This window comes from Borrelia sp. P9F1 (assembly GCF_030436115.1).
GTDB lineage: Bacteria > Spirochaetota > Spirochaetia > Borreliales > Borreliaceae > Borrelia.
In genome coordinates this window covers 399,017-456,687 of sequence record NZ_CP129407.1, presented here as the reverse complement: position 1 = coordinate 456,687, position 57,671 = coordinate 399,017, and the positions used below count along the sequence as shown (strand labels likewise).

The following is a 57,671-nucleotide window of genomic DNA, read 5'->3' as shown; positions in this document are numbered from 1 at the left end:
CATATGAGATCGATAACGGCAAGTTTTTTATTACGAGTTGCTTATCGGAATATGCGACAAGCAACTCGTATCTTGATATTAACGAGTAAACCTTATATTAACGAGTAAACTTTGTCCTTTTTAAATCCCATACTGGTAAATCATTTATAAAAAAGTCCGTCGTGTTGGTTGCATCTGCGTAGCTTTTCTTGAGCATCTTTTAATATTCTTCCAATTTCTGTATATGCATTATTAAAGATGTTAAAAATTTCATGCTGCTTCATCCGCAAAAATTTGGATATTTCTTTGTCCAATTTTTCGTACTCAAAATTTTTATTCTTAATGATAATTAACTCTTGCTTTGCCAAGGCGTCTTCATTTTTTCATTGTTTTCTAATTTTTTACCCATTAGAGCCATTATCGTGTCTAGATTATCTGAAATTTTGATCCTTTAATCCTGCAAATTATTTCTTTTGTAAGATCTAAAAAGTCTCTAGTTGCATTGCTTGTTTTATTGTGCATATGTACTGGTATTTTTTCTTCTTGTGATTTGGAGATACTTATATTTTTCTTATTTTGGTGTTTAAAAAACTTTCTCTTGCAATTTCATTTATTAGTTTTTTCTCAAGTAACGCTAATTTAAGACTTGACGGAATCATGTCTAAATTGAAAACTTTAATATGTTCAATTTTTTACTCTTTATAAATAAGTTCATAGTTTGAATTTGAGGTATTAACTCCCTCTTTTAAAACATTTGTTCTGCGACTAGCATTTCCCTGGGGATCAATATCTACTAGAAGAGTTTTTTTACCAAGAATTGCCATCGAGTGAGTGATGTTTATAGCACTAGTCATTTTGCCAACCCATCCTTTTTGGTTAATAACAGATACCACTTTCATAAATTTTCTATTGTCGTAAGTACCACGACGATACTCCTTTGTAGAACATAAATGTCGAAAAGTAGAACAACAATAGTAAAAATACGACCAGTATACAAGATTGTGTTAATGTGATAAAACAAATACACTTGAAATCTACTAAATTAAGAAATTTTCTTGTAAAAATAGTAATATGTTTGCTTTGTCCCTTGTGTTGAATGTGATTGTTGTGTTTATTTTTTCTAAAAAACTTGCATCTGTAATTTTGATTCCTAACTTGTTTTTTGTTCTCATAAGTAGATTATATTGATTGTAGTTTAAATTTAAAGTTAATGTTTCTATCTCTTCTTTTTCTTTCAGCTTCGATTTGCTGATTATCTCTTCTGCTGCCTTGGAATATGCTTTAATTAGTCCTCCTTTTCCAAGCAAAGTTCCTCCAAAATAGCGTACCGTAATTATTAAGGTGTCTGTTAGATTGTTCTTCAATATTGCATCTAGCGTAGGTTTTCCTGCTGTTAAATGAGGTTCTTTATCGTCATTCATTCCATTTGTAAATGAGACCGAGGTGCCAATTTTAAATCCATATACGACGTGTGATGCATTTTTAAATTTCAATTTATATTCCTTCAGTATTTTATTTATTTTCTCTTTTTTCTCTACGTGAAAAATATATGATAAGAAAATGGATTTTTTGATTTCAATTTTTGAATGGACACTTTCTTCAGGAATTAGTAACATGCAATTCAATAATATATCATCTTTTTTTATGTTGAAGTATTTTTAATTTATGTATATCATTAGTAGTGGCTGTTTTTAGTAAGTGAGCAATTTTTGAGGGGTCTGTAATGATATCAGGATTGAATCCTACGTTAAGGTTGTTTAAGGATCATAGGATACTTTATTCTAATATGGAAAGAGGTTTGAAGCCCCTTTTGGAAGTTGATAATTTTATTAACAAGTATATTCAAAATAAAGAAGGGTTAGAAATTTATGATAAGGTTGTGGGTAAAGCCGCGGCCATTATAATATACAACATTGGGCTTCAGAATGTTCAGGCTGGGGTCATCTCCCAACCAGCGAAGGACTTCTTGGAAAGTAGAGGAATAAGGGTGACTTTTAAGAAGCTGGTAGAAAGAATAAACGACAAGGCTGAGAATCTGATAGAGAGCTTGGAAAACCCAGAAGAAGTTTACAAATACATGATAAAGAGTGGCATTATTATGAACAACTTTTAATTCACTACCTGTTGGTCGATTTAGAATACACAGAAAGGACCAGTCCTATGTTGTATATCAGTACGATCAAATTTCCCCAGTTTAAATAAAAGTCCCTCTCCCCGTAATCAAAGATCCATATTCCAGCATACACTCCCAAAAAGCCTCCAATTGAAGAGGTGAATACGAGTAGGGTAGGTTCGACCCTATGTTTAATAATACGCCCCTCCTTTCCATTTCCAACATTTTCCCTTTCCGAAAATTTGCTGTCAAAAAAAACCATAACAAGACCAGCCAACGTAACACATAGAAAATAAACTATAAACACTTTCCTGATGAGCTTAAACATAAAACTTACCACCTTTCAACTGTAGTAAATAACACCCAGTAACATAAATATATCATAAAATAAATATTTTCTCATGCTATATGACGTTTGAACGTTTTACAAATTATTAAGTGTTTTGAGTTTGTTAGTTGATGTACAATGCTTCTTTGATTGTAAGGTGTATTTGAAAAATTGATGTGACTTAGAATGTTAAGTATCATTTTTATGTGATTTGGTGTTTATGTTTTCAATTTTAATGTGAAGGAGATTATGTGTTTTATGTTGTTGGTACACCTATAGGTAATTTAGGAGATATTACGTATCGTGCGATTGATATTTTAAAATTAGTAGATGCTATATTTGCTGAGGATACAAGAATTACTAGAAGGCTTTTATCTCGTTATGGTATTGTTAAAAAGTTAATTTCTTGTAATGCGGCAACAGAAAATAAGAGAATAAAATTGTTGTTGCAATATTTATCTAGTGAAAAGAGTGTAGCATTTGTTAGCGACGCAGGTACGCCTTGTTTGAGCGATCCTGGTGGATTGCTTGTAGATGTGGCACTTAAAAATGGGCACGAAGTTTGCCCTATACCAGGCGTTAGTTCCTTTAGTACAATCACTAGTGTAAATCCCTTCAGGGATAAGGTGATAGTGTTTGAAGGGTTTTTGCCAAATAAGGGAGTTAAGAGGATTAAAAGGATAGAAGAACTTTACAGTAGAGGAGATGCATTCGTGATTCTTGAATCCAGTCATAGAATTTTGAAATTGTTATTTGAGCTTTCTTTAGTAGATTTGGATGCTAATATTCTTGTTGGACGAGAGATGACAAAGGTATATGAGGAATACAGGGTAGGAAAACCTTTGGAATTGAAGAAATATTTTGAAGAAAATAAGAAAGACAAGGGAGAATTCACAGTTTTGGTAAGCAGGAAGGGTAAGGGTTAAATTATCTTAAATCTTTTTGTTTAATTATCTGTATTGTGGGAAGTTGTATTATGGGAAAAAATAAAGAAAGGGAAGCTTATAAGTGTTTGCATTGTGGGTATAAATCTCTAAAATGGTTGGGTAAATGCCCTGAGTGTTTTAGTTGGGATAGCTTAGAATCTTATACTGAGCATAAGGTTGGCCATGGAAAGACCCCAAATAGCAGTAAAAAGAATGAAATTTATTCTTTAAAGGATTTCAAACAGGTTGATAATGTTAGGCAGATAACAGGTATTGAAGAGTTTGACAGAGTTCTTGGTTCTGGAGTTGTGCTAGGTAGCGTAATTTTAATATCAGGGGAGCCTGGGATTGGGAAATCAACTTTTTTGCTTCAGATTGCTAATGTTGTATCTCTGTCTGGTAAGAGTGTGCTTTATCTTGCGGGAGAAGAGTCAATTCCGCAAATCAAATTAAGGTCAAACAGGCTTAACCTTGCTATTGATATATTGATAACTAATGAAGTAGATATTGATTCTTTAATTGAAATGGTTGAATCTATTAAAGTTGACTTTATTGTTGTTGATTCCATTCAAACTTTACATTCAAAAGAAGCTCAAGGTGGACTTGGAGGAGTATCTCAGTTAAAGCATTGCGTTTACAAGCTTGTAGAATGGGTAAAAGGAAAGAATATAACTTTATTTTTAGTGGGTCATATTACAAAAGACGGCATGTTGGCGGGCCCAAAAATAATAGAACATGTGGTAGATGCCGTTTTTTATTTTGAAGAGGCAGAAAAATCTTTGCGTATGCTTAGGGCATCTAAAAATAGGTTTGGTTCTGTGAGTGAGATAGGTGTTTTCGAGATGACAAATTTAGGTCTTATGGAAATCAAGGACCTTTCTTCTATTTTTTTGGAAAAAAAGGAAAAAGTATCTTCGGGAATTGCCATTGGAATTGTGAATAGGGGTAGTAGGGTTTTATTCGTTGAGATACAAGCTTTAATAATAAAGACAGGTATGAACATTTCTAGGATCTTTTCAGAAAAGATAGATTCTAAGAAAATATCGAGAATCCTAGCAGTGCTTAGTAAATATTTGAATCTTAATTTTAATAACGATGATGTGTATGTCAATGTTTCTGGTGGATTTAGAATTGATGATATAGAGATTGAACTTGCTATTTTGGTTGCATTATTTTCAGCCAAGATGGACCTTGTTGTGAGTCAAGATTTGATTTTTACGGGTGAAATTTCGCTTTCAGGAGAAATTAAAACATCCTCTAATGTTGAAAGCAAGGTGATAGCGGCACGTAAGGCGGGATTTAAGATTGTCTTGGGTGCAAATATAAGAGGAAGTTATTATGATGGATATGAAGGTATAGGTAGAGTTCTAGATGTTGTTAAGAGATTAGTAAGAAATAGTAAAGAAGAGAAGGGCGAGGACGGTGTGTTTAGAAATATTGAAATGAAAAAATAAATTTAAAGTATTGACAAATATTAATGATATACTATAGAAAAGTATTGACAAATATTAATGATATATTATAGAGTAGTAAGAGTTGAAATTGAGAATTGGAAGAAAAGAGAAGGGAAGAGTTAAGTAAGGTTTAAAAGCCAAATATGATAACCTGTTGATTTTGAAGTAAGAAAATAAAAATAACGAAGAGTTTGATCCTGGCTTAGAACTAACGCTGGCAGTGCGTCTTAAGCATGCAAGTCAGACGGGATGTAGCAATACATTCAGTGGCGAACGGGTGAGTAACGCGTAGATAATCTACCTATGAGATGGGGATAACTATTAGAAATAGTAGCTAATACCGAATAAGGTCAGTCGAGCTGTCGATTGATGAAAGGAAGCCTTTAAAGCTTCGCTTGTAGATGAGTCTGCGTCTTATTAGCTAGTTGGTGGGGTAAAGGCCTACCAAGGCTATGATAAGTAACCGGCCTGAGAGGGTGAACGGTCACACTGGAACTGAGATACGGTCCAGACTCCTACGGGAGGCAGCAGCTAAGAATCTTCCGCAATGGGCGAAAGCCTGACGGAGCGACACTGCGTGAATGATGAAGGTCGAAAGATTGTAAAATTCTTTTATAAATGAGGAATAATCTTTGTAGGAAATGACAAAGAGATGACGTTAATTTAGGAATAAGCCCCGGCTAATTACGTGCCAGCAGCCGCGGTAATACGTAAGGGGCGAGCGTTGTTCGGGATTATTGGGCGTAAAGGGTGAGTAGGCGGATATGCAAGTCTATGCGTAAAATACCACGGCTCAACTGTGGAGCTATGCTAGAAACTGTGTATCTTGAGTCTGATAGGGGAAGTTAGAATTCCTGGTGTAAGGGTGGAATCTGTTGATATCAGGAAGAATACCAGAGGCGAAGGCGAACTTCTGGGTCAAGACTGACGCTGAGTCACGAAAGCGTAGGGAGCAAACAGGATTAGATACCCTGGTAGTCTACGCTGTAAACGATGCACACTTGGTGTTAACCGAAAGGTTGGTACCGAAGCTAACGTGTTAAGTGTGCCGCCTGGGGAGTATGCTCGCAAGAGTGAAACTCAAAGGAATTGACGGGGGCCCGCACAAGCGGTGGAGCATGTGGTTTAATTCGATGATACGCGAGGAACCTTACCAGGGCTTGACATATATAGGATATGGTTAGAGATAACTAGTCCCCGTTTGGGGTCTATATACAGGTGCTGCATGGTTGTCGTCAGCTCGTGCTGTGAGGTGTTGGGTTAAGTCCCGCAACGAGCGCAACCCTTATTGTCTGTTACCAGCATGTAAAGATGGGGACTCAGACGAGACTGCCGGTGATAAGCCGGAGGAAGGTGAGGATGACGTCAAATCATCATGGCCCTTATGTCCTGGGCTACACACGTGCTACAATGGCCTGTACAAAGCGATGCGAAGCAGTGATGTGAAGCAAAACGCATAAAGCAGGTCTCAGTCCAGATTGAAGTCTGCAACTCGACTTCATGAAGTTGGAATCGCTAGTAATCGTATATCAGAATGATACGGTGAATACGTTCTCGGGCCTTGTACACACCGCCCGTCACACCACCCGAGTTGAGGATACCCGAAGCTATTGTTCTAACCCGTGAGGGAGGAAGGTATCTAAGGTATGTTTAGTGAGGGGGGTGAAGTCGTAACAAGGTAGCCGTACTGGAAAGTGCGGCTGGATCACCTCCTTTCTAAGAGAAAGAATTTAATTAAGTAAAGTAGGTATTGATTTAACTCTTCCTTTGTCTTTTTGGGGACTTTTTTCGGGGGTTTAGCTCAGTTGGCTAGAGCATCGGCTTTGCAAGCCGAGGGTCAAGGGTTCGAGTCCCTTAACCTCCATTTTTGTTAAAGGTGGGGGTTGATTTCACGGTATTGAACTCATAGATTTGGTTGGTAGGTCTGTTTGTAAATCAAAAGTGGACCCTTTCAGAGGGGGGTCCCTTTTAGTTTGGGCCGTTTTTATTTGTTGTTGACAAAAACAAAGAATACCTTTATTCTAGTATAAGTTATTTAATCTTATTAAATAACTTATACTAGAATAAAGGTATTAAATTTATTGTGACTTTTTATGGTAATTGTTGTTATTCAATAAATAGGAGTTTCGTTTATGGTACAAACAATGCAAAAGTTTGGAAGTGCAATGGTTATTCCTGCTTTGTTTTTTGCTTTATTTGGGTTGGTAGTAGGAGTATCATCTGTATTCTTGGTTGGAGCAAGTCCTGGAGTTTGGAGAGATTTTTGGTGGATGGTCGGAGAAGGTGGTTGGACAATTTTTAGACAAATGCCTTTGCTTTTTGCCGCTGCTTTGCCGATAAGCTTAGCAAAGAAAGCATCCGCTAGAGCTTGTATTGAATCTTTTCTTGCATTTTTGCTTTTTAATTATTTCATTGCGGCTATTTTAAGACTTTATGGTCAAACTTTTGGCGTTGACTATTCTATGGCTCCAGGAGGGACTAGTGGACTTACTATGCTAGCTAATATCAAAACACTTGATACTAGTATATTTGGGGCAATTACGGTTTCATGTATTATTATCTATTTACATAATAGGTATTTTGATGTCAAATTTTCTCCTTATTTCCAAATTTTCTCAGGTAGTAATTACATAGTAGCTTTAAGCTTTTTAATAATGTTACCCCTAGCGTTAGTTTTTTGTATTATATGGCCTAGAATACAAATGGGAATTGCAGGTTTGCAGGGAATAATGGCCTATTCAGGAGCTTTTGGGGTATGGCTTTATACATTCCTAGAGAGAGTTTTGATTCCCTTTGGATTTCATCACTTCATTTATCAACCGTTTATATTTGGACCAGCTGTTGTTGATGACGGAATTTTAAAGTATTGGGCCGAACATATTCAAGAATTTTCTCAAAGTACTATCCCTCTTAAAGAATTATTTCCAGGTGGTGGGTTTGCCCTCCATGGAAATTCTAAGGTGTTTGGTGTGCTTGGACTTTCTTTAGCTATGTATTACACCGCTAAAGAAGATAAGAGAAAGGCTTTAAAGGGTTTGCTAGTTCCCGCAGCTCTCACTTCAATGATTAATGGAATAACGGAACCAATTGAGTTTACATTCCTTTTTGTTGCTCCCGCACTGTTTGTTCTGCATTCTGTTCTTGCAGGATGCATGTCTGCCCTTATGTATTCGTTTGGTCTTGTAGGGAACATGGGGACTGGGGTAATTGATTTTGCATTGTTGAATTGGATTCCCATGTGGAAGAATCACCCCCAACCCTACGTAGCACAGATTATTATTGGTAGCATTTTTACAGCCATTTATTTCTTTTCATTTAAGTACTTAATATTTAAGTTTAATTTCAAGACCCCTGGTAGATGGGAAGATGATACTCCTGTTAAGTTACATACTAAAAGGGATTATATCGGAGATCAACGCAGGCACCAATCTTTAAGCATAATTCATATGTTGGGAGGGAAATCCAATATTGAAGATGTTAGCAACTGTGCCACAAGACTTAGAATTACTGTTAAAGATGTCAATAAAGTACATCCTGATGAGAGCTTTAAAAAACATGGTGTTAAGGGGATATTTAAGACAGGCAATTATTTTCAAATTGTCATTGGGCTCGATGTTCCAATATTAAGAGAGGAGATAGAATCTATTCTTAACAGTAAAGAGGAGGAAGTATGAAGAAAAAATTTAATATTGTGATTGCTGGAGGGGGAAGTACCTTTACTCCGGGTATAGTGTTGATGTTGCTTGATCATCTTGATGAGTTTCCCATTGGGCATATTAAGCTTTATGATATTGATAGTGAGCGCCAAGATATTGTTGGAAAAGCTTGCAAGATACTAATTAGGGAGAGATATCCCGATGTAAAGTTTTCTTACGCCACGGATCCAAGAGAAGCTTTTAGTGATGTCGATTTTGTAATGGCGCATATTCGAGTTGGTAAATATGAGATGAGAGAGCTTGATGAGACAATCCCTCTTAAGTATGGGGTTGTTGGACAAGAAACATGCGGACCTGGTGGTATTGCTTATGGTATGCGTTCAATTGGAGGAGTTATTGAACTTGTTGATTACATGGAAAAATATTCACCTCATGCTTGGATGCTGAATTACTCCAATCCTGCTGCAATTGTTGCGGAGGCCACAAGATGCCTTCGTCCTAAATCTAGGATATTAAATATTTGTGATATGCCAGTTGGAATAGAGAATAGATTTGTTGATATTTTAAGATTAAAATCCAGAAAAGAATTGATTGTAAGATACTATGGCCTTAATCATTTTGGTTGGTGGACTGAAGTTAGGCATGTAAACGGCGATGATTTGATGCCAAAGTTAATAGAACATGTAAAAGAACACGGGTATCTTTCAGGAAGAGAAGCTGAGACAGGCCAGCACATTGATGCAAGTTGGACTTCGACATTTAGCAAAGTAAAAGATGTGGCTGCCCTTGATCCAAGTACTTTGCCGAATACTTATTTGAAATATTATTTGTATAGCGACTATGAGCTTACGCACACTGATCCTACTAAAACAAGAGTTAAAGAGGTCAAGGAGGGTAGAGAAGCTAAAGTTTTTGGAGAATGTAAGAGGATAGCTGAAAATAATACTGCTGTAGGTACTACTATTGAGATAGATGAGCATGCATCTTACATCGTTGATCTCGCCCGAGCAATAGCTTTTAATACAGGTGAAAGAATGCTTTTGATTGTTGAAAATAATGGAGCTGTTGAAAATTTTGATCCTACTGCTATGGTGGAAGTTCCTTGTATCGTTGGTTCTAATGGACCTGAGCGTATATGTATGGGAAGAATTCCTCAGTTTCAAAAGGGGCTTATGGAACAACAAGTATCTGTCGAAAAACTTACGGTTGAAGCTTGGGTGGAGAAATCATATTTAAAGTTGTGGCAAGCTTTGACTATGTCTAAGATGGTGCCAAGTGCAAGTGTTGCCAAGAAAATTCTTGATGATCTCATTAAAGTCAATGGGGATTACTGGCCAGAATTGAAGTAAAAAAAGCAAGCTCTATGCTTGCTTTTTTTACTAAATCAAAAAAATGGGACCAGGATGAGTTGAACATCCGACCTCAGGTTTATCAGACCTGCGCTCTAACCACCTGAGCTATGGTCCCCGGGATATACTTACCTCTTAGGATTTTATTGAACTTTATTTTGTTTGTCAATATGAGTTTTATTTTTCTATTTAGGTAGTATTTAGTTATTTTTGATTTTGATAAGGAAATAGAAGAAGGAGAATTATTGAAGGCAGGTGATAGAAAAACTTGGCATTCACATGATGAGAAGGATACAGATTTTAAAAGTTTGTGAGTCCAAAGGGAACAAATTCGGCTTAGAAGCACACACTAAGCTTCAGGAATTTTGTATAAAGGAGAGTAAATCTGTTCATAAATATTACTTATTTTTCTTCAAGAATGGGAGTTACTACTTCTTGAAGAAAATCTTCAACTTGAGAGGACGCAAATCCTGCATTTTGATTTGAATTTAAGATTTCATCCATATCCTCAGGCGTTAGCCTAAAACTTTCATCTTTAAGAATTAACTTAATTAGGTCATTTTCATTTTTTCCTAAATATATATTCTCCCGTACTTGCATGGAATAAGTTCTGAGTTTTTCATGCAATACCTGTCTGTCACCGCCATTTTTAGTTGCTTTCATTAATATGTCTTCTGTTAAGATAAATGGCATTTCCACTTTTACATGTTGTTCAATTATTTTGTCGTTTACTCTAATATTGTTAAATATTTTATCAAGTAATATCAAAATGGCATCTGCAGCTAGGAATGCTTGAGGAATATTTAGTCTCTTGCAAGCCGAATCGTCTAGCGTCCGCTCAAGCCATTGCGTTGCGACTATAAACCCGCCACTTGTTTGTAGGCTCATTATAAACTTGGCAAGAGAGGCTACCCTTTCGCTATGGATAGGGTTTCTTTTATAAGGCATTGCTGATGAACCTATTTGTTTTTTTTCAAAATGCTCTTCAATTTCCTTAAGGTGTTGCATGAACCTAATATCGTTAGTGATTTTATGTGCACTTTGAGCCAGGTTGCCTAGAAGGTTTAAAGTTGATGAATCAATTTTTCGATCGTAAGTTTGACTAGTTATTTTGTAAACTTTATCGAATCCCATTCTTTTAGCCACACTTATGTCCAGATTTTTTACCCTTTCAAAGTTAGAAGACAGCAATTCCTTAAAGCTACTCTGATTCCCCACAGCGCCCTTTACTCCTCTGAAACACAGATTGGATAAAATAAAATCAAGTTCTTTAAGATCAAAAATTAAACTTTTAAGCCACAAGCTGCTTCTTTTCCCAAGGGTTGTTAATTGAGCCTCTTGTAAATGTGTATAGGCAAGTGTTGTTAAATTTTTATGCTTTATTGAAAAATGATTTAAAGTTTTAATGACATTTTTTAAATGATTCTTAAGAAGCAATAATGCTTCTTTTGTTTGAACTAAATCCGTATTGTCCATTAAGAATGCACTTGTAACACCAAGATGTAAAATTTTTTTAGCATCCTCTCCAGCTGAATCAGCATATGCATAGAGATGAGCCATAACTTCATGTTTAAATTTTTCTTCATATTTTTCTACAACAGTAAAGTCAATGTTCTCAATATTTTTGTATAGCTTATCTAGTTGTTCTTGGCTAATGTCTACCCCTAATTCTTTTTGTGTCAAGGCTAAGTTATACCAAAGCTTTCTCCACGTTGTGTACTTGAATTTTGGTGAAAAAATGTAAAGCATTTCTTTGCTTGAATATCTTGACTCTAACGGGTTTACATATCTATCCATTCTTTATTCCTAAAAATGGTTTTTTCTCTTTCTGCTCCAAGGGAAATAATTGAGATTTGAACTCCAACTTCTCTTTCAATGAATTCGATATATTCTTTAGCCTCAGGTGGCAAATTTTCATAACAATTTATATTACTAATATCCTGCTCAAATCCCTTAAAACTCTTGTATACAGGCTTGGCTTTCTTTAATATTTCACAGGAAGTAGGTACATATTCGTATATTTTTCCTTGATATTCATAGGCCACACAAATTTTAAGTTCTTCTATACCATTTAGAACATCCAGTTTGGTTAAAGCTAAATGGTTTAATTCGTTAAGGTAAGCGGCTTTTTTGATAGTTAAAAGGTCAAGCCATCCAATCCGACGGGGTCTTCCTGTGGTTGCCCCATATTCTTTTCCCTTTTCCCTAATCTTGTCTCCAATAACAGAAATTTCGCTCACAAATGGACCTTCCCCAACTCTTGAAGAGAAAGCTTTTACTATTCCAATTTTTTGTTTTATTCCTGAAACAGGGATGCCACATCCCACAGCTGCTATGATTAACGTACTACTTGATGTTACAAATGGAAATGTTCCATTTTCAATATCAAGCATTGTGCCCTGCGCTCCTTCTATTAATATATTCTTTTTAGAGATGAAAGCTTCTTTTAATATTTCCTCTGTGTTTGTGATTATAGGTTGAAGAATTGCTATATATTTCCTGTAGTCACTTAAGATATCAACGTAATCGAAAGGTTCTTTGCCGTATATCTTTTCTATAATTTTGTTTTTTTCATCTAGATTTACTTTTAGTTTTTTCTTAAAAATTTCCATATTAAGTAGATCGACAGCTCTTATGCCTGTTCTATTTATTTTATCGGCATAACAGGGTCCAATCCCCTTCCTAGTAGTTCCGATTTTGTCACGACCCTTTATCTGTTCACTAAGTTCGTCAAGTTTAATGTGATAGGGCATTATTATGTGGGCTTTATCGCTGATTAGTATTTTTGTTTTAATGTTGTTTTGTTTGAGGATTTCAATCTCTTCGATTAAAATTCTCAGATCAATTACGACTCCAGATCCAATTATGCAATTTGATCCCTGTAAAGCTCCTGAGGGTAACAGATGAAAAATGAATTTTTTATTATTAGCAACGATTGTATGACCAGCATTACTACCTCCGTTAAATCTTACAACGTAGTCTGCCTTTGCCGAGAGAAAATCTATAATCTTTCCCTTTCCTTCATCTCCCCATTGGGTACCAATGACCGCATAAACTGACATCTTTGTCTCCTATTTGTTTATTTTTGATACATCCTTTGAGGTTCTGTGTTTTTCATTAAAATCAATGCCATACCCAACTATGAAATGATTATCAATTTCAAAGCCCACATAGTCTATGTGTAATTCTGTTAATCTTTTAGACGGTTTATTGAAAAGAGCACAAGTTTTAATCTCTTTAGGATTTTTCGTTTTTAAATGTTCAATAATTTTTTTATAGGTTAATCCGGTATCCACAATGTCGTCAAAAAGTATTACGTAGCAATTTTCTATGTCAATGTCGATATCTTTCTTTATTGTCACTTTTAGTGAAGAGTGAGCATTAGTTCCATAACTTGAAGCTTGTAGAAAATCTATTTTTACATTAAGTCCAATTTCTCTTGTAATATCTGCAAAAAATATGAATGAGCCTTTAAGGAGAGATATAAAAACTACATTATTCTTGTCCTTGTAGTAATCCCTAATCTCTTGAGCCAACTCTTTAATTCTGATTTCTATTCCTTCCGCTGAAAATAAAGTCGAAATTTGATCATTCATTAAGCTTATACTTGACTCTCTTTTTGTAATCTTTGATACTACAATTGTATTTTTTTTATCAATTTAATTCAAGCTAAATTATGGTTATGGTCCGTAGTTGATAATAAGTGTGATATTATGTACCTCAAAGAGAGATTTATACATGAATTCTAATTATCGAAAATATAAGATGCTAGTCTTTGATCTTGATGGAACTTTACTTAATAACGATCACAGGGTTACTCCACTGACTCTTAAAGTTCTTTCAAAATTGAGGAATGATTTTCGTATAATTATTGCTACCGGTAGGAGATTAGATGAGCTTAAGGATGTTATGGTGCAACTTAAAGAAATTGATATTGAAAAGGAGTATATGGTAACAGCCAACGGAGCTGAAGTATTTTTGCAAAACAATTTAATCTTGAGATACAAGATGGAATATAGTCTAGTAAGAGAAATTCTTAAACTTGAGAGGGGAGAAATTGATATTAATCTTTATACTTCAAGCGATTGGTATTCTGATAGAGCAATTAGGAGTCCAATTATGAATTATTTCATTAGTAATTTAGGGGTAAGGCCTGTTATTACTGATTTATTTTCTCTCCAAGTGGACTCTTTTTCTAAAATAGTTTATTTTTCTCAAGACTTTGTTGCTCTTGAAAATTTTGGGAATACAATAAGAGAGAAAAAGTTTAAGGATGTGCATGTATTTTATTCTGCTCGGGATCTTTTAGAAATTACAAATGTTAACGCTAATAAGTATAATGCTGTTAAAAATATTGCTTCATTTGAACGTGTTGATATTGAGGATATTTTAGCGTTTGGAGATAACGGGAATGACTACGAAATGTTAAAAAATGTTGGAAGGGGGATTGTAATGAAGAATGCTAACGAATTTGTGAGGACTAATTTACCAAATAACGAGATTACAAAATTCAGCAATGATGAAGACGGAGTCGCTAAATTTTTAATTGATTTTTTTGATCTTGACATTAGTTTTATTTAGTTCTTACCACTTAATTGTATTTTAGCAGTTAAAATTGGATAGTATTTATCTCATTCTTTATTTTGTCGAATATAATTGTCGTAGGTGTTTTTTATACTCTCTGCTCTACCATATAAGATAGAGGCTTCAGTCATTAACGGGATGAAATGTGACTTTTTTTCATCTAGTGTGTATCCATGATAGACATCATCCCTGATGAATAAATTTTTGCTGTAATCTTTCATTTTGTTTTCTAATTCATATTCCATGAATTGTTTGTCTTCAGTAGGCATTGTGTTTGCAAACGCAATGTGATTTTTTTCAATTATTTCTTTTGTAATAATAAACCAGTTTATCAGTTCTTTAATATATCCTTCGGCGTATCTTTTTAAATTCTCAATTTCTTGTTCATTTGTATTTGTTTCTAAAAAAATTATTTTAGTAAGACTCTCTTCTGTGCCTTTTGGTATTTCGGGTATATCCTCCGGTGTTGAGGTACAATTCAGGATGAGTGAGTATGATATTAAACAGAGCATTTTTTTGTGCATGCCTACTCCTTTTTAGTTAATTGTAGCACTTGGTGTGTCATTGTTGATTGTTTCGTTTTATAAATTTGGGCTGGGTGTGCGTTCTTAAAAATTGTTGATAAAAATGTTTTGAGGGTATTGACATAGAAAAAGTAAACGTATATATTAATCTATGTTGTATAAACGATTGGAATTGGCAATTTAGAGACGGAAGATAAAAATATGGTCAAAGTAATAAAGAGTCTATGGTGGATGCCTAGGAGCTTTAAGGCGAAGAAGGTCGTGGTAAGCTGCGAAAAGCTTGGGGGAGAAGCAAACATTTTATGATCCCGAGGTTACCGAATGGAGTAATCCGATTAGCTAGATGCTAATCATCTACTGCGTAGGTGGTAGAGGCTATACCAGGGGAAGTGAACCATCTAAGTACCCTGAGGAAAAGAAATCAAAGAGATTCCCTGAGTAGTGGCGAGCGAAAGGGGAGTAGCCCAAACTTCGGATGTGTCAAGCTGCAGAGCGTTGCATTCGGAGGGTTGTAGGACACTTGAAGTTTAGTCTGTGATAAACTGAGAAGTTACAAAGTATTTATATAGAAGAATAATCTGGAAAGGTTAGCCAGAGAAGGTGATAGCCCTGTAATTTAAATGTAAATATCTTCTTAAAGATGTTCCTGAGTAGGACGAGACACGAGAAACCTTGTTTGAAGCTGGGGAGACCACTCTCCAAGGCTAAATACTAGAAAGCTACCGATAGTGAAGAGTACCGTGAGGGAAAGGTGAAAAGAACCCCGGGAGGGGAGTGAAATAGAACTGAAACCGTGGACTTACAAGCAGTCAGAGCCATGATTTATTCATGGTGATGGCGTGCCTTTTGCATAATGAACCTGCGAGTTATCATGTCTAGCGAGGTTAAGGCATAGAAGTGCTGGAGCCTGAGCGAAAGCGAGTCTTAAAAGGGCGATTTAGTTAGATGTGGTAGACCCGAAGCCGAGTGATCTATTTATGGCCAGGCTGAAGCTTGGGTAAAACCAAGTGGAGGGCCGAACCCTAGTCTGTTTAAAAAGGCAGGGATGAGCTGTGAATAGGAGTGAAAGGCTAAACAAACTCGGAGATAGCTGGTTCTCCCCGAAATGGATTTAAGTTCAGCCTTATTTTAGTGCAGTAGAGGTAGAGCACTAATTGAGCTAGGGCCTGTCAAAGGGTACCAAACTCAGTTAAACTCCGAATGCTATTGTATGATGAATAGGAGTGAGACTATGGGCGATAAGGTCCGTGGTCGAGAGGGAAACAACCCAGATCAACAGCTAAGGTCTCAAAAATGTGTTAAGTGGAAAAGGAGGTTTAGGTGCGTAGACAGCCAGGAGGTTGGCTTAGAAGCAGCCATACCTTTAAAGAGTGCGTAATAGCTCACTGGTCGAGTACTTAAGCGCCGATAATGTAACGGGGCTAAACACATTACCGAAGCTTTGGATTCTAATTTAGGTTAGAGTGGTAGGGGAGCGTTCTGTAAGCCTGAGAAGCTAAGCTGGGAAGTTTAGTGGAGGTATCAGAAGTGAGAATGCAGGTATGAGTAACGAAAAAATGGGTGAGATCCCCATTCGCCGAAAACCTAAGGTTTCCTGGGTGAAGGTCGTCTTCCCAGGGTTAGTCGGCCCCTAAGGCAGAGCTGAAAAGTGAAGTCGATGGGAAACGGGTTAATATTCCCGTACCTCTTATAGTTTCGATTGGAGTGACGCATGAGGTTAACTACTGCTAGGCGATGGTTGTCCTAGTTTAAGCATTGAGGTGTTGATTTTAGTAGGAAAATCCGCTAGAAGAGCTGAGATGTGATGATGAGCGTTGTTTAGGCAGCGTGAAATGTAGGTAGTCAAGGTGCCAAGAAATAACTTCTAAGGTTAGGCTATGAGGGACCGTACCGCAAACCGACACAGGTAGGTGGGATGAAAATTCTAAGGCGCGCGAGAGAATCCACGTTAAGGAACTCTGCAAAATACGTACGTAACTTCGGGATAAGTACGACCTAAGAGATTAGGTAGCATAAAAATGGTCCAAACGACTGTTTACCAAAAACACAGGTCTCTGCAAATCTGTAAAGAGAAGTATAGGGACTGACACCTGCCCGGTGCTGGAAGGTTAAGAGGAGATGTTAGTGTAAAAGCGAGGCATTGAATTCAAGCCCCAGTAAACGGCGGCCGTAACTATAACGGTCCTAAGGTAGCGAAATTCCTTGTCGGGTAAGTTCCGACCCGCACGAATGGTGTAACGATTTGGACGCTGTCTCAACGTGGAGCTCGGTGAAATTGAAGTATCGGTGAAGATGCCGATTACTTGTGGTTAGACGGAAAGACCCCGTGAACCTTTACTATAGCTTGGTATTGAAATTTGGTTAGGTATGTGTAGGATAGGTGGGAGACTTTGAAGTCATCTCGTTAGGGATGGTGGAGTCGGTCTTGAAATACCACCCTTGCTTAATTAAGTTTCTAACTCGTAGTGATATGAGGAGAGTGCCAGGTGGGTAGTTTGACTGGGGCGGTCGCCTCCTAAAGAGTAACGGAGGTGCGCAAAGGTTACCTTAGAGTGGTTGGAAATCACTCTGTAAGTGTAAAGGCATAAGGTAGCTTAACTGTGAGACTGACAAGTCGAACAGATACGAAAGTAGGTCTTAGTGATCTGGCGGTAGCGAGTGGAAGCGCCGTCACTTAACGAATAAAAGGTACTCCGGGGATAACAGGCTTATCCTCCCCAAGAGTTCACATCGACGGGAGGGTTTGGCACCTCGATGTCGGCTCATCGCATCCTAGGGCTGAAGCAGGTCCTAAGGGTATGGCTGTTCGCCATTTAAAGCGGTACGCGAGCTGGGTTCAGAACGTCGTGAGACAGTTTGGTCCCTATCTGCCACAAGCGTTGGATATTTGAGAGGAACTATCTTTAGTACGAGAGGACCGAGATGGACGAACCTCTAGTGTACCAGTTATCCTGCCAAGGGTAAGTGCTGGGTAGCTACGTTCGGAAGGGATAACCGCTGAAAGCATCTAAGTGGGAAGCCTTCCTCAAGATGAGATATCCTATGAGGGTCCTGGAAGAATACCAGGTTGATAGGTTAGAAGTGTAAGTATAGTAATATATTAAGCTGACTAATACTAATTACCCGAATCTTTGACCATATTTTTGTCTTCCTTATAAACACCCTGGTGGTTAAAGAAGGGAGGAAACACCTGTTATCATTCCGAACACAGAAGTTAAGCTCCTATTCGCTGATGGTACTGCGAGTTCGCGGGAGAGTAGGTTATTGCCAGGGTTTTTGTTTTTAGTCTAGTTGTATGATAGGGATATGCGTAATTTAAGTATTGTTTTTTTGCTTTTTTTTTTGTTTTTGATTTATTTGCTGGTCAGACTATAAAGTTTAAGCTTGTGGATCAGTATTATCCTCTTTATTACAAGGATGGAGAGGGCAATATGGTTGGAATGATTTTCCCTCTACTTTCCAAGTGGGCACGAGATAACAATTACAATGTTGAGATAGAGGCTATTAGTCGTCTTGATAAAGATGAAATTGAAGACGATGTGATCTATTTGGGCCTGACTTACAATTCAAATTTAAATGGATATCTTCATTTTAAAAATGAGATTGGTAAGTGTGTTACTGCGTTATATTATGACAAAAAGGGGGGCAAAAACAGGCCCAGCTCCTTTTTTTCAAATAACTTACGAATAGGGGTTGTGAAGAACACAATATATGAAGATATTTTGAGATTTCATGGGCGGATTGATAATATTTTTTTGTTTGAAGACACTGAAGAGTTGCTTTTAGCGTTAAGAGATAATAAAATCGATTTAGTATATGGGAGCTGTAAATCACTGACTTGTGTGTGGTATAAGTCTTTTTACCCATATTTTATCGAACTTTTTAATTCCGACTATTTTCATAGTGTCAGTGTAAGGCTTGCTGTTAGTAAGAATGCCATCAGTGGTTTAAAGACTTTAAATGTTGATCTTTTAAGTTACATGAAATCGCTTTCTAGAGAAGAGTATAAATCTTTTAAGGAATTGGATATTTTGTTTACTCTTGATATTGGAATATATAGTGACTATCCTCCTTTAAGTTTTATTGATTCTAAAGGGAAACCTTTAGGTATTTTAGTTGATCTATGGGAGACTCTTTCTAGGAAGTACGGGTTTGTAGTAAATTTTGTGGGATTTCCAAAAGAAAGCATTAAAAAAGGCCTAGACGATAAGAATGTATCTGTTTGGGGGGGCATTCTTAAAGAAAGTGGAGATATTTTAGGTTCTAAAAATTATAAAGAGACTATTCCAATATACTTGCTTGATTTCAAGCTTTATTTTACGAATGCCAAAAATAGCCAAAGGGTCATAAATTCTCAGGTTGTTGATTTAAATTTTGACAATGTTAGTTTAGATAGAAACACAGACATAGTAAACAATTTTTCAAGTGTAGTAAGTAATTCATATGGATTTGTAGAAAATTCAATAACCACGAGGTATTTATTAAAAAAACACGGATATAACAGTATATTAAAATCAGAAGATCCAAATTTCAGTCAAAGGAGGTCTTTGGTATTTGCAACTAATAACAAAAGGTTTAAGTTGTTTTCATACATGCTGAATGCAATAATAGAAGACTTTTTTTTTGATACTTTATTACAAATAGATAATAATTGGCTTGATCAGGATGAAATTAAAGATTATCAGAGTAATGGATATGGTTATGTAGGTAAGAACGATTTCAATATTGAGGAGAAAATTTGGTTACTAAATAATAAAAAGTTAAGTCTTGCTGTAAAGGATTGGTATCCTATTGATTATTTTGATTCTGGTAGTTACAGAGGGGTAAATGAAGAGTTAATTGATAAGATACAAAGATTGACAAATTTAAAATTCGACATACTCCGAGTTGACAAGGGGGATGGGGTTGAAAATTTGATTAGTTTGGGGAAAGTAGATATATTAGCTACTAATTTAGAGGGGGAAAACCTGGATTATATGTTTAACATTAAGACAAGTACTGGGATTCCACTTTATGTTTTTTCAAATAAGATTAAACTATTCCCTTTCAATTTTTATGATCGATGTGCAATACTTAAATTTTTATATACAGAGGAATTGCGTTTTAAAGCAAAAACGCAGTTAGTACAAGTGGAGAGCTTTAAGGAGGCTCTAGATCTTCTTTATAGAGGTAAAGTTAGTGGGATTATTAGTGATGAGTATACTGCTGCTGTTAACTTTGGGGATTTAAACGTGCAGGATGTTAAAAAGCTACCTACTTATATAGACTTAAAGTTTGATTTAAATGTTGCGGTGTATAACCAGGATTATATTTTAAGGGGGATTATACAAAAAAGTTTATTCCGTGCAAATGTTGGTAACAGGTTATATTTTGATGATTGGGTTTCTAATGTTTATGAGAGATCTAAGAAAATTGGATTTAAAAAATTTTTGCTGACATCAATGATTGTTGTCTTACTTCTTTTGACTATTTTTTTCATTTCTTTGTTCAGGTTAGGTCAGGAGATAAGTTTTAGGAAAAAGATGTACTTTTCTGCAATTAGCGAAAAGAAAGTTGCTAAGAATGCCATTAATGCTAAAAATATCTTTGTTGCAAGCATGAGTCACGACATTCGTACTCCTGTTAACGGGATAGTAGCAGCTACTGAACTTTTGGATCGTACAGATCTTGTTGATGCTCAAAGGGAATATGTTCAAATGATAAATTATTCATCTAAATCACTGCTCTCTTTAATCGATGATATATTATACATTTCTAAAATAGACATGAATGGAATGTATATTGAAAATAATGAGATAGACCTGGAGCGTGAAATTGAAAGCGTTTTAAAGAGTTTTCAGTCTCAGAGTGCTAAGCAGAATCTTGATTTAGTTTTTTATTCGAAATCGAATTTAGAAAATTACTTAATAGGTGATATTTCTAGGTTGAAACAAGTGCTTATCAATTTAATAGGAAATGCTTTTAAATTTACCAATGATGGAATTATAGTTTTAAATTACGAGAATGTGTACAGCACAAAGGATAGTAAGGGAGATGAAATAGTTGCTATTGAATTTAAGGTAAGTGATACTGGAAGAGGAATTAAACAAAGAAGTATATCTGAGATATTTGAATTGTTTAAGCAAGAGGATAACTCTGATTCAAGGATACATGGGGGTATTGGTCTTGGACTTGCGATTTCAAAGAAGCTTGTCAGTTTAATGGGAGGTCCTGGTATTGAGGTTGAGAGTCAGGTGGGCTCGGGAACAACTTTTTCATTTGTGTTGCCTTTTGTTTTGGGAGGCAAGATTGAGGGTAGGGATAAAGAGTCAAATAAATTCGAGTTGGTAAGGGACAAAAAGATCTTAAGCCTACTTCCAAATGAAAAGGCTGTTAGGGTACTTAGTCAAATAAGTGAGATATTTGATTACAAAGATAACATACATTACTCTTATTCTTATGATGATGCTTATGAGATGTTTCATAAAAATCCTTGTTATGATTTTGTTTTTATAAGTGTAACCAATGTTGGTGTACCGGAAGGAATTAATTTTGCTAAAAGGATAGAACGCTTAAGCTCCACTACAAGAATAATTTTTGTGGTTCCTTATTTAACGAATAATGAGATGATTGATCTTGAATATAAATGTATTCAAAAGCCTTGCAGAAGGTGGGATTTTTATTCTGGTTGGATTAGAAACGGCTTTACTTCAGATGAGGCAATACTGGACGATTTTAATGTTATTAAAATAGAAGATGACGTTAGTATTTTAATAGCCGAGGATAATGAAATTAATCAGAAGGTTTTGAAAAATGTTTTAGTTGCCATAGGAGTTAGTGAAAATTCTATTGATATTGTGGACGATGGAGCTCGTGCTATTGAGGTTTTAAGCAATAGGAGATATGATATAGCTTTTATTGATATAAGAATGCCAATTTGTGATGGCTTTTCAGTTGCTAAGGCGGTACGTGAGTTTGAGAGGCATAACAACTTAAGTCCATGTATTTTAGTAGCTGTCACAGCGCATGCGTTAAGAGAATATAAAGATAGATGTTTTGATCATGGGATGAATGATTATATTGCAAAGCCAATACATATCAGGGCAATTCAGAATGTGTTGACGAAGTATCTACAGGTTGAGTTTAAAGGTGATAATAATCTAGAAGACATCGGCCAGGGTAAATATCCGAATTTCCCTCATTTGGATATTAGAAAGGCTTTAAGAGACCTTGATATTTCGTATGATGTGTATAAAAACTTGTGCAAGGGACTTGTTGATGTCATTGATAATTTCATTGTTGAATTGGACAGTGCCTTTCGCGTAGGAGATTTAGAAGTGGTAAAAATTGCGACGCATTCGGTTACCGGAGCTCTTGGTAATATGCGTAGTAGCTTATTTGAAAAATTTAGAGAGATTGAGATAAGTCAAAAGCCTGTTCATGAATTGAAAATGCTTTACTATGAGATACGTAAAGATTTGCTTGTGCTTATTGAAAATATAAAAATACATATTTTAAGTGATGTTAATAGTGTGGGTCGGGAAAAATTAAACTTTAAGAGTAATGATGAGTTTTTGTATCTTATGCGAAGGCTTTTACGTGGAATAGAGAACAGGAACCCTAAAGAATATAAGGAAGTACTTGAGGTGCTTAAGAGATATAATTTGGATGAGAATAAAAGAGCGTTATTTGATTCTCTTCTAAAAAATTTGAGGTTATATAAGTTTGAAGATAGTTCTAAAATTGTTCAACGTATGGCGGGTTTTGTTGATACAGAGAAGACATAATGGAAGGGATAGTACTGGATGATTTGGAAGAAAATAGAGTTGAAGTACAAAAATTACTTCTAGTAGATGATACTCCTACAAATTTGGATTTGCTAATAGATATATTGCAAGATGATTATGAAATCAGGGTTGCAATAGATGGGTTTGATGCTTTAAAACAGGTTAAGATTGATAGCCCTGATCTTATTTTGCTTGATGTATTGCTACCAGATATTAGCGGTTATGAGGTTTGTAGAAGACTTAAAGGTGATCCTGAAACAAGAGATATTCCTATAATTTTTATTAGTTCAAGAGATTCTACTGATGCTCAACTTGAAGGATTTAACGTTGGTGGGGTGGATTATATTTTAAAACCTTTTAACGCAAGAATTATTGACGCAAGGATTAAAACTCACCTTGAACTTAAAAGACTTAGAGATCATTTTAAAAACCTTGCAAGGATTGATGGACTTACTCAAATTCCTAATAGAAGGTTTTTTACAGATAAATTTGCTAAATCTTGGATGAAGGCCTTGGAACATAAAGAAAGGGTCATTGTGGGGATGCTGGATATTGATTATTTTAAAAAGTACAACGATAACTACGGACATACCAACGGAGACGAGTGCCTTAAGTTGATTGCAAAGAGCCTGAATAAAATTGCTGTTAGATATAAAATATGGGTTGCTCGCTATGGGGGCGAAGAATTTATTTTATTTTCAGTTAATAAGAGTTTAGATGAGATGATTATTATTGTTAATTTGATCATTGAAGACATTAAAAGTTTGGAAATAGTTCATGAATACAACAGTGTGTCTGGGTTTGTTACAGTTTCAATCGGACTTGCCGAACAAATCCCTTGTGATACTAATTTTACCAAAATCATTAAACTTGCTGATGATAAGTTATATGAAGCCAAGGTCTCTGGACGAAATCAGTTTAAATATTGAAGTTAAATTTTGTAAGTTAAAGAAAACCCGATAGAATCGTAGTGCATGTATGAGTTATTTGTAGTAATTCTCTTTAGAATATCAGACATGCCTACTGTATCTTCCGTGTACATAGGTTTTGTTGAAAATTTGAGCTGTATATCCAGACTTAAATGTGATGTGATTTCAAAGTTTGTAACAAAGGAAATATTATGATAAAAGAAATCACTTCCCCATCCTTTATTTGATACTGTGCTCACATTTCTAGCATCGCCAATGTATGTTTTTCCTTCATATAAAAGGCCTATTGTGTTGAGGGATAATGGCATTTTATAGGCTAGTAGTGCATAAGGATTTATTGTAAATCCATTTATTGTTTTGCCTTCATCAGATTTGTATATCCAAAGTTGGCCGGAAACAGCATGAGCATTATTTATGTGTAAAATATGGCCACCAAGTACGGTAATAATATGAGTCCATTCCCCACCAAGTACAGCATTAAGGTCAAATTGTAGGCGACCTCCCATCGTTATTTCGGAATAAAATTCAGCACTTTTTGAATAGATTCCATCTCCAATGTGTATTCCAACGCCCTTAAATCCAAATCCCTTCCAGCCTACTCCAACTTCAACTGCTGTGTATAAATTCATAAAGGCAATGGGAGTGATGCTGACTCTGCCTTTAAGTAAGGTAAGAACGGGAGAGAGTCCAATGTTTAAGTCTAAATCAACCCCGTTGCTTTGGAATAAAAGTGAGTTGGGACTATCTAAAACTTTAATAAATTTATAATAGCCTAAATATGAAATTAGCTTGATACTTCCCCATGAACTGGGTGAAATTTGACTGTTTGGTGTTACGGGTTTAATCTGAGGAGTTATGAAACTTGGAGAGAAGAAGCCACCTGTTGTTCCAAGTGCGTGTGGAGGATAATAAGCAGTTTGGAGATTGATATAAAAATATCCTTTGTTTACGGTGTCTTGACTCTCATTTGGATGAACCAAAAAGGACTGCAAGAACAACAAATACACAAACAAAACTTTTAGTACATAAATCTTTGCTTTCATATCTTCCACCTCATCAACATTTTCAGATACATCTATGTTGTGAAGTTCAATGTTAATTGAGTAGAAATCTGTTAGTGGCCTTTTTGCAAGAATACTCTTATTAAGCTATTTTATTATTTTCATCAAATTTTTTTCCACCTCATCAACATTTTCGGATGCATCTATGTTGTGAAGTCTATTGCTAATTGAGTAGAAATCTATTAATGGCTTTGTTTGCAAGTGATATTCTTTAAGTCTTACTTTTAAAGACTCTTCTGTATCATCTTTTCGCTGATAAAGAGTGTCTTTGCAAAAATCACAAACTCCCTTTTCTTTTGTGGGAAGTGTGTATATGTTAAATATTCCACCGCAGGATTTGCATATTCTTCTTCCGGAAAGTCTTTTAATGAGGATCTCTTCATCAATTAAAAAATTTATAATTTTAAAATTCTGCAAGAATTCATCTAAAGCCTGAGCTTGCCCGATATTTCTTGGGAAACCATCAAGAATAAAATTATCTGGGCTGTCAAGGGTATTAATTTTGTCTTTAACAAGTTTAATCGTGATTGAATCGGGAACCAATCTTCCGCTTTCAACTATTCGTTTTATTTCCTTGCCAAGTAGAGTAGAATGTGTGATCTCTTCTCTGAATAGATCCCCTGTTGAAATGTGATAATAGTTTAACTTTTTTAAAATGATCTTAGCGATTGTGCCCTTACCAGAACCTGGGGATCCTAAAAAAACAAGTTTCATGATTCAACTCCTGTAGTCCTTACTCTTAATGTTTAGCTGAAAATATTGAACAAAAATTTAAGACCAACAATTGTTCCAATAGAAGAGCCAATGTTGACAAAGAACACTATCAATAAAATTTTTGTAACCTTATTCTTAAAGTATCCCCTTATGTTAGTTAAATCTTCTTGTAGGTCTTCAAAGTCTTTTATTTTTGGTTTATTTATGTAAGCTTCAACAAGCCCTGCAACCATACCTGTGCCAATAAATGGAATCAGAGAAAATATTGGAGCGCCAATTGAAGCTGTAAATATTGTTATGAGGTTGGCTCCTAAGAGGATAGCGGCGAGACCTGCAAACGAAGCATTAAACAATATCCAAAGTTCTAAATTCTTATAGGCAAAATCAAATCCCTTAAAATAAAACGAGCTCGCTATTAGTGCAATGACTAAAATCGGAATTAAGTAAGATACAAATTTGCCCAATGAGAAAATCTTCTTAGGTATGTTGCATAGAGCACCAATGTCTATTGTTTTCTTGTTTTCTTTCATGCTCCTCAAATTTGCTACTATACCCTTTACATGTCCAGCTCCGACAACCGCAAAAATCGTACCCGAACCCTCAAGTATTTTACTTGCTATAAACTCATCTCTTTCGTCAATTAAAACTTTCTTAACGGTAGGAATTTCTTTTGCAAGTTCTTCCATCATACTTGAGAGAGCATCTTGTTCTTTTAATTTCTCAATTTCGGCTGCTGTTACTTTCGCATCTGAAAATGAGAACAGGCTTGATATTATTTTGATTTTTTCTATAAATGGAACACAATTCCAAGCCCTCTTTAGCGTTATCTCAACTTTTCTGTCTGCTAGTATTACTGGAATATTGTGCTCTCTAGCCTTCAAAATAGCTGTTTTCATTTCCTCTCCAGGACTAATCCCTTGTTCTTTTGCTAACTTTTTTTGGAAATTACTTAGCACTATTTGAACTATTAATAAAAATGCTTTTCCTTGCCTTATTGCTTCATATATATCTAGATCTTGCCACTTCCTATGCTCGTCCGTGTCCAGAATTGCATTACAGCGTGCTTCGTCAAGTTCGACAGCAACAAAGGATGGTTTTAGTTTTTCAATCAAGGCAGCCGTGTCTTGTGAACTCTTCTTTGACACATGTGCCGTCCCTAATATGTACACCCTATCACTATCAACATCAAGAGTGCTAACATGCGAAAAACAATCCTCAGTGCCCTCTTCTCTAATATCCAAAGAATATCCTCATCTTAAAACTTCAATCATCAATCAAAATAGCCTTCAACAATTTTACCACATGGTTTATTGAAACTATATAGTCTACATTATTTTCTTCTATTGCGATTTTTGACATACCAAAAACGACAGAACTTTCTTTATCTTGAGCGAAAGTGAGACCCCCAGCCTTCTTAATCTCTCCAATTTCCCTGGATCCATCACTTCCCATTCCCGTCATTATAAAGGCTATTGCTTTCTCTTTCACATTTTCAGATATGGATTTAAACAATACTCCAATAGATGGCTTGTGTCCGTTTACGTTTTTATCGTCAAACACTTCTATTTGATAATTGTCATTGACTTTGTTAATTCTAGTGTGGTACCCACTGGAGCTTATGTATATGAATCCCTTTTTTGGTATTTCTTTATTACTTGTTTCCTTTACAGCCAAGTTGCAGATGTTATCAAGACTTCTTGCAAATTCTGACGTAAATCCCTTTGGCATATGTTGAACAATTATTATTGGTATAGGAAAATTATCTGGGATTTCTGGCAATATAGTCTTTAATGCAACAGGTCCTCCTGTAGATATTCCAATGGCTACTATATCGAATTTTCTATTTTTAAGTTTTTTTAAATCTTTTTCATCTAATATTATTTCTTTATCAAGAATTTCACTTTCGATTTTATCTTTTTGAATTATTAAATTTTCATCCATTGTGTTTGATGTATTTAAAGCTTCTTCGTTGGCTACACCACTTGTGACAACTTTATTTGTTTTTAATTTTAAATTAGTATTATGGATAATTTTGCTTTTTATAGCCTTTGTTCCGTAAGCAGAGAGTAAATCAATAATTTGATCTTTTATACATTCTATGCCAGCATCAGATTTGATGATAAAATCATCTGCTCCCCTTAGGAGTGCATCTTTTGCTATATCTTCGCTTGATGACAGAACGACAACAGGAATCTTGTTATCAATGTTTTTCTTTGCTTGTAAAAATGCAATTTCCTTTATTGTTTCTGTTTCCAGACTGAATAATATGACATCGGGATGTTTACTGAGCTTCTTAAGGGCAAATTCTCCGTTAGACGCAGTTGCAATAACTTCAAGTTTTAAAGACGAATTAATGATATCCGATATGGTTTTTCTATTAATAGCAGAATCTTCAATAACAAGCACATAAATTCTTGTTCTCATTTGTGCCTTGCTCCTATAAACTCGTGTTGATCAAATTATAACCTATACTTGGGTTGGAATTGCAATTTTGCTTTTGGAGTACTTTGTGCGTCTTTTTCGTATATTATGGCCCAAGGTGTTTTTAAAAATTTAAAAGGAAGATCAAGGCCAAACAGCGATTCTGAGTGTCCAATAAACAAGTAACTCTTTAAGGACATAGAGGAGTAAAACTTTTTCAAAACTTGTATTTTAGATTTTTCATCGAAATATATGAGCACATTTCTGCAAAAAACGACATCAATATTTAAAAATCCACTTTCAAAATTCAAGTTATGATAATCAAAACGTATGTGTTTCTTAATATCAGACGTTACCCTGTATCCATCCATGTGTGGTGTTGTATATTTTTTGTATTTTATTGGAATGTGTTCACACTTTTGAGCAGAGTAGTAACCTTCTCTTGCTATCATCAGAGATTTTAGGCTTAAATCAGATGCGATGACAACAAAATCAAAGCTTTCCGGAAGATTAGATTTAAGAACAAATGCTAATGAATACGGTTCTTCTCCACTTGAACAACCAGCAGACCATACAACAATTTTTTTTTTGTTCTCCTTATTTTTAATTTTTACTAAATTTGGAACTATAAATCTTTCAAAGGTCTGAAAATGAGCTTCGTTTCTAAAAAATCGTGTTAGGTTTGTTGTCACAAGGTCCAAGAAATAATCCCTTTTAAGACTGTCAGAAAGAATTAAATCATATAACTGACTTGGCGTGTTAACATTTTCAAGCTCGTGCATAGCATCGTTAATACGACCCTTGAGTACAACCTTGTTCTTTTCATCAAAACGAATACCGCTATTTTCGTATACAAAACTGCAGAATTTTAGAAGCAGTTCATCGCTGACACTTAGCATTTAACTAGACCCAAACCTTATACCCTTTCCTATTAATCAAATATTACTTAATTATGATAAATTTCTAGTTAATTTTACAAATTTTATAAAATAATTATAGAATTGAAACTGGTAATTTTATTTAATATCGGGAGAAGGAAGATGTTTGTGAGGACGTGTTTATTTTATCTTTTGTTTATTTTATTTTTAATGAGTTGTATTAATAAAAAGGAAAGTGCAGTGGATGGTAATGGGATATTTGCATCAATTTATACAAATAAAGGCAATATAAAAATAGAGCTTTATTACAAAATTGCTCCTTTGACAGTTATGAATTTTATTGGTCTTAGTGAGGGCCTGATTAATAATTCTGTTACAAACGGTCCTTATTTTGAAAATATTATTTTCCATAGAGTAATTGATGGATTTGTTGTTCAAACAGGAGATCCTACAGGAACGGGTACTGGGGGACCAGGTTATTCTTTCCCAGATGAGCTGGGTAGGGGGTTGAGTCACAATTCAGAAGGAATTGTTTCTATGGCTAATTCAGGAGTTGATACCAATGGAAGTCAGTTTTTTATTACTCTCTCAGACAAGCTTTCTTATCTTGATTCTAAGCATTCAATTTTTGGCAAGGTGGTTTCAGGAATGGATACGGTTTATGGTATAAATCAGGGAGATAAAATAGAGAGAGTGGAAATTACTCGTGTTGGTGCTGAGGCTGAAGCCTTTAAGGTCAGTGATGAAGAATTTGTAAAGTTAAAGAAAAGTTATGAATCAAGTAGGATAGAAGAGGCTGAAAAATACATATCTTCCCAACTTGAAATGATTTATGAGAATTATAGAGATTACCAAAAGGATAGCAATGGCATTTTCTATAAGATTGATAGGCAAGGAAAGGGGAGGGGTATTAAAAAGGGCGATGTTTTAAGAGTAGACTATGAAGGATTTTTACTAAGTGGAGCAAAGTTTGACAGTTCAATTGAGAGAGGAGAGCCGATTAAGGTTGTGGTTGGTAGCGGGCAAGTAATTAGGGGTTGGGACATAATGCTGGAGGATATGCATGAAGGAGAGGAAAGGACGGTAATAATTCCACCAAGTTTTGCTTATGGGGATAAGGGTATTGGTGAGGTTATAAAACCAAATTCTTTTTTAAAATTTAATATTATTGTAAGGAAGATCAATTAATGTTTGGTCGAATTTTTTTTGAGGAAAATATCAAATATGAAATTTGTAGAAAATTTTTTCATATCTCTACTTTAATATTTTTGTTGTTTTATAAAATAAATTTTTGGTTAGGGTTAGCATCTAGTTTATTTTTTGTGATTATGTACCTAATTTCGGAAATGTGTAGACTCATGAAAATAAACTTACCCTTGCTGCGATATATATCAGGAATCATGCTAAAGACCAGAGAAATGTCTTCTTGTAAAATAGCGCTCTCGCCCATATTTTTAGTAGTGAGTATATTTTTCACATATTATCTTATACCGGAGCCTTTTAATCATATTGGAATATTTTCAGCCTGTCTTGGTGATGGGCTTGCAAGTCTTTTTGGAAAGATAGTTCCTTCTTTTAAACTTGTAAACAATAAGACATTTTCTGGTAGTGTTGTTATTTTTTTAGTCTCTTTTATTGTCTGTTATTGTTTCTTCCCAGATTTGATATTAGCATCTGTTGTTGCATTGGGAGCTGTTATTGTTGAACTTTTCGATTTTAAAAAATATGACAACTTATTTCTGCCTGTGGGTGTGTCAATAATATCTCTTGTTGTGTGCTGAAATTAAAGTTCATAACCAATAGAAGAAAAGCTTTCCGGATTCTTTTAAGTACATTGATGCTCCTATCGAGATTGGAATGCAAGAATAAGGGGTTTCAATAAATTTTAAGTATATCCCTATTACTATTAAAGATATTGATATAAATAGGAGGAGATAGCTGGAGGTTTTTTTTCTTAAAAATGCTACTAAAAAATTCGCTGATGTAAGTATTAGGAGCAAATTAACATAAAATTTGTGATTTTCTGTTCCCAAAAGAGAACCATTCATATTGGTATGCTCATATGCGTTAATGGGAGCTAGAGAGACATAGATAATTGAAAAAGTGAAAATTAAATATATGGTGTAGGTGATTGATTTTATTTGAAAATCGCATATATGTAGGCTTAGAAAAAATAAATTGAGCAACGAAAATACGGTTATTAAATGGTAAATTTTCATGTAGTAGTAAAATCCTAAATTTAGTTCATGATTTAAAAAGTAATACTTAAGAATTGAGAGAGGTTCGAATGTGTATAAGCAGATGAAGCAATAAAAGAATACAAATTGTATATTGTTTGTTCTTTTATAGTTAATGTATGTCCAAACGGAACCTACTATTCCGATACTGAAGATGAAAAAATTGTTAATCAGGGTTGGTAAATTTCTGTTGTAACTCTTTACAAGATAAGTATAAAAGTCTACTTTAAAGTTTACAAAATACATCAATGTTGATATTACGGCTATTCCTAATGCAAAAATTGTGAATAAGAAGATATTAAATCTAATAAAGGCTATTTTCATCTAAACTTCCAACGATATGGATCTTTTTTCATTTTAATCACTTCTTTAACACCAGAATCAAGTTCTGCAAAAAAGTCTATACTGGTTTTCTCTTCAATTGAATAAACACTCACAACATAATTTCTTAAATTCAAGTCACTAGCCTTTTCATTTGGGATAATGAAGGAGACTATATCGTAAGAATCATCACTGTTCAATGATAGCACTATTTTGTAAAAATTTTTCGGTACCAAGACCTTATTTTTCCCAATGAATCCCTTATTTTCTGTTAGAATACCAGCACTAATAATGTAAACTTTCCCCTTTAAAAGGGTCCATTCTCTGACTAATTTTTCAAGTTTTAGCCAAATTCCAGAATTAAATTCTCTTGTTTGAGGAGATATGTTTGATAAAAAATAGGTATCCTTCATTGCGTCCTCAGAAAAAGACATGTCGGCAGAACTTACAATATGTCCTCTGTCATACCCGCTCTTAAGGTAATCAGTTAACTTTGGATTAATCCCTTTAATGTCTTTATCTTCAAAAAATTTATTAATTCTTTTTATCTTTTTCTCCTTTAGTAATGTTAAAGCCAGTTCGACCATTTCTCTTTTTAAATAATAAGCCACCCATTCTGCCTGTCTTGCACTCTCTGCATACCCTAAAGAATAATATTTTTTATTTAGCACTTGAGTAGTAAGGGCTCCCCTAGGTAAGAGTTTCTTCCCTTCTAGCCTAATTGCACTTTGAGGACTCTGAATTTTATCTTTAAATGTTTCTATGTAAGCAGAAGCTATTTCTTTAACGTTCTTTAAAATTTTGGGATTTTGATGAAGGAATAAAAAGCCTAATAAAATTAATATGTAGAAACATAATAGAAACCTTAATATTTGTCTCATGATTTTATCTCCGTATTTCCAAAATTGTATCTAAGTCCAAAATCAAAAGAAATGTTGAATGTATCAAGAAATAAAAAGTCAAATCTTGAATATAGGCTCAGGTGGGATATAGAGTTTTTAGTGGAAAATTCAAAGAATGTGTATGGCTCTACTACATATGGCATTTTTCCATAGAATTTAAAGTCGCCTATAAAGTTTGTTGAAAGGTAAAATCTTCCCCCAACGCCAAAGGTCAATGAAAAATATTCTGTTTTGCTTGCTAAATTTGCAATATGCCAATTGACCCCCGTGCCAATATAAGAGCTTGAATACTTAAATTTTCTTGATAAGTTATAGTCTTCATTAATTGTAATCATAACCACAGCTAGAAAATCAAAATGATTAGTTGCAAACATGTAATAGGGTCTAAATATTAAATGGTTTATTTTAGAATTTATGAAAAACCCAGTTCCAAGCCCTATTCCTGTTGAATAAGTAAATCCTCTCTCTACGGAGAAAAAGTTGTACTCATTTTTATTTGATGGTTCCTCTAAGGGTAAGCTTTTTTCATTATTTATCTCATCTTTTTGTTGTTCTGCATTTAAAAATGGGAACATAAAACATAGCAAGAAAAAACGAAGTTTTAGTATTTTTTTCATAGTTAAATTAGCTTCAATAATATAAAATAAATTAGAAACAAAAAAGTAAGTTCAAGTGGAAGGCAGATTAATAGATTTAACTTTAAAATAATTGTAACATATTTTTATTAATTTTTAATAAAAAAAATCAAGGTTTAATTTTATACCGCAATACGATTAGGCTGGCGGCTAGGAGGTTTGAGGATATGTTTTTAGATTTTTTGAAGAAAGAGCTTGTTTTTATATCTACGGAAATAAAATCTAAAGAAGATGCCATTAAGTTTTTAGTAGACAAAGTAAGTGAAGAGGGTTATACAAGTAATAGAGATGAATTCCTTCAGGGTATTCTTGATAGAGAAAATATTGGAGACACATCTTGGGAGAACGGTGTTGCTATTCCTCATTTTGTAGGAGAGTCTGTTAAGACAAGTTTTATTTCGTTCCTTTACGTAAAGGGAGATGGCATACAGTGGTCCGATGATAATCCTCCCATTAATTTAATATTTTTAATTTGTATGTCTAAAGGCCAACAGGGTAATGACCATATCAAGTCAATAGCTTTCATAGCTCAATTATTTGAGAATGATGATTTTAAAGATATTTTGAAAAACGCAAATAATCCTGATGAGATTTATTCTTACATAGAGAATATTGAAAAATCTTCTACAGCCGATACTGTGACTTATTCTGGGACAAAAAAAATAGTGGCTGTGTCTGCTTGTCCTGTAGGTATTGCACACACATATATTGCTGCCAAGAAGATTGAAAATGAGGCTAGGAAACAAGGTTATGGGATTAAAGTTGAGACTCAGGGTTCTATTGGGATTGAGAATGCCTTAACTGAAGAGGATATTAAGGATGCTGATGTTGTAATACTTGCTGTTGATAAGGACGTTAATGAAGAGAGATTTGATGGAAAGAGGGTTTATAAGGTTTCAACTGCAAAGGCTATAAATAACATAGAGTGTATTATTAAAGAGGCGTTTAATGCTTCAATATTTAATTGTAAGAGTGTAAAACCTTCTTTAAGAGATGCAACCAAAAAGCCCAATGCTAGTTTTTATAAATACTTAATGAGTGGGGTTTCTCCTATGATTCCGATTGTTGCAAGCGGTGGTATTTTGATTGCCCTTGGAATATCATTGGCAGGAATTGGTTCTGATGGTCCAAATTTCGCAGATTATCCTTTTTATAAGACGATTACGGATATTGGTGCTGTTGCTTTTGGAATGATGTTGCCAATACTTGCTGGGTTTATTGCTATGGCAATTGCCGATAGGCCAGGTCTTGCACCGGGTCTTGTGGGGGGAGTTCTTGCCAGGGATGTTGGATCAGGATTTTTAGGCGCAATACTTGCCGGATTTATTGCAGGTTTTGTTGCTAGATGGATAGCGCAGAGAAAAGTGCCTGAATGGATAAGACCTGTCATGCCTATTTTTGTTATTCCTTTAATAAGCACTGTTATTATTGGATTATTCATGCTCTATGTCGGGGCTTATATTGCACAATTTATGACATTGCTTGAGAGTGGACTGAAATCGTTACAGAGTAACTCAGAGGCTTATGGTATTTTGGGTAAAGTTCTCCTTGGTTTAATACTCGGTTCTATGGTTTCTGTTGATATGGGAGGTCCTTTTAACAAAGTTGCATTCCTTTTTGGTGTTGGTATGATTCCTCAAGTCCCACAAATAATGGGTATGGTAGCTTCAGCTATTCCTGTTCCTCCCATGGCTATGGGGCTTGCTACTTTGATTATGCCTAGGTTATTTGAGGAAGAGGAGAGAGAGTCTGGGAAGATATCATTCTTAATTTCCTTTATTGGAATTAGCGAGGGCGCTATTCCATTCGCTGCTAGTGACCCTGCGAGAGTGATACCGTCAATAGTGGCTGGGGGGGCTGTTGCAAGCATTGTTGCAGCGTTTTTGGGTGTTGCAGATCATGCACCACACGGAGGGCCCATAGTGCTTCCTGTGGTTGATAATAAATTAGGGTTTATTATTGCAATGGCTGCTGGAGTTGCGGTTGCAACAATTTTGGTAATTTTATTAAAATCTTTGAAATCTAGGGAATCTAAATGAGAATAGACAATATATTTTTGATGAAAAATGAGATTAAGGAGTATGATTGGGGTGGAGTTAGCTTCATTCCTTCTCTTTTAGGGCAAAAGCAAGATGGACAGCCTAAAGCTGAGATGTGGCTTGGAGCACATAAGACATTTTCTAGTAAAGTGTTGATTGACGGTCAATATGTCCCTCTTTATGATTTTTTAGAACACCATGGGGAGCTTTTGGGAAAGGGAAATGAATTATCTTTTCTATTTAAGGTTCTCTCAGCCTTAAAGCCTTTGTCAATTCAAATACATCCTTCAAAAGAAATTGCCCTGGAGGGCTTTAAACTCGAAAATGATAGGGGAATAAGTATTAATGATCCTAGGAGAGTTTATAAGGATGAAAATCCTAAAATAGAACTTGTATATGCGTTAAGTGATTTTTATGCTCTTAAAGGATTTTTGCCCCTCATTGAGATTAAAAATATATGTAAAAATTTAAAGTTAAATTTTAGTTTTTCAAATCATAAGGAATTTGTAAGTAATATATTCGATTTACAAGAGTGTGAGATTGAAGATGCTATTGGAAGAGTGAAAGAAAATTTGAATTTTTTAGAAAAAGATAGAGCTTATTGGTTTAATGAGATTTATAAAATTTATGGAGCAGACGTTGGTCTTTTGGTATTTTTAGGAATGCGTATTTTTAAATTAAAGCCGGGAGAGGTGCTCTATACAGAGAGTCAGGAGGTGCATGCTTATCTTAAAGGGGAATGTCTTGAGCTCATGACTAATTCTGATAATGTAATAAGGGCGGGACTTACTACTAAATATATTGATAAAACTGAAATGCTTAAGGTAGGTAAGTTTGAGGAAGGAAAGTTTTCACTGCTCAGAGAGGAAGATATTGACAAATTTAAGGTTTTTAGACTTCCAAATACTAATTTGATGCTGCTTCACAGAGAGATTAGTGAAGAAATTTGTTTCAATAGAGAGAGTGCAATGGTCTTGTTAGTCATGGATGGGCAACTTCAGATAAATGATCACTTTTTTCTTAAGAAGGGGGATAGCATGTTTGTGGGGGTATGTGATGAAAGTCTACTGATCCGTGGAAACGGGAAAATCTTTATCGCACTTTCTGCCTAAATGCGTTATAATCTATTCTAATGGATTCTTGTCGTTTTTATTTATATTGTGAACTTAATAAATCCGACTGCAAAGAATCTAAATCTAATACCTTCGTATACTATTTTTGGCTTTGTCAGTAGTATGGTTGGGCCAAATGAGGGATAAACCTTAAGTCCCAGTGATAAATTTTTAGCGAATTTGTATTCCATTACTATAGGAAGCCTGGTTACTGTACCTATTCTTTCATAAGTAGTAAAGGCTTTACCTCCGGGGGGCACTAGATCTACTTTAGACCAGTCTGCTCCAATACCGAACCCCCCCCCCACAATTACTGTGGGCCCTATTTCTTTTTTAAAGACCAAGTCGATGCCAAACAAGATATAATTTTGAAAATTTCCAGGCTTAAAGCCAACAAAGCTACCATATCCTAGATCTATGTCTACATAGGGCATCGAAAATAAAATGTTTCCTACGGGGCTTCCAGTTCCTGCACCTAAAGCAAGCGAGTCATACACAGTTTTTTCCTTATGTACGGCAGGTCCTGCTATGGGGATTTTAGGCTTATTAGGTGGGAGAGGAGGGGTGGGTCTGGATTTCGGTTTTGGAGGAGTAGGCTTAGGCTTCGGAGTAACTTTTTTGTTATCATTTGTAATACAAGTGGTTCCATCATTCTCTGAGTTGCACTTAATTTTAAAGGCTTCATTGTTGGATTTAGAAAAAGCAAAGCAGTGTAAGTTAAACGTCAGCAATAAAATGAATATCCTTTGAGTATTTCCTCTCATTAACTCTCCTTCACATGTATATTTTTAGGTATCCCACACCGAAAAATCCAAATCTCATTCCCTCCAGCGACATATAATCCAGCAGCATTATCCCCCCAAGCGTAGCCACAGCCTTAAACCCTATTACGATATTTTTTAAGAAACTGTACTCTAGTGAAATAGGAAGCCTGAGGACAATACCTAGTCTGTTTTTAGCTGTAGCCTGTGGAAGATCCTTTCCGCCATCCTCATCCTCATCTTCATCCTGTTCTGGTTTTTCTGCAGAAGGCGGGGTGGTAGGCTTTTCTTGAGACCAATCTACACCCACTCCAAAGCCACCACCCATTATAGTATTCTGATAAAGTTCTTCTTTAAACATAATGTCAAGCCCACCAATAATGTAGGGTGTGAAATTATTAGGGTGCAGGCCATTAAAGCCCCCATATCCAAACTCTATATCCAAATACGGAACGGAAATTGTGACATTCGTAATAGGATTCCCAATTCCAAAACCCATCCCAAATAGGCTATTCAAATTTTCCTTTTCTCTTAGCACATTATCAAGATTTAATGGATCAACTTGTTGAGCAGTAGATGCGTGGGTCAGTAACAGAAATACAGCCAATTTCAATAGTATTTTCATAAATTCTCCTCTAACTTATATCTAAACAAGCACGTACAATTGCCAGAATTGCATTCTATAAAGTATAAGATATAAAGCAGATTACTGGTAGATAATGCGGCTATGAACACCCCTGTCAAACACCCCTTTAGCCTCAAAGTACTTTCAACACAAAAGGACCCACTATAGTCTTTAGACATAAAACCAGGCCGATCCCTCAGTATTTGCGAATCATCATCAAGCATTCCAGAATAAGAGACACCCTCCCCACAAAAAAAGCCCTCCTCACATCTTTCTAAAAAGCCCATCGTAAAACGCAAGCACAACTTCCTGGCTTATAAGACAAATTTTAGAGCAAAGATTCATATTAAAAACATATTTGACATATTTTTAATATAGAGATAAATTTAATTGAGGATTCTTATCCAGAGGGTTTGTTAAAGAATTTATGCTGATGCGTTTTTTTTCTTTGTATCTCATTCTTCATTCTTCGTTGTGCTCTGCTGAAGATGTTTTTTTTAAGAATCTGGGTTTCTCTGATGATGGGTCTTGCTTCATGTTTGGTGAGTATAGTCTTGAAGAGAGGGGGTATTATTCTAGGGTTTATTTTGTAGATGTTTGCAAAAATAATTTTATGAGGCCTGGGGTGTATACCAGGGTTTTTAATGAATACATAGATTATGTTGACACCGCTGAGAAGAGTCTTTATGAGCTCTTGAAGATAGTAGATTACAGAGTCAAAGGCTTTAACATAAATCACCTGAACAAGGGTAGAAACATTTATCTTTATGTTCAAGATGGAGATCCTAAAGTCGATTCTCTAGATTTTGTTGATTTTTTAACAGGGAATAGATATCAGGTTTCGATTAATAAATCATTTAAGGATTCTCCTAAATCTTCTGCTTTTACTATTTCCTTCTCTGTTGAGGATGACGATATTCTTGTTAGAGACATAAGAGGCATTGGAAGAGAAAATTATTATAGGAAAGATGTGATTGACTATAAAATAAGACAGATTTTTTTGTTTCCTAAAGAAGATGGCATTGTTTTTGTGGTGGAAAAAATTGTGTTGGATCCTTCTGGGGCTAAATATGGACGTTTTATGGTTGAGGTTCATAAGTATTAAGTTTGTGTGGTAGATTTTTTAAGTTTTTATCAAGGACTGGATGATGGGTAGTTTTATTACTCCAAGAGAAAAGGATTATTCTAGGTGGTACTTAGATATAGTGCAAGAGGCAAAACTTGTTGACTATAGTCCTGTTAAGGGGTGTATGGTTATCATGCCTTATGGGTATGCTATTTGGGAGAGAATCAAAAGCGTTCTTGATAATAAGTTTAAAGAAACGGGGCATGAGAATGCATATTTTCCATTACTTATTCCTTATGAATTTTTAGAGAGGGAGCAGGAGCATGTTGAAGGATTTTCACCGGAGCTTGCTGTTGTAACAACTGCTGGTGGAGAAACATTAAGCGAACCTTTGGTGCTAAGACCCACATCTGAGACAATCATTTGGAATATGTACAGTAGGTGGATAAAATCTTACAGAGATTTGCCTGTCAAGATTAATCAATGGGCAAATATTATTCGTTGGGAAAAAAGAACGAGACCGTTTTTGCGAACGACTGAGTTTTTGTGGCAAGAGGGGCATACTGCCCATGAAACTGCAGAGGAAGCGGAGAGTGAGACTTTGTTCATTTTAAATCTTTATAAGCAGTTTGTTGAGGATTATTTAGCTATTCCCGTATTTCATGGAAAGAAGACAGAAAGAGAAAAATTTGCGGGTGCTGTTTGTACGCATACTATTGAGGCGTTAATGCAGGATAAAAAAGCCTTGCAGGCCGGGACATCTCATTATCTGGGTTTAAACTTTGCGAAGGCTTTCGATGTTAAATTTCAAAATAAAAAAGGGGAGATGGAGTATGTTTCAGCTACTAGTTGGGGAGTTTCAACCAGACTAATTGGTGCTCTGATTATGGTTCATTCCGATGATAAGGGTTTGGTGTTGCCACCCAAAATAGCGCCTATTGAACTCATTATTGTTCCTATCTTTAAAAGAGATGATGAACTAAATAAAAGGATTCTTGAATATTCAACTACTGTCTTTAATAAATTGAAGACAGAAAAATTTAGGGTTGAGATTGATAAAGATATGAAGAATTCTGTAGGATTTAGGTTTTCTTCTGCGGAACTTAAAGGAATTCCAATACGCATTGAAATAGGATCTAATGATATTCTTATGGACTGTGTTACCATCGCAAGAAGAGATAAAGATAAGAGCTCTAAGTATCAGATATCGGTTAAGGATTTGTCATCCAAAATTAGAGATGAGCTTGAAAGTATGCAGTGTGATTTATTTAATAAAGCTTTGGAGTTTAGAGATTCGAACACTAAAGAGATCGTTGGAGAGTTTGAGGGAAGCTACAATACTTTCAAAACTTACATTGATAATCATTTGGGATTTGTGATTTCTTCATGGTGTGGTAGTGAAGTATGCGAGGAGAGTATTAAGGACGATACAAAGGCCACAATAAGGTGCATTCCTGAAGATTTAAAAAATAGAACCTTGGATAACTTAATTTGCATTTATTGTGGGGCAGAAGCCAAGCATTTCGTTTTATTCGCAAAATCTTACTAATGTTTTGTCTTTCAGTGTCTAGGTCTCTTTTAATTCGTTAAAGGTTATTATGTGCATTATTGCAACGTTGAATGTGAAATCAATCATTAAAGCTAGGGATATTAGTATCGGTAGTATTGGGGTTATGCTGGAGTAACTAAGTTCAATTCCTTTTGTGTAAGTAGAACATAGCATTGTAATCACGTAAATCAAACTATTTGGTATATGTGGAAATGCAAAAACAAATAGGAAGGACAGTGCACTCATGTAGCCTATTTCGTAAATTGATATGGGTAAGCTAGAATAGGATTTTAAGATGATAAAGAATGAGATTGTTGAGATAAAAATTGTTCCGAATTTAGAAATAAAGTTAATTATGGGGATGTTCGTGATTATTGATTTTTTTACGTTTATTCTCTCGTTTTTGATGTCTTCTAGTAGCACGGAATAAGGAGCATAGGCGTCCATTGTTAATCCCGCAAATATTATGTTTTGAAATGAAATTAAGACACTCTTGTATGCCAATCTAAGGTTTTTGGTTAATTTATAACTGATCATTGGAATTATTATTAAGATAATGATAAAAGTCCACGAAGAAAAAAATAGTATGCTGTCTATGTAGTATTGATAATCTTTAAAATTTCTTAAGTTGTTGGTATAAGATGCTGTGATGAAAATGATTCCAAAATTTAATATGTTAACCACTATTCCGTTTGCATTGTAAAAAAGGTTTGAAGTGCTTAAGATAAGTTCTCTAGCAATTCTTCCCTTTTGTTTTGCATAGTAAAAACTAGCACCGATTATTATTGAAATAACGTAAATACTTAAAAGGTTTGGATTATTGTTTGTGAGTATTGTAAAAATGTTTTTGGGAAAAAATGTCTCAAGAAATTCCGATTTATCAAACACGTATAAATTTTTAACATTTTTATCTAGGATTGGAATTCTTTGTGGGATATATATCGTTGCAACTGCAATTGCCATGATGACCCCCATAGCGTTGATTAAAATTCCATAATAAATTGTTTTTCCAAATAGTTTTTTAAATTTTTTATTTTCGATAATATTTTCTATTCCTAGTGGAATAGAGAATATTAAAAAAGGAATTAATGAAAAGTAAGCAAGTCTTATAAAGACGTGCGATAGGATGTCATAGGCACCAGAGGGGAAGAAAAGTCCTATAAGTACTCCAATAAATACGGCTAGAAAAAATTTCACTTTCGTGTTCATAATCTATTCCTTTGAGGTTTTAAAAAATGAATTTTACAGTATAACAATCTTACTAAATTTTTTGGTAAATATAAACTTTGGCATTACTATTTGTTATTGAATGGAAAGCAGGTCGGTTTTTGGGAGGGTTCTTGTATAGGTATCCAGAGTTAGTTAATACGGATTTGGATCTGAGACTGCCTGAAATTAGTGCTTTAGAAGAGCACGATAAAGGGTTTTTTACTGATGATTATTATAAGAATCTTATCTTAAGCGATAAAGAGATTGGCTCAAGGCTTCACGGATTGTTGTTAGGTTATTTAGATCCAAAGTCAGCAGAAAAAGGCGATAGGGTAACTAAGTATAAACAGATAATTAGTGTTTATTGGGAGTTTTTAAGATCAATTGCTGGAAATATTCTAAATTTGACTCAAGAGCAGAAAGTTTTATTTAGATTCGCAGCTCTACTGCCAAGTGCTCTTGGGGGCGAACTTAGGTCTTTGATTTCAAAAACTGTTTGGGATAATAATTATGACGAACCGTTTATTTATTTTGATGAATGGGTTTATGGCGTTAATGGATTAAAGCTTAGGAAGCTTGCTGTGGATGAGCCGGTGGGGAGCATCAGAAATAAAGATGTAAGAAGAATACTGATTGACAAACAAGAGCGACTTTTGTCTGATATTGATTTTGCAAAAAGTGGGATTAAGAGGAGTGAGATTGCAAGAGATGAGGCCGTTAGCAAGTTAAAGAGCATGTTTGAATTTTTATTCCTCGATACAGTGCCATCCGAGATGTTTATGGCTGATCTTGGAGTAAGCGGGTTTTATTCTGATGATGTTTTAAAGCCTCTAAAGTCTGCTTCTGCCTATATTGATAGTCTTATTAAGACCAGTAGTGAAATTGTATCTTTAGTTAACCAAATTGAGGAAGCGAATAAGAAGCTTGGTGAGATTAAGGATAAAATGCAAGATCTTGATGTTTCTGGTACATCTACCATTGCAGTGGAGGAAGTGGGGTCTTTAATGGAAGCCAATAAGCTTACTATTGGGCCTAGGGGGAATCATTTTCCGATATTGCTTAAAAGTAATGTAGTAGCAAATCCTAATTTTTTTGGTAGTAGAGAAAGGGTTATTCAACTTGTTAGAGAGATTGAGAGTATTCAACCTAAAATTTTTCATAAAAATTACAGAGGGGATTTTTTAAGGATAGTTCCTTATTTTATCTTAATGCCGTCTTATGGTGAGAGAGGGATTTGTTGGGAGCCTGTTGATGTTAAAAATCGAGCCAAAGGACGCGGTAAAATGTTGGTTCCTATGTATCCTAAAGATTTGAAAAAGGCTGTTATTTTAGGTGTTGGAGATTTTTTATGGGAACTTGCCAAGGAGCAGGCATCGGTTAGGTGGATGGAAACGGGAATAACTGGCCAATACTACGAATACTATTCCAAATTTATTAAAAAAGGCAATGTTAAGGATTTTTTCTTAAATGATTATCTTTTATGGATAGATAAAGAAAGTAAGGGTGTACAGAAGGTAGAGAAAATGGTTCGAGGTGTGATGTGGAGAAATGCACCTTTCCCAAAGGACTTAAAAGAACAGCTAGCTAGGAAGTCTTTTGTGTACAAAGATCTTCTTGATAAGGATAAAAATATCGAAAAATCGGATGGGTATTAATTAATCTGAATTTTTTTGAAAATGTTTCTTGTATTTTTGAGGTTCTTAATTTCTTTTTTGTAAGAGTCTGTTACGTAGGTGTTGCTTTTAAGTAGTAGCTCGATTAATTTGGTGTTCTCAACCTCTACTGCGGCTTGCATAGGGGTTTTTCCGCTCTTGAGCGTGAAGCTTAAATCGGCTCCTTTTTCTTTTAAGAAGTTAAATATTTCTTCGTTATTTAAGTATATTGCCCAAAAGATTGGCGGATGCTCTGTTTCGTCTATTTTGTTAATGTTTATTCCGTAGTCTATTAATATTTTCGTAGTCTTTAAATCATTATTAATTATTGAAATTGATAGTGGGGATATTTTGTATTGATAATTTATTTCTGCTCCAATAGTTAGAGCGATCATAGTGCCTTCTATATTTTTAAAATATACGGATGTGATTAAGAAATCGTTTTTTATTGTTCGAAGATATTTTAGAACGGAATCTTTATTTAAGTTTATTGATGATACGAAACTGTCTAGTGTTTCTTTTCTAGTTGCATAATCTTGATTTGAGGGATGATGGAGTGTTTTTGCTAATGATTGTATTATTGCCGCATTTCCATTTGCACTTAAGTGTACAACAATCTGCGTCAGTAATATGAGTGCCGTTAACATTGACTTTAACCTTTAACAAACTTGAGTTAAGTAGAACGAATTCCGCTGAACAGTACCATTGCAATTTTATCCTTATCGTCAACTATTACGTCATCCTCAACATTACTAGAGTTCACGAATATGAGTTGTAAAGCATGCTTCGTGTAGTCTAGCAGACAAAAAAATTCCTTATTCTCATCAGAAATAAGCTTGATGGCATTTTTGTATGAGATTTGTAAATTTGGAGTGAATCCTGTTATTTTAAACTTACCAGAACTTGGTAAGTTGTTTAATTTTGAATTCATTTTCCAAATGAAAGTCCCGTCTGTTTTAAATTCGATATTTCCATATGTCTCATTTCTTAATATTTCATAAGATGTTAGTCTTTGTATTAGGTTTTTATTTTGTATTTCTACTTCAAGCATTATTTTTTCAATAGTTTGTTCAATAATAACAAATCTTGTTTCAAGATTGTGTTCTTTAACTTTTATGTATGAGTTGTAATAATTTGAAGACTCTTTTTCTAGGAGAATAAAATCTTTATCAGAGCTGCTGGATCTGAATAGAAACCCATTTGGTTTAACGGAATCAACAATATCAAATTTGAAAATTAAGTTTAATTCAGGTACATTTACCTTTATTTCGTTTTGAGAAGTAAAAAATAGCCCATGGTCTTTCCTAAGTAGGTCAGTGTTGTAAGTATGATTGGCAATCATCTTTTCATAGTAGAGTGGTCTTAAATATTTAACATTCTTAAATGTGTTTATTATGTCGTTTTGCAAGGATTGATCTAGCGAATTTGTGATTATTTTACCCGTAATATTATCAAAAATTTCGAGTGCATAGTCGAAGACGTAACCCTTATAACCATCTTTTGTCAAAATATATACCCATCTACCTTGAAGAGAGCCCGCTTTAGTTTCTTCTCCAATGCTTATTATCTTCAAGATAGAGTCCTTTGGAATTCTGTATATTATGTTATCTTTGTAGTGATCAGGAGATTCTCTTAAGGGTAGAGTGTCTTTTTTGCTTATGGCATACTTGGTTAAATATGGGTTAATGCTTAATCTAAAATTTTCTGCTTCTTCTTTTGTTTTAAATTCTTGTATTGTAAATTTATGTACCACAAATCTTGTGTCGTTATACTTTATTGTTATTGTGTCTTTGTTTTGACTGTTATTTTCTATTTGTACAAGAGCCCCGTTTGGAAGCTTTTCTCTATTTCCTGAATCCAGGACGACACCATATTTCTTGGGGTTGTTAAAACAGCACAAAAAAAATATAAAAAACACGATATAGATCGATTCTTTGTTCACATTCAAATTTTTGGTGCATTCATTGGACCTAGAGCATACTTTGTTGTGCATAGCTTTCATTATATAATAAAGGCAATGAGATTATTAATTCAATTATTTGGGTTGGTTTTGGTTTTAAGTGCTTGTAGGGTTAAGCAGGGAGAAGTTCAAAATCTTGTAAGTCTTTTGGAAGAGTTAAGTAGGAATGGGCTGGATAGGTTTCTCATTGTTGACAGGATAGTGAATATTTATATCAAAAGTAAGGATTATGAAAGAGCTTTGATGATTGTAAATCAAGGGATTGCTAATGACGAGAGCAGGGAATATTATCCTTTATATTTTTATTTGATGGGGAATATCTATGCCGCGATGAAAGAAGATTTAGTGGCTTTTACCTATTACAGGTATGTTGTTGACAACTTTGATGATTATGTTTACGAGAATAGTTCCATAAGGGTGAAAATTGCTAAAAAGGTAGTTGCTTTAAATATTGAGCCTGGTAACAAAATTCATTGTTATAAATTATTGCTTAATAGTGATGTTGATAGCATTGGGGAAGAAGATAAGAGTAGTTATTACTACAATCTTGCTCTAGATTTGGAGAGTGTGCAGGAATACGACGAGGCATACTTTTACTATAAAAGATTGCTTTCGATGCCAAGGTCAAGCTTGAAGATGGACTTAAGAGATTATTCTAATGTTAGCTCTAAGGTTAGTTATTATAATAATCCGGAGTTTGTGGTTTATAGAAATTTGAGTGATTTAATTCAAGATGTTAAGCAGTACATTTATTCTGGGAATACGGCGAAGCTGTTAAGTATAAGGGATAAACATAACTTCTTTATACAGAGTTGGGATCAGAAGGGGGGGCGAGGTAATTCGATTAATACAAATAGTTTTTTAACAACGATGATTAAACTTGGAAGCAGGCGGAAAAATGGGATACAGTTTGCGAATAGTTTTGAGGCTGATTCTAGCGATGGTATCTCCTATCTTGAGTCTACTGGTTGGGAGCATATATGGGAGTGGTATTTTGTCTTTAAAAAGATTTCTTATCCAAAAGATCCAGAAATTAATAATGGGTGGGCTTGGATAGGGGTTTATTTGGGTAAAAAATAGGGAGATTTGATGTGAGTTTGCTTAACATCCTTTTTAGATTTTTTCTTTTGCTTTACTCTAGCGCTTCCTTGATAAAGGATGATACATCTGGAGCTAGTGTGGAGAGGCTGATTGATTGGAAGAAGAAGGTTGTTTATTTCGATATCAGTAAAACGGTAAACGAGGACAAATTTGGTAGGGTTGGTCTGAGTTCTACTTCCAGTTTAATTTTGGGCATCAATGATTTTAAAGACTCTTTAATAAGGAAGTCTCTTTTTGAAATGGTCATTGATTCTGATAATACTTTCAAGGATTATTTTAATTCAGATCCTCGTTTAATACTTTATTTTTCAGGATTTGACAGCATTTTAAAAAGGGGTTACATCAAGTATTCAGAGGACTTAAGAAGTATTACTGTTAGATATGAGCTTTATCTTTTTCCTGATTTCATTAATTTGTTCTTATCTCATGATAAGCCTTACAGGGCTTTTTATCCATTGATGAATACCAATACTGAGCAACCTTATACTGGTATTGTTGTTTATGCGGGGGAAGAATATGAATCTTCTTCGGGGTTTGTTAGATTAAGAGATTCTTTTTTTATCAAGATTTATGATGAGAATATTAGGCTTTATTTTGATAAGACAATGGTTGAGCCAGATGCGTTAAGGAGATGGGGGATGCTTGAGTATACGGATGATATTTCTTATAGGAACGAAGATAGAATTGGAGAATATCCTTTAAAGTTGGTTGCTAGAGGAGTTTATGGCAAGAATGGTTCAGACATAATACTTGATGAATTTTCTATCAGTAAGCTGTTTTCAAACGAGAATAATATTAACCTTTTAAGAGAGGGTAGGCTCGTTATCATAAGGTGAGATGTTAAAAACATAATTTGAATACTTGTCTTTTTTGATATAATCAATTAACATGTTACAAGGGTTTGTTGTAGGGGGAAGCGATGCCCTTATAGCTCAGTTGGTAGAGCACCACCATGGTAAGGTGGGGGTCGTCGGTTCAAGTCCGATTGGGGGCTTTTTGTACGAGGGGTTTTGTTATGGGTAAAAAGAAGGGGAAAGGTGCCGTTGATCTTGTGGCTTTGGTATGTGAAGAAACGGGTATTAGAAATTATACAACCACTAAAAATAGACGTAATAAACAAGAGAAGTTGGAGTTGATGAAATATTGTCCGGCGCTCAGGAAACATACTCTTCATAAAGAGGGGAAAATAAAGTAGACGGATGGACTCATAGGTCAGTAGTTCTAATGGTAGAACGGCGGTCTCCAAAACCGCATGTTGGGGGTTCGAATCCCTCCTGACCTGTTGTCTTGAATTGTTGAAGGGGCTTTTGGTGTTTAAATTTATTAAGGGAAGTATATTAGAGCTTAAGAAGGTGACGTGGCCTAGATACGTTGAGGTAGTAGGAAGTGGGAAGCAGATCTTTTGGCTGGTTTTTTTTATTTCAATGTTTTTAGGTGTAGTGGATTATGTTATGTATCTTGCTATATCTTATGTGTTTTAAGGAAAATTATGTCTAGGGCTTGGTATGTATTGCAGACTTTTTCTCAGTATGAAAAGAAGATAGAACAGGCGATAAAGCTTTTAGTAAGCGAAGGTGCTTTGGGCGGTGAAGTTTTGGATGTTAGGGCCCCTATAGAGAAAATAGAAGAATTCAAAAATGGAAAGAAGAGAGTTAGGGAGAGGAAGATTTGGCCGGGGTATATTTTGGTTGAATTAGATCTTCCTGAAGTGGGTTGGAAGGATACTGTGGCTAATCTTATCAAGATACCGGGCGTTGTGAGCTTTGTGGGTACTGGTAAGGAGCAAAAGCCTCTTCCTATTAGTGATGAGGAGGTTAAGAGCGTGTTTATGCTTACCGGAGAGATTAAAGCTGATAAATCTATTTTTGTACTTTATGATTTTGAAGAAGGTGAGAGGGTTAGAATTAAGGGGGGGCCTTTTGATTCTTTTGAAGGTGCTATTGGGTCTATCGATTATGAGAAAAAGAAGTTAAAGGTTGCGGTTCAAATTTTTGGAAGGTCGACTCCTGTTGAGGTCGATTTTCAGCACATAGAGAAAATTTAATAATTGAAATGGGAGCTTTTAAGAGCGTTATTACCATAAGGAGTTGTTTGTGTCTAAGAAAAAGAGAGAAGTTGCTTGGGTGAAGTTGCAGGTTCCTGCTGCTCAGGCTGCTCCGGGGGCTAAAATAGGGCAAGCCCTTGGGCCTCATGGCGTGAGTGGTCCTCAGTTTGTTAAGGAGTTCAATGAAAGGACAGCTAAAATGGAGCCGGGTATTGTTGTTCCTGTTATTATTACCATTTATAGCGATAAAAGTTTTTCGTTCGTTGTAAAAACTCCTCCTGCTTCTGTTTTGATTAAGAAGGCTGTTGGAATTGAAGTTGGGTCTAAGAAATCAAATACGGACAGAGTTGGGACCATATCTAGGGAGAAGGTGTCAGAAATTGCTAGAGTTAAAATGCCTGATTTGAATGCAAAGACAGAAGTAGCAGCGTTTAAAATTATTGCGGGGAGTGCTCGTTCAATGGGCGTTGAGGTGGAGAAATAATGGCTAAAGTAGGTAAAAAATATATTCGAGCTTTGTCTAGAATAGATGGACTTAAGTCTTACAGCATAGATGATGCGATATCTTTGGTGAAGGAAATTAAGTTTGCTAAGTTCGATGAAACTATTGATATTTCTATTAATCTTAATTTGAAAAAGAACCATTCAGTTAGGGATACGGTGATTTTGCCAAATCAGTTTATGAGAGAGAAGAGAATACTTGTGTTTGCGAAGGGAGATAAAGCTGAAGAAGCTAGGGAATCTGGTGCTGCTTATGTGGGGGATGATGATCTTCTTAATAAGATTAAGGGTGGCTTCGATGAATTTGATGTTGTTGTGGCAACTCCTGATATGATGAAGGATGTGGGTAAGCTGGGGCCTATTTTGGGCAAAAGGGGTTTGATGCCAAATCCTAGGACGCAAACGGTTACAAATGATGTACGGGGTGCAATTGCTAGCCTTAAGAAGGGGCGTGCGGAGTATAGGGCAAATAAAAATGGTGTGATAAATTTTTCTATTGGTAAATCTTCTATGGATAGTAAGAAGATAAGAGAGAACTGTGATGAGTTTATTAGGGAATTACTTAAGAAGCGACCTAGTGATTTAAAGGGTACTTTTGTGAATAGTGTTTATATTTCATCTACTATGGGGCCTTCTATGAAGATTGATTTTGTTTAGGAGTTGGTTTATGAATGCAAAAATAAATTCTAGAAAGATAAAAATGTTCGATTTATTTAGAAGTTTTCTGGATGGTAAGGATAATATTTTTTTTCTAGATTACAGGGGTCTAACAGTAGCGGAGCTTACTAAGCTTAGGAATAGAGTGGAGGATGAGAAGGGTGCTTTAAAAGTTGTGAAAAATAATATAATGAAGCGGGTATTGAAGGAAAATGAGATAAATGGGTTAGATTCTTATCTTTTAGGCCCAACAGCTGTTGTGACTGCTGTTGGTGAGGCTAATGTGGTTGTAAAAATTTTTTACGAATTTGTTAGGGGGGGGAGCTCTTTAAAGGTTAAGGGGGGGATTGTTTCGGGTGAGGTTTATGATGAAGTTAGGCTTAATGAGTATGGTAAACTTCCCACTAAGAAGGAAGCTATTTCTTTGTTTGTAGGTGTACTTAAGGCCCCTATTTCAAAGCTTGTAAGAACATTGAAGGCTTTGTCTGATGTTAAAGTTTAATTAAGGCAGTGTTAGTCTTAATTGAGTGCATGCTATCACTGTTTACAATAGAATAAAAGGAGTAAAGTTAATATGTCACTAAGTAAGGAAGATATTCTAAAATGGCTTGAGGGAGCTAAAACGGTTGAGGTCGTTGACCTTATAGCAGCTATCGAGGAAAAGTTTGGAGTTACGGCGGCTGCTGTTGCTGTTGCTGCTGGTCCTGGTGTTGCTGGCGGTGGTGTTGAGGAACAAACAGAATTTGATGTGGTTCTTGTGTCTTTTGGGGATAGTAAGATTAATATAATTAAGGAAGTAAGAGCTATTACCGGCCTTGGGCTTGGGGAGGCTAAAACTTTGGTTGAGGCTGCTCCCAAGGCGATTAAGGAAGGTGTTTCGAAGGTGGATGCTGAGGAGATAAAGAAAAAGTTAGAATCAGTTGGTGCAAAAGTTGAAATTAAATAAAGCGGTAAGGGTGTGGAAAGTTTGTTATTCTACATTCTGGTTGAGTAGTGTGTGCTTTATTGTGTCTTTAAAAGGAGTCTTTTAATGATAAAAAGAGTTCATCTGGGACAAGGCAAGGCAGAAGAAATTTTGGACTTGCCTAATCTAATAGAAATACAATTGAATTCTTATGAAAAATTTTTGCAACTTGGGAGATTAAAAAAAGGGGAGCCCTTGCTTAATGAAGGGCTTGAATCTGTTTTTAGAAACGTTTTTCCTATAAAAAGTAGCAATGGCGAAGTAGCTCTTGAGTATGAAAGATATTACATTGAAGATGATTCTATTAGTTTTACTGAGAAAGAGTGTAAAAGGAAGGGACAGAGTTATGAGGCTGTCCTGAAGATAAGGCTAAATTTGCAGTTCTTAACAACAGGAGAAATAAGACAGAAAGATGTTTATATGGGTACTATTCCTTTAATGACTAATAGGGGGACTTTTGTTGTAAATGGTGCTGAGCGTGTAATTGTATCTCAGATTCATAGGTCTCCGGGAGTTGTTTTTTATAAGGAAAAGGACTTGTATTTTGCTCGCATTATTCCTTATCGGGGTTCTTGGTTGGAGTTTGAGATCGATTCGAAAAAAGACTATCTTTACGTTAAGATAGACAGGAAAAAGAGGATACTTGTTACTCTTTTCTTAAGGGCGTTGGGGCTTGATACTCGAGAAAAAATAATCGATACTTTTTATCACATTAGAAAAATTGAGGTAAATGAAAATACTAAGAGAGAGATTGCAGGGCAATATTTAGCCGTAAGCATTAACATAAAAGAAAATATGATTTATCGGGCAGGGGATAAGATAACTTTGCAGGATATTGAGGATTTTTTACAAAATGGAATAAGGGAGATAAAGCTTATTGATTTTGATGGCTATGATAGTGTTCCTGGAAGACATTTCATTAGTTCTGCTATTATTTTGAATTGTTTTGAGAGAGAAGATGCTTACTTTTCTTTAAGGGATGGCCTTAAGGAGCTTTCAAAAGAATCGGTGATGCTTGCTGTTTATAATGTACTTCTGCCTGGAGAGCCAATATCGGTTGATAGTGCTGAGAATGATTTAAAGACAGTATTCTTTTCGGAGAAGAGGTATGACCTTGGTCATGTGGGGAGGTATAAGCTTTCTAAAAAATTTGGACTTGATGATTTGACAACTTCGGTTCTTACTATGACAGATATTGTAAACACTGTATCTCATCTTTTAAGAATATATGATGGGCATGATACTCTTGATGACATTGATCATCTTGGTAATAGAAGGGTTCGTTCCGTTGGAGAGCTGCTTACAAATATATATAAGGGAGCAATGGCTAGGGTCGAGAAAATTGCAAAGGATAGAATGTCTAACAAAGAGGTGTTTAATCTTAAGCCTCAGGAATTAATAAGCGTCAAGCCTATTGTTTCTGCTGTTAAAGAGTTTTTTGCAACTAGTCAGCTTTCGCAATTTATGGATCAGGTTAACCCTTTGGCTGAATTGACGCATAAGAGGCGTCTTAATGCTTTAGGGCCGGGAGGACTTTCAAGAGATCGTGCGGGCTTTGAAGTTAGGGATGTGCATTATACGCATTACGGAAGGATGTGTCCAATTGAGACACCTGAGGGACCTAATATTGGTCTTATTGTTTCTCTGGCTACTTATTCTAGGGTAAATGATTATGGATTCTTGGAAACTCCTTATAGAAAAGTAGTAAATGGTAAGGTTACTCGTGAGATAGAGTATCTATCTGCGATTGATGAGGAGAAGAAAAGTATTGCACAGGCAAATGCCAATGTTGATGCTGATGGTAACTATGTTGGGGATTTAATTTCTGTTAGGGTTTCTGGTGATTATACTACAATGGTGCCTAAGGATATAGATTATATGGATGTTTCCCCTAGGCAGTTAATTTCTGTTTCTTCTGCGTTAATACCTTTTCTTGAGCACAATGATGCTAACCGTGCCCTTATGGGTTCCAATATGCAACGGCAGGCGGTTCCTTTGTTATTTCCGCAGCCTCCTATTGTTGGTACTGGTATGGAGAGAGTGGTTGCTAGGTATTCTGGTGTTGTTATTAGGGCAAGGAGATCTGGTACGGTTGTGGTGGCAACAAATAGGAAAATAGTTATAAAGGCTAAAGAAGGTGCCGATGGTACTGATTTAGATGAATATTATCTTTCTAAATATGAGAGGACAAACCAGGACACTTCTTTCAATCAGTCAGTTTTAGTTAAAGAGGGTCAGGAAGTTAGTGAGGGGGAGATAATTGCGGATGGCCCTGCTACCAGATACGGTGAGCTTGCTCTTGGGAATAATTTGTTGGTTGGCTTTATTCCTTGGAATGGATTTAATTATGAGGACGCTATATTGATCTCTGAGAGAATCGTGAAGGAGGATCTTTATACTTCAGTTCACATTAAAGAGTTTAGTATTGAGGTTAGGGAAACCAAACTTGGTCCTGAGAAAATTACGGCAGATATCCCTAACGTAGGCGCAAAGATATTGAGTAAACTAGACGAGAATGGGATTGTAGTTATAGGAACTTATGTAAAGCCAGGTGATATTTTGGTTGGTAAGGTTACTCCAAAGTCGGAGGGAGATATTACTCCTGAGTTTAAGCTTTTAACGTCCATTTTTGGAGAAAAAGCAAAAGATGTTAAGAATAATTCTTTAAAAGTTCCACATGGAACCGAAGGTACTGTAATTGATGTACATCGGATTACTAAGGATGATGTTGGAAACCTTCCTCCTGGGGTTGATGAAATATTGAAGGTTTATATTGCTAAGAAGCGAAAACTTAAGGAAGGTGATAAAATGGCGGGGAGGCATGGGAATAAGGGAGTAGTTGCAAAAATTCTTCCGGTTGAAGATATGCCGTATCTTTCTGATGGAACACCTCTTGATATATGCTTAAACCCTTTAGGGGTTCCTTCCCGTATGAATATTGGACAGTTGATGGAATCTCAGCTTGGGCTTGCTGGGAAATATCTTGGTGAATATTACGATATTCCTGTTTTTGAATCTGCTACGAACGAGCAAATTCAGGAAAATTTAAAGAGAGCCGGGTTTAATGAGACATCGAAGGAAGTATTATATGATGGATATACTGGAGAGCCATTTGAAAATGAGGTGATGGTTGGGGCTATATACATGCTTAAGCTTCATCACCTTGTTGATGATAAGATGCATGCAAGATCTACAGGGCCTTATTCTCTTGTTTCTCAACAGCCCCTTGGAGGTAAGGCGCAGTTTGGGGGTCAGAGACTTGGGGAGATGGAGGTTTGGGCACTTGAAGCTTATGGGGCTGCACATACTCTGCAAGAATTGTTAACGGTGAAGTCTGATGATATGTCAGGTAGGGTTAAGATTTATGAGAATATTGTTAAGGGTATTCCTACTAATGTATCTGGCATTCCTGAATCTTTTAATGTTTTGATGCAGGAGTTAAGAGGGCTTGGGTTTGATTTGTCAATTTATGATGATAAGGGAGATCAAGTTCCTTTAACGGAGAAGGAAGAGGAATTGATTAATAAAACTTAGGTTTTGAGGTTTCTATGAAAGAGATAAAAGATTTTGAAAAAATAAAAATAAAAATAGCTTCTCCTGATCAGATTAGAAATTGGTCTTACGGTGAAGTTAAGAAGTCTGAAACTATTAACTATAGAACTTTAAGGCCTGAAAAAGATGGACTCTTTTGCGAGAGGATTTTTGGAACAACAAAAGAATGGGAATGTTATTGTGGTAAATTCAAATCAATAAGGTATAAGGGTATCATTTGTGATCGTTGTAATGTTGAGGTGACTCATTTTAAAGTTAGGCGTGAAAGGATGGGGCATATTGAGCTTTCAGCTCCTGTTGCTCATATTTGGTACTATAAGTATATTCCTTCTAGGATTGGCCTTTTGCTTGATGTTACGGCTTCTAATTTAAATTCTATCCTTTATTACGAAAAATATATCGTAATTGAGCCAGGTGATACTGACCTTAAGAAGATGCAACTTTTGAGTGAAGATGAGTATTCTGAGGCGAGAGAGAGATATGGGATGTCTTTTAATGCTTCGATGGGGGCTGAGGCGATCAAAACTTTACTTGAAAATCTTGATCTTGATGAGCTTTCATCTAAACTTAGGGTTCAGATGATCGATAAGGATGATAAGACAGATAAGAAGCTTTTAAGACGACTTGAAATTATTGAGAACTTTAAGATTTCCGGAAATAAACCGGAATGGATGATCATGGATGTTCTTCCTGTGATTCCACCTGAAATTAGACCTATGGTTCAGCTTGATGGGGGTAGGTTTGCGACTTCTGATTTAAATGATCTTTATAGGAGGGTTATAAATAGGAATAATCGTTTAAGAAAGCTTTTGTTACTAAATGCACCCGAGATTATCGTTAGGAATGAGAAGAGAATGTTGCAGGAGTCTGTTGATTCTCTTTTTGATAATTCACATAAGAGAAAAGTTGTTAAGGGGTCATCTAATAGGCCACTTAAGTCTTTATCTGATGCGTTGAAGGGCAAACAGGGTAGGTTTAGGCAAAATCTTCTTGGGAAAAGAGTTGATTATTCTGGTCGTTCTGTAATTGTTGTTGGTCCTGAGCTTAAACTTCATCAATGTGGTATTCCCTCAAAGATGGCACTTGAGCTTTTTAAGCCGTTTGTGATTAGAAGGCTAATTGAAAGTGAGTCTGTGTTTAATATAAAGAGGGCAAAAAGTTTAATTGAGCAAGAAGTGGATGAAGTATGGCAAATTTTAGATGATGTTATTAAGGAACATCCTGTGCTTTTAAACAGGGCCCCAACGCTTCATAGGTTAGGAATTCAAGCTTTCGAACCAGTTTTGGTTGAGGGGAAGGCGATAAAGCTTCATCCTCTTGTTTGTCATGCTTATAATGCTGATTTTGATGGTGATCAGATGGCTGTTCATGTTCCTTTGACACCCGCAGCACAAGCAGAGAGTTGGGCTTTAATGTTGTCAACTAACAATTTATTAAACCCTGCAAATGGGCATCCTATTGTATTTCCATCTCAGGACATTGTTTTGGGTCTTTATTGCTTAACCATGCAGAAGAAGGATGTGGTTGGAGAAGGCCGTAAGTTTTTGAATTTTAATCAGGTGCTGCTTGCGCTTAATAATAAAAGTTTGGATTACAATGCACGAATTTATGTAAAGGTTGCTGGTGAATATGTAGAGACTACAGCGGGTCGTATTGTATTTAATGAAGCTTTGCCAGACAATGTTGAGTTTGTAAATAAAACACTTAGCGATTATGAACTGCAAGTTTTAATTTCTGAAGTTTATGTTTTTCATGGTTCTTCTGTTGTAATTGAGATGTTAGATATCATTAAGAAACTTGGGTTTAAATACGCCACCAAATTTGGGTGCACCATAAGTATGAGCGATATTATTGTACCGGAAGAAAAGAGAGTATATGTGGATAAAGCTAGTAGAGAGATTGCAAAAATACAAAATGATTATACTAAGGGTGTTATTACGGGAGAAGAGAGATACAACAATGTTATTTCCGTTTGGTCGAAAACGAATGAAGAGCTTACTACTAAGATGATGGAGGTTCTTAAGAGGGATAGGGATGGTTTTAATGTTATTTATATGATGGCTGACTCTGGAGCTCGTGGAAGCAGGAACCAGATAAGACAACTAGCAGGGATGAGGGGATTGATGGCTAAGACTTCTGGGGATATTATTGAGCTTCCGATTATTTCTAATTTTAAGGAAGGGTTGTCTGTAATAGAGTTTTTCATCTCTACAAACGGAGCAAGGAAGGGGCTTGCGGATACTGCTTTAAAGACGGCGGATGCTGGGTATTTGACTAGGAGATTGGTGGATATTGCTCAGGATGTTGTTGTTAGAATAGAGGATTGTGGGACTATTAATGGTATAAAGGTTGAGGCCTTGAAAAATGGGGAAGAGGAGGTTGAGTCTTTAAGAGAGAAAGCTGTGGGGAGTTATTCAATTGAGCGGATAAAGCATCCTATCACGGGCGAGATCGTTTTAGATGTAAACGAGGAGATTACAGAGTCTAGGATAAAATTGTTGGAAACTATTGGTATTGATAGGCTTGTAATTAGGTCTGTTTTAACTTGTGAGGCAGAACATGGGGTTTGTCAGAAATGTTATGGACGAGATTTTTCAAATAATAAGCCTGTTAATATTGGAGAGGCTGTTGGAATAATTGCAGCTCAGTCAATAGGGCAGCCGGGTACACAGCTTACTATGAGAACTTTTCACATTGGGGGAGTTGCACAAGCTGGGAGTGAGGATGATAAGATTTCGCTTAAGAACACTTTTATTCTTAATGGGATAGAAGGGTTTAATGTTAAAGTTGATGATGGTTTGCTTTTTACAAGAAAAGGGACTTTAAAGATAATAAATGTTATTTATGAAGAAGATGTTAGCCTTATTGGGGAAATTAAGGTTAGGGATTCTCAGAAAGTGATTAAGGGTATGCCTTTGTTTGTAAATAAGGAAGGTATGGATGTATTTTCGTCTCACATTGGGTTTATTAAGATTATGGATGATAGGTTTATGGTTGTCTCTGAAGAGCAAGAAGTTTCTTTAAGGGCAGGTACTAGACTTGAGATTAAGGTTGGTGATTATGTTAAAGCTGGAAGTGTTATTGGAACATTTGATCCGTTTGCAGAGCCTATTATTGCTGAGGTTAGGGGGAAAATTAAGTTTAAGGATATTATTTTAGGTACAACCCTTAAAGAGGAGATAAATCTTGAAACAGGGAATATTGAGAAGAGAATTACAGATCAGGTTTTTGAGTCTCTTGATCCTAGGATTTTAATTGTTAATGATAGAGGTGTTGAGATATCGTCTTATGTTCTTCCTGGAGATGCTTATCTTCAAGTTGAGGATGGGCAGGGTGTTAATATTGGGGATGTTATTGCTAAGCTTTCTAAGGGGTCTGAAAAAACTCAAGATATTACGGGAGGGCTTCCTAGGGTTAATGATTTGTTTGAGACAAGGATTCCTAAAAATTTGACAGAGATGGCTAAGGCGAGTGGAGTTGTTCATTTTAAGGCAATTCAGAAGGGTAAGAGACTTATTAATGTTTTGGATGAGTATGGGGTTGAACATAAGCATTATATTCCTGCTGGAAAGCATCTTTTGGTCAGGGACGGGGACATTGTTAAGGCTGGGGATATGCTTTGTGATGGAAGAATTAATCCGCACGATGTGCTTGAAATTCTTGGCGGAATTAGCTTGCAGGAGTTTTTGTTAGAAGAAATTCAGGATGTTTATCGGAAGCAGGGTGTAAGCATTAATGATAAGCATATTGGGGTTATTATTAAGCAGATGATGAAAAAGGTTAAGATTGTGTCTGTGGGCGATACCAATTTTGTTTATAATCAAAAAGTTGATAAACATACTTTTTACGAGCAGAACAAGAGGGTCATCGAGCAGGGAGGCGAGCCTGCTATTGCGAGTCCAATTCTTATCGGAATAACGAAGGCGTCTCTTAATATAGATTCATTTATATCAGCTGCTTCTTTCCAGGAAACTACTAGGGTTTTAACGGATGCTTCGATTGCGGGTAGAGTTGATGACCTTAAGGGCTTGAAAGAGAATGTTGTAATTGGGCATTTAATTCCTACAGGAACGGGTATGAATTTGTATAAAAGAATTAAAAT

45 protein-coding genes, 4 tRNA genes, 3 rRNA genes and 2 pseudogenes (2 of these 54 running past the window's edge) are annotated in these 57,671 nt (G+C 35.5%); 32 read left to right on the top strand and 22 right to left on the bottom strand.

From position 1 onward, the window contains the following. The 3 genes and pseudogenes from QYZ68_RS05895 to QYZ68_RS02190 all read right to left on the bottom strand — a co-directional run. Positions 1 to 421 (bottom strand): annotated as a pseudogene (locus tag QYZ68_RS05895) (hypothetical protein) (its annotated part extends 94 nt beyond the left edge of the window); the annotation flags it as partial. After that, a pseudogene (locus tag QYZ68_RS05890) lies at positions 406 to 878 on the bottom strand (ParA family protein). The pseudogenes QYZ68_RS05895 and QYZ68_RS05890, both read right to left, overlap by 16 nt. Before the next feature lie 138 nt (positions 879 to 1,016). Further along, positions 1,017 to 1,595, bottom strand: a complete 579-nt coding sequence (locus QYZ68_RS02190) for a YigZ family protein (protein WP_301383946.1) — start codon at positions 1,593 to 1,595, stop codon at positions 1,017 to 1,019. Between the two features lie 107 nt (positions 1,596 to 1,702). Between QYZ68_RS02190 and QYZ68_RS02185 the strand changes: the two genes are divergently transcribed. Beyond that, entirely contained in the window at positions 1,703 to 2,092 is a 390-nt protein-coding gene (locus tag QYZ68_RS02185; RefSeq protein ID WP_182117313.1) for a DUF1893 domain-containing protein, read from the top strand. A 4-nt stretch (positions 2,093 to 2,096) separates the two neighbouring features. Here the strand turns inward: QYZ68_RS02185 and QYZ68_RS02180 are convergent, their stop codons facing one another. Beyond that, positions 2,097 to 2,420 carry a hypothetical protein gene (locus QYZ68_RS02180; protein WP_301383945.1) on the bottom strand — a complete coding sequence of 108 codons (324 nt, stop codon included), beginning with the start codon at positions 2,418 to 2,420 and terminating at the stop codon, positions 2,097 to 2,099. Positions 2,421 to 2,671: 251 nt separating this feature from the next. Between QYZ68_RS02180 and rsmI the strand changes: the two genes are divergently transcribed. The 6 genes from rsmI to QYZ68_RS02150 all read left to right on the top strand — a co-directional run bounded on the left by rsmI (position 2,672) and on the right by QYZ68_RS02150 (position 9,805). Further along, entirely contained in the window at positions 2,672 to 3,346 is a 675-nt protein-coding gene (gene rsmI, locus QYZ68_RS02175; protein WP_301383944.1) for a 16S rRNA (cytidine(1402)-2'-O)-methyltransferase, read from the top strand. Positions 3,347 to 3,396: 50 nt separating this feature from the next. Then, positions 3,397 to 4,800, top strand: a complete 1,404-nt coding sequence (radA, locus tag QYZ68_RS02170; RefSeq protein WP_301383943.1) for a DNA repair protein RadA — start codon at positions 3,397 to 3,399, stop codon at positions 4,798 to 4,800. 179 nt (positions 4,801 to 4,979) lie between these two features. Further along, positions 4,980 to 6,516 (top strand): 16S ribosomal RNA (locus QYZ68_RS02165). A 74-nt stretch (positions 6,517 to 6,590) separates the two neighbouring features. Then, positions 6,591 to 6,664 (top strand) — tRNA-Ala (locus QYZ68_RS02160). Positions 6,665 to 6,932: 268 nt separating this feature from the next. Then, a complete protein-coding gene (locus QYZ68_RS02155; RefSeq protein WP_301383942.1) occupies positions 6,933 to 8,474 on the top strand; it encodes an alpha-glucoside-specific PTS transporter subunit IIBC in 1,542 nt (513 codons plus the stop codon). Next, a complete protein-coding gene (locus tag QYZ68_RS02150; RefSeq protein WP_301383941.1) occupies positions 8,471 to 9,805 on the top strand; it encodes a 6-phospho-alpha-glucosidase in 1,335 nt (444 codons plus the stop codon). Before QYZ68_RS02155 ends, QYZ68_RS02150 begins: the two co-directional genes overlap by 4 nt. A 44-nt stretch (positions 9,806 to 9,849) precedes the next feature. On the opposite strand, the gene QYZ68_RS02145 is transcribed toward QYZ68_RS02150, so the two are convergent. The 4 genes from QYZ68_RS02145 to hpt form a co-directional block, all read right to left on the bottom strand. Next, a tRNA-Ile gene (locus QYZ68_RS02145) sits at positions 9,850 to 9,923 on the bottom strand. Between the two features lie 284 nt (positions 9,924 to 10,207). Next, positions 10,208 to 11,602 carry an adenylosuccinate lyase gene (purB, locus tag QYZ68_RS02140; protein WP_301383940.1) on the bottom strand — a complete coding sequence of 465 codons (1,395 nt, stop codon included), beginning with the start codon at positions 11,600 to 11,602 and terminating at the stop codon, positions 10,208 to 10,210. Further along, positions 11,587 to 12,867 (bottom strand): adenylosuccinate synthase, encoded by a 1,281-nt coding sequence (locus QYZ68_RS02135; protein WP_301383939.1) that lies wholly within the window; start codon positions 12,865 to 12,867, stop codon positions 11,587 to 11,589. Before QYZ68_RS02135 ends, purB begins: the two co-directional genes overlap by 16 nt. 9 nt (positions 12,868 to 12,876) lie before the next feature. Then, entirely contained in the window at positions 12,877 to 13,401 is a 525-nt protein-coding gene (hpt, locus tag QYZ68_RS02130; protein WP_301383938.1) for a hypoxanthine phosphoribosyltransferase, read from the bottom strand. A gap of 142 nt (positions 13,402 to 13,543) precedes the next feature. On the opposite strand from hpt, the gene QYZ68_RS02125 reads away from it, so the two are divergent. After that, on the top strand, positions 13,544 to 14,386 hold the full coding sequence (locus QYZ68_RS02125; protein ID WP_301383937.1) for a Cof-type HAD-IIB family hydrolase: 843 nt from the start codon (positions 13,544 to 13,546) through the stop codon (positions 14,384 to 14,386). Between the two features lie 50 nt (positions 14,387 to 14,436). Here QYZ68_RS02125 and QYZ68_RS02120 read toward each other — a convergent pair whose 3' ends face one another. Then, positions 14,437 to 14,913, bottom strand: a complete 477-nt coding sequence (locus QYZ68_RS02120; RefSeq protein ID WP_301383936.1) for a hypothetical protein — start codon at positions 14,911 to 14,913, stop codon at positions 14,437 to 14,439. A 203-nt stretch (positions 14,914 to 15,116) separates the two neighbouring features. On the opposite strand from QYZ68_RS02120, the gene QYZ68_RS02115 reads away from it, so the two are divergent. The 4 genes from QYZ68_RS02115 (at position 15,117) to QYZ68_RS02100 (ending at position 23,608) form a co-directional block, all read left to right on the top strand. Continuing rightward, positions 15,117 to 18,052 (top strand): 23S ribosomal RNA (locus QYZ68_RS02115). Between the two features lie 23 nt (positions 18,053 to 18,075). Continuing rightward, a 5S ribosomal RNA gene (gene rrf / locus QYZ68_RS02110) occupies positions 18,076 to 18,186 on the top strand. 158 nt (positions 18,187 to 18,344) lie between these two features. Further along, entirely contained in the window at positions 18,345 to 22,679 is a 4,335-nt protein-coding gene (locus QYZ68_RS02105) for a response regulator (RefSeq protein WP_301383935.1), read from the top strand. After that, a complete protein-coding gene (locus tag QYZ68_RS02100) occupies positions 22,679 to 23,608 on the top strand; it encodes a diguanylate cyclase (protein ID WP_301383934.1) in 930 nt (309 codons plus the stop codon). The genes QYZ68_RS02105 and QYZ68_RS02100 overlap by 1 nt, the downstream gene beginning before the upstream one ends. A gap of 2 nt (positions 23,609 to 23,610) precedes the next feature. Here QYZ68_RS02100 and QYZ68_RS02095 read toward each other — a convergent pair whose 3' ends face one another. The 5 genes from QYZ68_RS02095 to QYZ68_RS02075 form a co-directional block, all read right to left on the bottom strand. Further along, positions 23,611 to 24,651 carry a hypothetical protein gene (locus tag QYZ68_RS02095; RefSeq protein ID WP_301383933.1) on the bottom strand — a complete coding sequence of 347 codons (1,041 nt, stop codon included), beginning with the start codon at positions 24,649 to 24,651 and terminating at the stop codon, positions 23,611 to 23,613. Between the two features lie 105 nt (positions 24,652 to 24,756). After that, a complete protein-coding gene (locus tag QYZ68_RS02090; RefSeq protein ID WP_301383932.1) occupies positions 24,757 to 25,383 on the bottom strand; it encodes an adenylate kinase in 627 nt (208 codons plus the stop codon). 32 nt (positions 25,384 to 25,415) lie between these two features. Continuing rightward, positions 25,416 to 26,624, bottom strand: a complete 1,209-nt coding sequence (locus tag QYZ68_RS02085; protein ID WP_301383931.1) for a TraB/GumN family protein — start codon at positions 26,622 to 26,624, stop codon at positions 25,416 to 25,418. 22 nt (positions 26,625 to 26,646) lie between these two features. Next, positions 26,647 to 27,807, bottom strand: a complete 1,161-nt coding sequence (locus QYZ68_RS02080; RefSeq protein ID WP_301383930.1) for a chemotaxis protein CheB — start codon at positions 27,805 to 27,807, stop codon at positions 26,647 to 26,649. Positions 27,808 to 27,842: 35 nt separating this feature from the next. Further along, positions 27,843 to 28,703 carry a CheR family methyltransferase gene (locus QYZ68_RS02075; RefSeq protein WP_301383929.1) on the bottom strand — a complete coding sequence of 287 codons (861 nt, stop codon included), beginning with the start codon at positions 28,701 to 28,703 and terminating at the stop codon, positions 27,843 to 27,845. Between the two features lie 141 nt (positions 28,704 to 28,844). On the opposite strand from QYZ68_RS02075, the gene QYZ68_RS02070 reads away from it, so the two are divergent. Continuing rightward, positions 28,845 to 29,870 (top strand): peptidylprolyl isomerase, encoded by a 1,026-nt coding sequence (locus QYZ68_RS02070; protein ID WP_301383928.1) that lies wholly within the window; start codon positions 28,845 to 28,847, stop codon positions 29,868 to 29,870. After that, complete coding sequence (locus QYZ68_RS02065; RefSeq protein WP_301383927.1) at positions 29,870 to 30,463, top strand: diacylglycerol/polyprenol kinase family protein; 594 nt, start codon at positions 29,870 to 29,872, stop codon at positions 30,461 to 30,463. Before QYZ68_RS02070 ends, QYZ68_RS02065 begins: the two co-directional genes overlap by 1 nt. A gap of 9 nt (positions 30,464 to 30,472) precedes the next feature. Here the strand turns inward: QYZ68_RS02065 and QYZ68_RS05915 are convergent, their stop codons facing one another. From QYZ68_RS05915 to QYZ68_RS02055, 3 genes are read right to left on the bottom strand one after another with little or no spacing between them, the layout of a single operon-like run. Next, positions 30,473 to 31,243, bottom strand: coding sequence for a hypothetical protein (locus QYZ68_RS05915; protein ID WP_476390619.1), 771 nt, complete (start codon positions 31,241 to 31,243; stop codon positions 30,473 to 30,475). Then, the gene (locus QYZ68_RS02060) at positions 31,240 to 32,121 is read right to left on the bottom strand and encodes a DNA/RNA non-specific endonuclease (RefSeq protein WP_301383926.1); all 882 of its coding nucleotides are present in this window, start codon (positions 32,119 to 32,121) and stop codon (positions 31,240 to 31,242) included. Before QYZ68_RS02060 ends, QYZ68_RS05915 begins: the two co-directional genes overlap by 4 nt. Continuing rightward, positions 32,118 to 32,759 carry a hypothetical protein gene (locus tag QYZ68_RS02055; protein WP_476390618.1) on the bottom strand — a complete coding sequence of 214 codons (642 nt, stop codon included), beginning with the start codon at positions 32,757 to 32,759 and terminating at the stop codon, positions 32,118 to 32,120. The genes QYZ68_RS02060 and QYZ68_RS02055 overlap by 4 nt, the downstream gene beginning before the upstream one ends. Positions 32,760 to 32,944: 185 nt before the next feature. On the opposite strand from QYZ68_RS02055, the gene QYZ68_RS02050 reads away from it, so the two are divergent. Together QYZ68_RS02050 and manA are read left to right on the top strand one after the other, a co-directional pair. Beyond that, complete coding sequence (locus tag QYZ68_RS02050) at positions 32,945 to 34,816, top strand: fructose-specific PTS transporter subunit EIIC (RefSeq protein ID WP_301383924.1); 1,872 nt, start codon at positions 32,945 to 32,947, stop codon at positions 34,814 to 34,816. Then, on the top strand, positions 34,813 to 35,928 hold the full coding sequence (manA, locus tag QYZ68_RS02045) for a mannose-6-phosphate isomerase, class I (RefSeq protein WP_301383923.1): 1,116 nt from the start codon (positions 34,813 to 34,815) through the stop codon (positions 35,926 to 35,928). Before QYZ68_RS02050 ends, manA begins: the two co-directional genes overlap by 4 nt. 41 nt (positions 35,929 to 35,969) lie before the next feature. Here the strand turns inward: manA and QYZ68_RS02040 are convergent, their stop codons facing one another. Together QYZ68_RS02040 and QYZ68_RS02035 are read right to left on the bottom strand one after the other, a co-directional pair. Continuing rightward, on the bottom strand, positions 35,970 to 36,692 hold the full coding sequence (locus tag QYZ68_RS02040) for a DUF3996 domain-containing protein (RefSeq protein ID WP_301383922.1): 723 nt from the start codon (positions 36,690 to 36,692) through the stop codon (positions 35,970 to 35,972). Between the two features lie 10 nt (positions 36,693 to 36,702). Beyond that, positions 36,703 to 37,314, bottom strand: coding sequence for a DUF3996 domain-containing protein (locus tag QYZ68_RS02035; RefSeq protein ID WP_301383921.1), 612 nt, complete (start codon positions 37,312 to 37,314; stop codon positions 36,703 to 36,705). A gap of 427 nt (positions 37,315 to 37,741) precedes the next feature. Between QYZ68_RS02035 and QYZ68_RS02030 the strand changes: the two genes are divergently transcribed. Beyond that, the gene (locus QYZ68_RS02030; RefSeq protein WP_301383920.1) at positions 37,742 to 38,419 is read left to right on the top strand and encodes a DUF2259 domain-containing protein; all 678 of its coding nucleotides are present in this window, start codon (positions 37,742 to 37,744) and stop codon (positions 38,417 to 38,419) included. A gap of 43 nt (positions 38,420 to 38,462) precedes the next feature. After that, entirely contained in the window at positions 38,463 to 39,929 is a 1,467-nt protein-coding gene (proS, locus tag QYZ68_RS02025; protein WP_301384421.1) for a proline--tRNA ligase, read from the top strand. A gap of 18 nt (positions 39,930 to 39,947) precedes the next feature. Here proS and QYZ68_RS02020 read toward each other — a convergent pair whose 3' ends face one another. Further along, positions 39,948 to 41,138: a dicarboxylate/amino acid:cation symporter gene (locus QYZ68_RS02020; RefSeq protein ID WP_301383919.1), complete on the bottom strand. Its 1,191-nt coding sequence runs from the start codon at positions 41,136 to 41,138 to the stop codon at positions 39,948 to 39,950. Positions 41,139 to 41,269: 131 nt separating this feature from the next. Between QYZ68_RS02020 and QYZ68_RS02015 the strand changes: the two genes are divergently transcribed. Beyond that, entirely contained in the window at positions 41,270 to 42,793 is a 1,524-nt protein-coding gene (locus QYZ68_RS02015) for a hypothetical protein (RefSeq protein ID WP_301383918.1), read from the top strand. Here the strand turns inward: QYZ68_RS02015 and QYZ68_RS02010 are convergent. Both QYZ68_RS02010 and QYZ68_RS02005 read right to left on the bottom strand, forming a co-directional pair. Next, the gene (locus tag QYZ68_RS02010) at positions 42,790 to 43,437 is read right to left on the bottom strand and encodes an ankyrin repeat domain-containing protein (protein WP_301383917.1); all 648 of its coding nucleotides are present in this window, start codon (positions 43,435 to 43,437) and stop codon (positions 42,790 to 42,792) included. The two genes, QYZ68_RS02015 and QYZ68_RS02010, sit on opposite strands and share 4 nt — an antisense overlap. A 26-nt stretch (positions 43,438 to 43,463) precedes the next feature. Then, positions 43,464 to 44,708 (bottom strand): SH3 domain-containing protein, encoded by a 1,245-nt coding sequence (locus QYZ68_RS02005; protein WP_301383916.1) that lies wholly within the window; start codon positions 44,706 to 44,708, stop codon positions 43,464 to 43,466. A 99-nt stretch (positions 44,709 to 44,807) separates the two neighbouring features. Here QYZ68_RS02005 and QYZ68_RS02000 point away from each other — a divergent pair, with 99 nt between their 5' ends. The 13 genes from QYZ68_RS02000 to rpoC all read left to right on the top strand — a co-directional run. After that, on the top strand, positions 44,808 to 45,830 hold the full coding sequence (locus tag QYZ68_RS02000) for a tetratricopeptide repeat protein (RefSeq protein ID WP_301383915.1): 1,023 nt from the start codon (positions 44,808 to 44,810) through the stop codon (positions 45,828 to 45,830). Positions 45,831 to 45,841: 11 nt separating this feature from the next. Then, the gene (locus QYZ68_RS01995; RefSeq protein WP_301383914.1) at positions 45,842 to 46,687 is read left to right on the top strand and encodes a hypothetical protein; all 846 of its coding nucleotides are present in this window, start codon (positions 45,842 to 45,844) and stop codon (positions 46,685 to 46,687) included. Positions 46,688 to 46,772: 85 nt separating this feature from the next. Beyond that, positions 46,773 to 46,845 (top strand) — tRNA-Thr (locus QYZ68_RS01990). Positions 46,846 to 46,866: 21 nt separating this feature from the next. Beyond that, positions 46,867 to 47,046: a 50S ribosomal protein L33 gene (gene rpmG / locus QYZ68_RS01985; RefSeq protein ID WP_301383913.1), complete on the top strand. Its 180-nt coding sequence runs from the start codon at positions 46,867 to 46,869 to the stop codon at positions 47,044 to 47,046. A 14-nt stretch (positions 47,047 to 47,060) separates the two neighbouring features. Then, positions 47,061 to 47,133, top strand: a tRNA-Trp gene (locus QYZ68_RS01980). A gap of 28 nt (positions 47,134 to 47,161) precedes the next feature. Further along, entirely contained in the window at positions 47,162 to 47,332 is a 171-nt protein-coding gene (secE, locus tag QYZ68_RS01975; RefSeq protein WP_301383912.1) for a preprotein translocase subunit SecE, read from the top strand. 8 nt (positions 47,333 to 47,340) lie between these two features. After that, a complete protein-coding gene (gene nusG, locus QYZ68_RS01970; RefSeq protein WP_301383911.1) occupies positions 47,341 to 47,895 on the top strand; it encodes a transcription termination/antitermination protein NusG in 555 nt (184 codons plus the stop codon). Between the two features lie 49 nt (positions 47,896 to 47,944). Next, a complete protein-coding gene (gene rplK, locus QYZ68_RS01965; protein WP_301383910.1) occupies positions 47,945 to 48,379 on the top strand; it encodes a 50S ribosomal protein L11 in 435 nt (144 codons plus the stop codon). Continuing rightward, entirely contained in the window at positions 48,379 to 49,053 is a 675-nt protein-coding gene (rplA, locus tag QYZ68_RS01960) for a 50S ribosomal protein L1 (protein ID WP_301383909.1), read from the top strand. Before rplK ends, rplA begins: the two co-directional genes overlap by 1 nt. 10 nt (positions 49,054 to 49,063) lie before the next feature. Further along, complete coding sequence (rplJ, locus tag QYZ68_RS01955; RefSeq protein ID WP_301383908.1) at positions 49,064 to 49,555, top strand: 50S ribosomal protein L10; 492 nt, start codon at positions 49,064 to 49,066, stop codon at positions 49,553 to 49,555. Between the two features lie 72 nt (positions 49,556 to 49,627). Next, entirely contained in the window at positions 49,628 to 49,999 is a 372-nt protein-coding gene (gene rplL / locus QYZ68_RS01950) for a 50S ribosomal protein L7/L12 (protein ID WP_301383907.1), read from the top strand. 84 nt (positions 50,000 to 50,083) lie between these two features. Next, on the top strand, positions 50,084 to 53,551 hold the full coding sequence (gene rpoB / locus QYZ68_RS01945; RefSeq protein ID WP_301383906.1) for a DNA-directed RNA polymerase subunit beta: 3,468 nt from the start codon (positions 50,084 to 50,086) through the stop codon (positions 53,549 to 53,551). Between the two features lie 14 nt (positions 53,552 to 53,565). Next, a protein-coding gene (gene rpoC, locus QYZ68_RS01940; RefSeq protein WP_301383905.1) for a DNA-directed RNA polymerase subunit beta' crosses the window boundary here: on the top strand, positions 53,566 to 57,671 show its 5' portion. It continues 28 nt past the right edge of the window; 4,106 of the gene's 4,134 nt are visible here — the first part of the coding sequence; the start codon lies at positions 53,566 to 53,568; its stop codon lies off the right edge, out of view.

Coding starts and splice junctions, on each gene's coding strand:
- rplJ (WP_301383908.1), top strand. CDS start 49,064: ATGAATGCAAAAATAAATTCTAGAAAGATAAAAATGTTCGATTTATTT.
- proS (WP_301384421.1), top strand. CDS start 38,463: ATGGGTAGTTTTATTACTCCAAGAGAAAAGGATTATTCTAGGTGGTAC.
- QYZ68_RS02050 (WP_301383924.1), top strand. CDS start 32,945: ATGTTTTTAGATTTTTTGAAGAAAGAGCTTGTTTTTATATCTACGGAA.
- QYZ68_RS02185 (WP_182117313.1), top strand. CDS start 1,703: ATGATATCAGGATTGAATCCTACGTTAAGGTTGTTTAAGGATCATAGG.
- QYZ68_RS02055 (WP_476390618.1), bottom strand. CDS start 32,759: ATGAAAAAAATACTAAAACTTCGTTTTTTCTTGCTATGTTTTATGTTC.
- QYZ68_RS02060 (WP_301383926.1), bottom strand. CDS start 32,121: ATGAGACAAATATTAAGGTTTCTATTATGTTTCTACATATTAATTTTA.
- QYZ68_RS02095 (WP_301383933.1), bottom strand. CDS start 24,651: ATGAAAGCAAAGATTTATGTACTAAAAGTTTTGTTTGTGTATTTGTTG.
- QYZ68_RS02070 (WP_301383928.1), top strand. CDS start 28,845: ATGTTTGTGAGGACGTGTTTATTTTATCTTTTGTTTATTTTATTTTTA.
- QYZ68_RS05915 (WP_476390619.1), bottom strand. CDS start 31,243: ATGAAAATAGCCTTTATTAGATTTAATATCTTCTTATTCACAATTTTT.
- QYZ68_RS02090 (WP_301383932.1), bottom strand. CDS start 25,383: ATGAAACTTGTTTTTTTAGGATCCCCAGGTTCTGGTAAGGGCACAATC.
- QYZ68_RS02155 (WP_301383942.1), top strand. CDS start 6,933: ATGGTACAAACAATGCAAAAGTTTGGAAGTGCAATGGTTATTCCTGCT.
- QYZ68_RS02020 (WP_301383919.1), bottom strand. CDS start 41,138: ATGAACACGAAAGTGAAATTTTTTCTAGCCGTATTTATTGGAGTACTT.
- QYZ68_RS02065 (WP_301383927.1), top strand. CDS start 29,870: ATGTTTGGTCGAATTTTTTTTGAGGAAAATATCAAATATGAAATTTGT.
- QYZ68_RS02010 (WP_301383917.1), bottom strand. CDS start 43,437: ATGTTAACGGCACTCATATTACTGACGCAGATTGTTGTACACTTAAGT.
- QYZ68_RS02000 (WP_301383915.1), top strand. CDS start 44,808: ATGAGATTATTAATTCAATTATTTGGGTTGGTTTTGGTTTTAAGTGCT.
- nusG (WP_301383911.1), top strand. CDS start 47,341: ATGTCTAGGGCTTGGTATGTATTGCAGACTTTTTCTCAGTATGAAAAG.
- QYZ68_RS02135 (WP_301383939.1), bottom strand. CDS start 12,867: ATGTCAGTTTATGCGGTCATTGGTACCCAATGGGGAGATGAAGGAAAG.
- QYZ68_RS02125 (WP_301383937.1), top strand. CDS start 13,544: ATGAATTCTAATTATCGAAAATATAAGATGCTAGTCTTTGATCTTGAT.
- radA (WP_301383943.1), top strand. CDS start 3,397: ATGGGAAAAAATAAAGAAAGGGAAGCTTATAAGTGTTTGCATTGTGGG.
- QYZ68_RS02030 (WP_301383920.1), top strand. CDS start 37,742: ATGCTGATGCGTTTTTTTTCTTTGTATCTCATTCTTCATTCTTCGTTG.
- QYZ68_RS02190 (WP_301383946.1), bottom strand. CDS start 1,595: ATGTTACTAATTCCTGAAGAAAGTGTCCATTCAAAAATTGAAATCAAA.
- QYZ68_RS02080 (WP_301383930.1), bottom strand. CDS start 27,807: ATGAGAACAAGAATTTATGTGCTTGTTATTGAAGATTCTGCTATTAAT.
- rpmG (WP_301383913.1), top strand. CDS start 46,867: ATGGGTAAAAAGAAGGGGAAAGGTGCCGTTGATCTTGTGGCTTTGGTA.
- manA (WP_301383923.1), top strand. CDS start 34,813: ATGAGAATAGACAATATATTTTTGATGAAAAATGAGATTAAGGAGTAT.
- rplL (WP_301383907.1), top strand. CDS start 49,628: ATGTCACTAAGTAAGGAAGATATTCTAAAATGGCTTGAGGGAGCTAAA.
- QYZ68_RS02150 (WP_301383941.1), top strand. CDS start 8,471: ATGAAGAAAAAATTTAATATTGTGATTGCTGGAGGGGGAAGTACCTTT.
- QYZ68_RS02120 (WP_301383936.1), bottom strand. CDS start 14,913: ATGCACAAAAAAATGCTCTGTTTAATATCATACTCACTCATCCTGAAT.
- QYZ68_RS02035 (WP_301383921.1), bottom strand. CDS start 37,314: ATGAAAATACTATTGAAATTGGCTGTATTTCTGTTACTGACCCACGCA.
- purB (WP_301383940.1), bottom strand. CDS start 11,602: ATGGATAGATATGTAAACCCGTTAGAGTCAAGATATTCAAGCAAAGAA.
- QYZ68_RS02180 (WP_301383945.1), bottom strand. CDS start 2,420: ATGTTTAAGCTCATCAGGAAAGTGTTTATAGTTTATTTTCTATGTGTT.
- rplA (WP_301383909.1), top strand. CDS start 48,379: ATGGCTAAAGTAGGTAAAAAATATATTCGAGCTTTGTCTAGAATAGAT.
- QYZ68_RS02075 (WP_301383929.1), bottom strand. CDS start 28,703: ATGCTAAGTGTCAGCGATGAACTGCTTCTAAAATTCTGCAGTTTTGTA.
- QYZ68_RS02105 (WP_301383935.1), top strand. CDS start 18,345: ATGGTTGGAATGATTTTCCCTCTACTTTCCAAGTGGGCACGAGATAAC.
- QYZ68_RS02040 (WP_301383922.1), bottom strand. CDS start 36,692: ATGAGAGGAAATACTCAAAGGATATTCATTTTATTGCTGACGTTTAAC.
- QYZ68_RS02100 (WP_301383934.1), top strand. CDS start 22,679: ATGGAAGGGATAGTACTGGATGATTTGGAAGAAAATAGAGTTGAAGTA.
- rpoB (WP_301383906.1), top strand. CDS start 50,084: ATGATAAAAAGAGTTCATCTGGGACAAGGCAAGGCAGAAGAAATTTTG.
- hpt (WP_301383938.1), bottom strand. CDS start 13,401: ATGAATGATCAAATTTCGACTTTATTTTCAGCGGAAGGAATAGAAATC.